The organism is Methylococcus sp. EFPC2 (assembly GCF_016925495.1).
Classification (GTDB): domain Bacteria; phylum Pseudomonadota; class Gammaproteobacteria; order Methylococcales; family Methylococcaceae; genus EFPC2.
The window spans coordinates 2763731-2819735 of sequence record NZ_CP070491.1 but is presented as its reverse complement, the minus strand read 5'-3'; the positions used below and the strand labels follow the sequence as shown (position 1 = coordinate 2819735).

The window sequence follows — 56005 nt, the reverse complement described above, 5'->3', positions numbered from 1 at the left end:
GCGGGCTCGATCGGATTTAAAGAAGGCGCGCGCAAAGCTAATCCGGTTTTGCTTGAGCCGATCATGAAGGTCGAGGTAGTAACGCCCGAAGACTACATGGGAGATGTGGTGGGCGATATTAACCGGCGCCGAGGGGTGATCCATGGAATGGAAGACATGCCTTCGGGTAAGGCGATCAGCTGCGAAGTCCCGCTGTCGGAGATGTTCGGGTACGCCACGGATCTACGCTCGGCGACCCAGGGGCGAGCGACGTACAGCATGCAATTCGAGAAGTACGTCGAAGCGCCTTCGAATGTCGCCGATGTGGTGATTAAAAGATTGACCACCTAGAGCAACCAGAATTCAAGATAGAACGAGGTAGTAAACCGTGTCCAAAGAGAAATTCACGCGCACCAAGCCGCACGTCAACGTGGGAACGATCGGTCACGTCGACCATGGCAAGACCACTCTGACGGCTGCTCTGACCAAGATCGGCGCCGAGCGTTTCGGTGGCGAATTTAAGGCCTACGATCAGATCGATGCGGCACCGGAAGAGCGCGAGCGCGGTATCACCATCGCCACCGCCCATGTCGAGTACGAATCGCCGACGCGCCACTACGCCCACGTGGATTGCCCCGGTCACGCCGACTACGTCAAGAACATGATCACCGGCGCCGCGCAGATGGACGGCGCGATCCTGGTCTGCTCCGCCGCTGACGGCCCCATGCCGCAGACCCGCGAGCACATCCTGCTGGCCCGCCAGGTCGGTGTGCCCTACATCGTCGTGTTCCTGAACAAGGCCGACATGGTCGACGATCCCGAGTTGCTCGAGCTGGTCGAAATGGAAATCCGCGAACTGCTCAGCACCTACAAGTTCCCGGGCGACGACACCCCCATCATCATCGGTTCCGCGCTCAAGGCGCTGGAAGGTGATCAGAGCGACATCGGCGTGCCGGCCATCCACAAGCTGGTGCAGGCGCTGGATGACTACATCCCGCTGCCCGAGCGTCCGGTGGACCTGCCCTTCCTGATGCCGATCGAAGACGTGTTCTCCATCTCCGGTCGTGGCACCGTGGTCACTGGCCGTATCGAGCGCGGCAAAGTCAAGGTTGGCGAAGAAGTCGAGATCGTCGGTATCAAGAACACGGTCAAGACCACCTGCACCGGCGTCGAAATGTTCCGCAAACTGCTGGACGAAGGTGTGGCGGGCGACAACGTCGGCGTGCTGCTGCGCGGCACCAAGCGTGAAGACGTCGAGCGCGGCCAGGTACTGGCCAAGCCGGGCACCATCACCCCGCACACCCACTTCGAAGCCGAGATCTACGTCTTGTCGAAGGAAGAAGGCGGTCGTCACACCCCGTTCTTCAACGGCTACCGTCCGCAGTTCTACTTCCGTACCACCGACGTCACCGGTGCGGCCGAACTGCCGGAAGGCGTGGAAATGGTCATGCCGGGCGACAACATCAAGATCACGGTCAAGCTGATCGCCCCGATCGCGATGGAAGAAGGTCTGCGTTTCGCCGTGCGCGAAGGCGGCCGCACCGTCGGTGCGGGTGTGGTTTCCAAGGTCATCGAGTGAGCAAAATGTCTAAGCAAAGAATACGCATCCGGCTGAAAGCGTTCGATCATCGCCTGATTGACCAATCGGCTTCTGAAATTGTCGAAACCGCAAAGCGCACCGGAGCTCAGGTCCTCGGTCCGATTCCTCTTCCGACGAAGAAAGAGCGCTTCACGGTTCTGGTGTCTCCGCACGTTAACAAGGATGCGCGCGACCAGTATGAATTACGGACGCATAAGCGATTGCTCGATATCATCGAGCCTACCGACAAAACGGTGGATGCGCTAATGAAGTTGGATTTGTCGGCCGGCGTGGACGTACAAATTAAGCTGAATTAATAAATAAAAAAGTTCTATTGGAGTTAAGAAATGGCGATTGGTTTGGTTGGGCGCAAATGCGGAATGACGCGCATCTATGCCGAGGATGGTTCGGTTATTCCTGTAACGGTGCTGCAGGTAGATCCAAATCGAATTGTCCAGGTTAAGACCGTCGACAATGACGGCTACCGCGCGGTTCAGGTAACAACCGGTGAGAAGAAGCGATCGCGTCTGTCGAAGCCACTCGCCGGCCATTATGCCAATGGGGGCGTCGAGGCCGGTCGCGGTCTGTGGGAATTCAGACTGAGCGACGCCGATACTACCGAATATGCCGTTGGAGCCGTCCTGGATGTCAATCAGTTCGAGGAAGGCCAATATGTCGACGTGCGCGGCTTCACTATCGGCAAAGGCTTTGCTGGCGTCATAAAGAGATACAACTTCCGGACTCAGGACGCGACGCACGGTAACTCCCTGTCTCATCGTGCTCCCGGTTCCATCGGCCAAAACCAGACGCCGGGACGTGTATTTAAGGGCAAGAAGATGGCCGGCCACTTGGGGGCCGAGTATAAGACGGCAGAAAACCTTAAGGTGGCGGCAATCGATCAGGCCAAGTCGCTGTTGTTGATCAAAGGGGCGGTGCCGGGTCCGCGCGGTGGCGACGTGGTCGTACGTCCGGCCGTCAAGAAATAATCAGGATACATCGAAATGAGCCTACAAATCCCGTTAATTAAAAACGGAAAGAGTGGAGAAGCTCTAGAAGTCTCAGAGCTTGTGTTTGGTCAGGACTTCAACGAGTCACTCGTGCATCAGTTGGTAGTGTCCTACCTGGCCGCCGCCCGGTCCGGGACCAAGGGTCAGAAAACCCGGGCCGACGTAAGCGGAGGCGGTGCGAAACCCTGGAAGCAAAAGGGGTCTGGTCGCGCCCGTGCCGGTACTACGAGAAGTCCGTTGTGGAGAACCGGTGGTGTTACCTTCGCGGCGCGTAACCGTTCCTACAAACAGAAGCTCAACAAGAAAATGTACCGGGCTGCGCTGCGGTCCATCTTTTCCGAATTGCTGAGACAGGATCGTTTGATCGTGACGGATGATATTTACCCATCCGCGCCCAAGACCAAAGAGCTGAACAGCACTCTGAAGAATCTGGGGCTGAGTAACGCACTGATTATTACGGACGCCGTAAACGTCGATCTCTACTTGGCCGCCCGGAATCTTCAGGCCGTTGAAGTCTCCACGACTAGCGCCCTGAGTCCGGTGTCGCTCGTACATAGCGACAAGGTGATATTGACCGCGCAAGCCGTTAAGAATCTTGAGGAAAACCTGGGATGAAAAAACAAGACTTGATACGAGTGCTGAAGGGCCCGGTAATTTCGGAAAAGAGCTCCAGTGCGGCCGAAAGTAATAATCAGGTAGTATTCCGGGTGAAAAGCGCCGCGAATAAGGCACAGATTAAAAAAGCCGTCGAGACATTGTTCGAGGTTAAAGTTGCGTCGGTCAACGTGCTTAATGTGAAAGGGAAAGACAAACGTTTCGGAAGATTTGTCGGACAGAAGTCGGACTGGAAGAAAGCCTACGTAAAACTTCAGCCCGGTTTCTCGATAGACCTGTCTGCGGCTTAAGCGAATCACCCCGGCTAGGCGGTATCAGTAAATACTGGAACAAGAAAATGGCTCTAATTAAATCAAAACCAACGTCGGCTGGCGCGCGCTTCGTAGTGCGGGTAAAAACTGAGGGGCTCTATAAGGGACGACCGTATGACGCCCTATTAGAGAAAAAGTCGAAGACGTCAGGACGTAATAATCAAGGCCGGGTGACGACGCGCCACAAGGGCGGTGGCCACAAGCAGCATTATCGCGTCATCGATTTCAAGCGCGACAAGCTCGAAATCGCGGGAATCGTGGAACGAATCGAATATGATCCGAACAGGACCGCGCATATCGCCCTGATTCTTTATCGCGATGGCGAGAGACGATATGTGATCGCTTCCAAGGGGCTTCAGGTGGGACAGGAAGTCATTTCGTCGGAGTTTGCGCCAATAAAAGTTGGAAACAGTCTTCCATTGAGGAATATCCCGCTGGGTTCGCAGATCCATTGCGTCGAGCTTAAGCCCGGTAAAGGGGCGCAGATCGCTCGCAGCGCCGGTGCCTCGGTACAACTCGTGGCCAAAGAAGGCGCATATGTGACCGTAAGGTTGCGCTCCGGCGAGATGCGCAAAATCCTGGCAAGCTGCAAAGCTGTGATCGGCGAAGTTTCCAACTCTGAACACAATTTGGTGTCGTTGGGAAAAGCGGGTGCCTCGCGATGGCGCGGTGTGCGGCCCACCGTTCGAGGCGTGGCCATGAACCCAGTCGACCATCCGCATGGCGGTGGTGAGGGTCGGACTTCAGGAGGCCGTCATCCAGTGTCTCCTTGGGGAACGCCGACGAAGGGCTACAAGACTCGCAATAACAAGCGAACAGATGAAATGGTCGTTCGCAGTCGCAAGCAAAGATAAAAGTTAGGAGTAAGTAAGCGTGCCGCGTTCTATTAGCAAAGGTCCATTTGTAGACCACCACATTCTGAAAAAGGTTCTGGAAGCCAGCCAAAGTGGGACGAAAAGACCCATCAAGACTTGGTCGAGAAGGTCGATGGTAATCCCGGAAATGATAGGGCTGACCCTGGCCATACATAACGGTAAGCAACATGTGCCCGTTCTTATTTCGGATAATATGGTTGGGCACAAATTGGGTGAGTTTGCTCCGACGCGAACTTACAAAGGCCATCAGGCCGATAAGAAATCGAAATAAGTGGTTTGGTGATAACGATGGAAACCTCAGCGAAGCTAAGCAATGCCCGCGTCTCTCCACAGAAAGCCCGATTGGTTGCCGATCAGATTCGGGGGCTGAGCGTTAGTAGCGCGATAGACCTGCTGAATTTCAGCAATAAGAAGTCGGCTCAGATTGTCAAGAAAGTGCTTGAATCGGCCATCGCCAATGCCGAGCACAATGATGGTGCCGACGTCGATGAGCTGAAAGTCTCTTCCATCTATGTAAATGAAGGACCAGTTCTGAAGCGTATGCAGCCTAGAGCCAAGGGGCGGGGTAATAGAATAGCTAAAAGAACCAGTCACATAACTGTTAAAGTTTCAGAAAATAACTAAGGGTCTTTATCATGGGGCAAAAAGTACATCCAACCGGCATTCGGTTGGGATATATTAAAGACTGGACCTCGCGCTGGTATGCCAGCAGCAAGAACTATCCGGAATTCCTGTATAAAGACATCAAGATTCGCGAGTTTCTGAAGGCCAAGCTGGGGCACGCGTCCATCAGCCGGATACAGATCAACCGCCCAGCTAACAACGCACACATAACCGTACACACGGCGCGCCCAGGCTTGGTGATCGGCAAGAAAGGCGAAGACATCGACGCGCTGCGCCGCGAGATCTCCCGAATCCTCGAGGTACCCGTTCAGCTGAACGTCGAAGAGATAAGAAAGCCGGAGCTCGACGCGCAATTGGTGGCCGAAGGCGTCGCGCAACAGCTCGAAAAACGCATCATGTTCCGTCGGGCCATGAAGCGCGCGGTGCAAAACACGCTGCGCCTTGGTGCGGAGGGCATAAAAATCAACGTTGCCGGTCGTCTGAACGGAGCAGAAATCGCGCGGACGGAATGGTACCGCGAAGGAAGAGTGCCGTTACACACCTTCCGGGCCGATATCGACTACGGCTTTGCGGAAGCTCACACGACGTATGGCGTCATTGGCGTCAAGGTGTGGATATTTAAGGGCGAAGTATTCCATGCGGCGAGCGACGCAAAATCAGCTGGCATAACCGAAGCGTAACTGAGGAATTCGAAGTATGTTGCAGCCGAAGAGAACAAAATATAGAAAGCAGATGAAAGGAGACAACCGGGGTCTTGCTCACAAGGGGAGCAAGGTTAGCTTCGGTGAGTTCGGGCTTAAGGCCGTTGACCGGGGCAGAATCACTGCCCGGCAGATCGAAGCGGCAAGACGGACAATCTCTCGTCATGTCAAGCGCGGTGGAAAAATCTGGATCCGGATTTTTCCGGACAAGCCGATTTCGAGAAAACCGCTAGAAGTTCGTATGGGAAGCGGCAAAGGTAGTGTAGAATACTGGATTGCTCAGGTGAAGCCGGGAACCATGCTCTATGAACTCGAAGGCGTGAGCGAGGAACTTGCGCGCGAGGCGTTTCGTCTGGCGGCTGCCAAGCTGCCGATCAAGACGACCTTTACGCATCGAACGGTGATGTGATGAAAGCAACAGAATTGAGACAGAAAACCGTGGAAGAACTGGATACAGTTCTGAGCGATTTATACAAAGAACAGTTTAACCTTCAAATGCAGAAAGCGACCGGTCAGTTGGGCAAGCCCGACCGGATCAAGAAGGTCCGCCGAGATATCGCCCGTGTGAACACGGTAAAAGCTGAAAGAGGTTTGGCCGTATGAGTGAAGCACAGCAAAGCCCGCGTACCGTTGCTGGCAAGGTCGTCAGTAACAAAATGGATAAGTCCATTTCGGTCGAAGTGCAACGGTTGGTTCCCCATCCGGTATACGGAAAATACATCAAGCGGACTACAAAGTTGATGGCGCACGATGAAAACAACGAGTGCCATGAAGGCGATATCGTGGAAATTGTGGCCAGCCGCCCGTTATCGAAAAACAAGACCTGGGTTCTTCATCGTATCGTAGAAAAAGCGAAGTAAGAACATAATTATTAATTAGGGCTTGAGGATCATACGATGATACAGATGCAGACGTGTCTGGACGTCGCCGACAACAGCGGCGCTCGCCAGGTTATGTGTATTAAAGTGCTGGGCGGTTCGCATCGACGCTACGCTAATATCGGCGATGTAATTAAGGTGAGTGTCAAAGACGCTATTCCCCGCGGGCGTGTTAAAAAAGGCGAGGTGTATAACGCCGTCGTCGTTCGTACTCGCAAGGGTGTGCGGAGATCGGACGGCTCCGTGATCCGTTTCGACGGAAATGCCGCAGTTTTGTTGAATAACCAGCATCAACCACTGGGAACGCGTATCTTCGGGCCGGTAACGCGTGAACTGCGGTCGGAGAAATTTATGAAGATCATTTCTCTGGCTCCAGAAGTGATTTGACGGTTCGGGGTAAAGAAATGCGCAAAATTAAAAAAGGTGATCGAGTTGTCGTGCTCGCCGGTAAGGATAAGGGCAAACAAGGCACGGTGCTCGAAATCGCAAACAACGATCGAATCCTGGTTGATGGCGTAAACCACGTCAAAAAGCATCAAAAACCCAATCCGACTCTGTCCAGAGCGGGGGGCATAGTCGAAAAAGCGTTGCCTGTGCACGTATCGAACGTCGCCCTACTTAACCCGGCGACTAACAAAGCCGACCGCGTAGGCTTCAGGTTATTGGCTGACGGGCGTAAAGTGCGCTATTTCAAGTCTACCAACGAAGTAGTCGACGCCTAATAGCGAACGAAGAGTTGATCATGGCCAGATTACAAAGTTTATACAAAGAAAAGATAGTCGCAGAGTTATTCGCGAAAAACCAGTATAGCTCCGTCATGCAGGTTCCCAGACTGCAAAAGATAACTCTCAACATGGGAGTCGGCGAGGCGGTGGCTGATAAGAAAATCCTGCAAAATGCCGTAGAGGATATGCAGAAGATTGCCGGGCAGAAACCGGTAATCACCTACGCGAGGAAGTCGATCGCGGGGTTCAAGATTCGCGAAGGCATGGCGGTAGGATGCAAGGTTACTCTCAGGCGCGAGAAAATGTATGAGTTTCTCGATCGTCTTATCAGTATTGCGATCCCTCGAATCCGGGATTTCCGCGGCTTGAGCCCGAAATCCTTTGACGGACGCGGCAGCTATTCGCTGGGAATTAGAGAGCAGATCATTTTTCCGGAGATCGATTACGACAAAATCGATGCGATTCGGGGTCTTGATATAACGATCACGACGAGTGCTCGCACCGACGAAGAGGCTCGTGTACTGCTTGAACAGTTCAAGTTTCCGTTTCGCACCTAATCGCGTACAAGACAATGGCAAAAAAATCCATGATCGCTCGGGAAGTCAAGCGTAAGGCACTGGCTTCGAAACACTATCAGAAACGCCAGCAACTGAAGGGAATCATAAAGAGCGCCAACTTGACGGATGACGAGCGCTTTGATGCGCAATTGAAACTACAAAAGCTCCCGCGTGATTCGTCTCCGTCCAGGGTCCGGAATCGTTGCAATCTTACCGGCCGTCCCCACGGGTATTATAGAAAGTTCGGTCTAGGCAGAAACAAACTGCGCGAGTCGGTTATGCGCGGTGACGTTCCGGGCGTAGTCAAGGCCAGCTGGTAAAGAACTGCAGAGCTCGGCGACTATAAAGACACGAAGGCAAGACAATTAACTTAAGGTAATAGCGACTATGAGTATGACCGATCCCTTGGCGGATATGTTTACCCGCATCATGAATGGACAAACAGCCGGTAAGTCAGAGGTGACGGTTCCATCTTCTAAGTTGAAGCAGGCTATTTGTTCTGTTCTGAAAGAAGAAGGTTATATCGAGAGTTTCTCGGCGAGCGATAGCGATGCGAAGCCGGAGTTGACTATTTCCTTGAAGTATTACAAGGGTGCTCCTGTTATAGAGTCGTACAAGCGGGTCAGTAGACCCGGTCGCCGGGTATACAAGTCGAAAGACGAGCTGCCAAGCGTACTAGGCGGATTGGGCATAGCCATCGTTTCGACCTCCAAAGGTGTGATGGCGGGAAACCGCGCGAGCCACCTGGGTCAGGGGGGCGAAGTCCTTTGCGTCGTGTCATAAGCGATACGCTTCTTCAGTCCAGGAATTAAACATGTCAAGAGTAGCCAAAAATCCCGTTGCATTGCCAAAAGGCGTAGAAGCGACTTTGAACGGGACACTGCTTCACGTCAAGGGTGCCAAAGGAGCATTGACCGCCCGACTGCATCCTTCGGTCGGCGTCGGCATCGGTGACGGCGCCATCACCGTAGATAACTCCAAAACGGATAAGGTTGCAAACGCCTTGGCCGGAACCACCCGCGCAAATATTAATAACATGGTGGTCGGAGTCAGCGCTGGATACGAAAAGAAATTGACTTTGGTCGGTGTCGGGTATCGTGCGCAGGCGAAGGGCAATGTATTGAGCCTTTCCTTGGGGTATTCCCACCCCGTCGAATATGAAGTGCCGGAAGGTATCGTAGTCGAAACGCCCGTCCAAACGGAAATAGTCGTAAAAGGTTGCGACCGCCAGTTGGTCGGCCAAGTCGCTGCCAATATCAGAGCCTACCGGCCGCCGGAGCCTTACAAAGGGAAAGGCGTGCGATACTCGGATGAAGTGATTATTAAGAAAGAAGCCAAGAAGAAATAAGGTGCGCTGTGGATAAGAAAGAATCTAGATTGAAGCGAGCTGCGAAGACCAGGCACATTATTCGCTCCCTCGGCGCCAACCGCCTTACCGTACACAGGACGCCAAAGCATATTTACGCGCAGGTGTTTTCCGCCGACGGATCACAAGTGGTGGTAAGTGCATCTACGTTGCAAGCGGATGTCAAATCCAAGCTCGAAAGCTACACGGGGAACGTGGCTGCAGCAAAAGTAGTCGGGTCCGTGCTGGCTCAGAAGGCGTTGTCCGCAGGCATTACTCATGTGGCTTTCGATCGCTCGGGTTTCAAATATCATGGCCGCGTCAAAGCATTGGCCGATGCCGCCCGTGAAGCCGGTTTAAGTTTGTAGAGAAAGAAAATGGCAAATACATCGAGTCAAGCGAGCTCCGCAGATGGTCTTCAGGAAAAGCTCGTCGCAGTCAGGCGAGTGGCGAAAGTTGTAAAAGGCGGGCGACAATTCGGTTTTACGGCGTTGACGGTAGTCGGCGATGGCAACGGCCGCGTTGGATACGGGCTATGCAAGGCCAGGGAAGTCCCGGTTGCAATACAGAAGTCTATGGAACAGGCGCGGAAAAACCTGCGCAAAGTTGCCCTAAACGGCGACACCTTGCAGTATCCGATCGTTGCTAGTACTGGAGCCGCGAAAGTGTTCATGCAACCGGCCTCGGAGGGTACAGGTATCATCGCCGGCGGCGCGATGCGCGCAGTTTTCGAAGTGGTGGGTGTCCATAACGTTCTCGCAAAATGCATCGGCACGAATAACCCAATCAATGTCGTTCGCGCAACGATAAAGGGCCTGTCCGAGATGCGGGATCCTAAACATGTCGCGGCTAAGCGTGGGCTTACACTGTCAGAACTCAGGGGACAGGAGAAATGAGTCAGAAACTGCTCAAAGTAACGCAGATCAAAAGCAAGAATGGCCGGCTGGAAGCTCACAAGGCGTGCCTGCGAGGGCTAGGGATACGCCGTATTCATCAGACCGTCTCCGTGTCGGACACGCCTGAAAACCGGGGCATGATTGCGAAAGTATCCTACATGCTAAAAGTCGAGGCTCAGTAACATGTTTCTAAATACAATTGCGCCTGCGCCGGGAAGCCGGAAGAAAAACAAGAGACTTGGCCGCGGCATCGGGTCTACGCTCGGTAAAACAGCCGGTAGGGGTCATAAGGGCCAACATGCCCGGGCTGGTGGCTTCCACAAGGTCGGTTTCGAAGGCGGTCAGATGCCGTTACAGCGCCGTCTGCCTAAGGTGGGTTTCAAATCTCATCTCAAAGCTTCTGTCGCTCAAGTTCGGCTTAGCGAGCTAAACGGTTTCCCGGAAGGGGTGACCATAGACATCGCTGCGCTTATCGCGGCCAATGTCGTGCCGGCTAGAACAAAACGGGTGAGAGTATTCGACTCTGGAGAGTTGAACGGTTCCGTGACTCTCAGGGGAGTATCGGTTACCCGCGGAGCGCGGGCGCTGATTGAGTCCAAGGGCGGCAAAGTAGAGGCCTAAGTGAATACCTTGAATCCAGCGCTGACAGAGAGATTTGGTCGTTTAACCGAGTTGCGCCAGCGTTTGCTGTTTGTTCTCGGCGCGTTGGTTGTTTATAGGATAGGCGCACACATACCGATACCTGGGGTGGACCCTAGGGCACTGGCTGCGATGTTTCAGCAGCAGGGCGGGTCGATTCTCGACATGGTCAACATGTTTTCCGGTGGCGCGCTCAAGAGGCTCAGTATCTTTGCCTTGGGCATCATGCCCTATATATCGGCGTCCATCATCCTCCAATTGATGGCGGTGGTAATCCCGCAACTGGAGCAGATCAAGAAAGAAGGCGAGTCCGGGCGAAAAAAAATAAATCAGTACACCCGGTACGCGACGGTGGTTTTGGCCAGCTTCCAGGCTGTGGGTATCGCATTGGCGCTACAAAACCAAGTAGCCTCCGGCGTTCCGGTCGTAATCAGTCCAGGATGGCAATTTGTTTTCATCACGGCTGTTTCCTTGGTGTCTGGAACCGTTTTTCTGATGTGGCTCGGTGAGCAGGTTACCGAGCGCGGTATCGGCAACGGTATTTCGATTATCATTTTTTCCGGTATCGTGGCGGGTCTACCCTCCGCTGTCGGGGGTACGCTCGAATTGGCTAGAACCGGGGAAATGGGGCCTCTCGCCGTGATAGCGTTGTTTGCGATCGCATTCGCGGTTACCGCTCTGGTGGTGTTCGTAGAGCGCGGGCAGAGACGCATCACCATCAATTATGCTAAGAGGCAGGAAGGCCGCAAGATGTATGCGGCGCACAAGAGTTTTCTTCCTCTGAAGCTCAATATGTCGGGCGTTATCCCACCGATTTTCGCCTCGAGTATTATCCTGTTCCCGGCGACGTTAGCCGGTTGGTTTGGTAACTCGGCTAATATGGGTTGGCTGCAAGACGTGGCGACGACGCTCTCGCCCGGACAGCCTCTTTATGTGATCTTTTACGCGGCAGCCATAGTGTTCTTCTGCTTTTTCTACGCGGCACTGGTGTTTAATTCTACCGAGACCGCCGAGAACTTGAAGAAGTCTGGTGCCTTCATACCTGGTGTGCGTCCGGGCCAGAATACCGCAAGTTACATCGACGGGGTAATGACGCGTCTGACTTTGGCCGGTGCAATCTACATCACGTTGGTGTGCCTGTTGCCGGAATTCCTGATTGTGTATTGGAACGTGCCTTTCTATTTTGGTGGTACGTCATTGCTTATTATCGTCGTGGTCGTTATGGACTTCATGACCCAAATGCAGACTTATATCATCTCTCATCAGTATGAAGGATTGATGAAGAAATCCCATATAAGCATCAATTGAATCAAGTTTATCAGTGAGTAATTGAAATGAAAGTAAGAGCATCGGTAAAAAAGATTTGCAGAAATTGTAAGATCTTGAAGCGAAGTGGCACGGTGCGTGTGATTTGTAAAGACGCCCGCCATAAGCAAAGGCAGGGTTGAGATTGTCTTAACGCGCGCGATGCGATAAAATTCTCTTTTTTGCCGAGGCGCCTAATGAGTTCTGGAGACTTTTGAGATGGCACGTATTTCTGGGGTCAATATACCCGACAACAAGCACCTAGTGATTTCTTTGACTGCGATATACGGGATCGGGCGATCTCGCGCGGCCGATATTTGTAAGGAAGTGGGTGTTGAGCCGTCGGTAAAAGTTAAGAGCCTCGCAGAAGATCAAATCGAAAAAATTCGCGATGCCGTGTCAAGATACCTGGTTGAAGGTGATCTCAGGCGTGAAGTGTCCATGAATATCAAGCGTTTGATGGATCTGGGCTGCTATCGCGGGCTGCGTCACCGCAGAGGGTTGCCGGTAAGAGGGCAAAGAACTAGAACGAATGCTAGAACAAGAAAAGGCCCCCGGCGTCCTATTCGTAAATAATCAGGGTATCTAGAGGAATATAAATGGCTGGTGCAAACCGCTCGACCAAGCGCATTAGAAAAGATATCTCAGACGGTATCGCATACATTAGCGCGTCCTTCAATAACACTATTATCACCATCACCGATCGCAAGGGCAACGCGCTATCCTGGGCCACCGCGGGAGCATCTGGGTTTCGCGGGTCGCGCAAGAGCACTCCTTTCGCAGCGCAGGTCGCGGCAGAAAAGGCCGGTCTGGTGGCTAAGGAATACGGAATTAAAAATCTTGACGTTCGCATAAAGGGCCCTGGCCCGGGCAGGGAATCTGCCGTGCGATCCCTTAATAATTTGGGTTTCAAGATCTCTAATATCATCGACGGGACGCCTATTCCGCATAACGGTTGCCGGCCGCCTAAAAGGCGTCGTGTGTAAGGGGTTGGGAGTATAAAGTAATGGCAAGATATCTTGGACCTAAGTGTAAACTCGCGCGCAGAGAAGGAACGGATCTGTTCCTGAAGTCCAGGGGGAAATCCCTGGAGGGTAAGTGCAAGCTCGATCAGCAGCCAGGCCAGCACGGGTCGAAGCGTCCGCGCATGAGCAACTACGCAACTCAGTTGCGTGAAAAGCAGAAGCTGAGACGAATCTACGGGGTGCTGGAGCGCCAGTTCCGTAAATATTATTTCGCAGCCGCGCAGGGCAAGGGCTCTACCGGCGAAAACCTGTTGGATATATTGGAATCCCGCTTGGATAACGTGGTTTATCGCATGGGATTCGCCTCCACGCGCGCAGAAGCGCGGCAATTGGTCAGCCACAAGTCTGTCCTTGTGAACGGTAGTGTACTGAATATACCGTCGTATCAAGTTCGGGCGGGAGATGTGGTTGCTATCAAGGAGTCGTCTAAGAATCAGCAGCGCATTAAAGATGCGTTACAGGTTAGCGAGCAATACGGTTTCCCTGTGTGGGTCGACGTCGACGCGCAGAAGATGCAAGGCGTATTCAAATCCGCGCCTGATCGTAGCGAGCTGGGCTCCGATATAAACGAGCAACTGGTTGTAGAGTTATACTCGAAGTAAGTATAGGGTTACTTAATGCATAGCGATATTGCTGACCTCATCAAGCCGCGTCTGGTGGACGTAAGTCCTATAGATAGAAATAGCGCGCGAATTGTAATCGAACCCTTGGAGCGTGGCTTTGGTCATACTCTGGGTAATGCGCTCAGACGCGTACTGCTCTCCGCCATTCCTGGTTGCGCGGTTACCGAGGTGACAATCGAAGGCGTCCTGCATGAGTATTCTACGCTGGAGGGTGTGCATGAAGATGTTATCGATATACTGCTGAATATTAAGAATTTGGCGATACGGAACAGCGCAGGCCGCCCGGCTTATTTGAAGCTTGCTAAATCCGGAGCGGGCCAGGTTGTCGCTGCGGATATTGAGCTGACCAGTGATATCGAGATAGTCAATCCGGGGTTGGTGATTGCCAATCTAACCGACGCGGGCGAATTGAATGCAACCTTGAAGGTTGAGACGGGTCGTGGGTACCGGCCTGTGGCGCAAAGGAGCGCGCTTGGGGAGGAGGCTCCCATAGGTTCATTACAGATCGATGCGTCATTTAGCCCCATTAGGAAGGTGTCTTATACGGTCGAGAGTGCGCGCGTAGAGCAGCGTACAGACCTGGATAGGCTGATTATCGAGATGGAAACGAACGGCACCGTCGATCCCGAGCAGGTGGTCAGGCATGCGGCTTCGATACTCAATGATCATTTGTCGGTATTCGTCGATCTGAAAGGCCCGGTCGCGGGTGGTCGTTCGGAATCCAAGCCGTCTTTCGATCCTTTGCTGCTGAGGCTGGTCGATGATCTGGAGTTGACGGTCCGCTCAGCTAATTGCCTGAAGGCAGAGAATATTTTCTATATCGGGGATTTGATTCAACGGACGGAAGTCGATTTGTTAAAAACTCCGAATTTAGGCAAGAAGTCCCTCACTGAGATCAAAGACGTTCTCGCCAATAAGGGACTTTCTCTCGGGATGCGCTTGGAAAACTGGCCTCCTGAAGGTTTGAAAAACGACTAAAGAGCTTTAATTAAATTGTCTGGGAACACATATGCGGCATCGCAAGTCGGGTAAAAAGCTTAATATCACCAGCAGCCATAAAAAAGCGCTGTTTCGCAACATGGCGGTTTCGCTTTTTGAGAACGAAATCATCAAGACAACGTTGCCTAAGGCGAAGGAAATTAGACGGTTTGCTGAGCCTTTAATCACGTTATCGAAGACCGATAGCTTCGCAGCCAAGCGGCTTGCATTCGATCGCTTGCGGAGCCGCGATGCGGTGGCCAAGTTGTTTAATGTATTGGGGCCCCGTTACGCCGGCCGTCCAGGCGGGTATCTGCGCATTTTGAAGTGCGGCTTTAGGCCGGGCGACTCCGCGCCGATGGCGTATGTGGAGTTGGTCGATCGAAGCCAGGGCAGCTCTGATTGATGTGATTCAATCCGATTACTCGTTACGGCGAGTTCGGGATAGAACGCGGCGACTTAAATGGCGCCGCGTTTTTTTTGCTCAGGATTGATTGCTCGAACGTCATATCAACCCCAGGGCCAATCCAAGGAAGAGCAAAAGGACTGCGACGACTAAGAATTTCAGTGTGAAGTCGGCAATGGTTTTTAGTATCCGATCTCGAAACTCGGCCAGCCGTGCAATTGCGTCGAGGTCGATTTTTCCGACGTCTTCGTCTTCAAGCGTACTGGTGGGAACAAATCCCAGACGTTCGAATTGGTAGCCTTGACTCAGTGCAGCGATTCTTTCTTGGGCTTGTCCGCAACGAAAGGCGAAGTCGGCCAGGGCGTCTGGATCAGAAGCTGATTGCGCTAACTCATGGGCGAGCCGATCCAGTGCCAGGAGTTCGCTTGCTAGTTCCTTCGGCAATTCCCCGTCGATATCGGCGACCAAGTCTGTCAAATTTTCTCCTTTAGCATCGAAGGATGTTCTCAGTAACCGCGTGGACGTCTGCAGATAGTCGTTCATGGTATTGGGGACTTGCCGTTAAGTTAAGGAGTTGTGCAGAGATATGGGGCTATTCGTTTGAATTAAAAGCATAAAGTCATGAGAGTCGCTTGGGTGGACCCATGCCGCCATTCTCTCCGACGGCGTCTCCCCTTTGATCCAGCATTCGTTGCCGCGCACCGGATCCACGAAATCGCCTTTTCCGTCGTATCCGCATTCCTGCCCGGCGCCTTCGAAGACGGCCTGCAATTCTTTGCCGGACGCGTAGTTCGTCAGCCTCAGACTTCTTGGCTCCGCGTGGCGGGCTAACGCGCCGCTTCGCAAGTCAGATAAATTGATCGTCGCTACATTCGAGGCTTTGAACGAGTGTCTGACCCTCGTCGGAGCGCGCGAGCGCGTATTCGGTGTCGCCAGTGGCGGCCGGCCCTGTTGCGTGGCGCACGCCTTTGGTCTGTCCGCAACCACCTTCTTCTATCCGGCGGGAGTACGAATAGGGAGGCTTAAGCTTAAGTGCATTGGGGCGAGTTTATTCGAAGTCTTCGATAACGAAGTCGGCCGGGTCGGTGTCCGGTGTTTCGGCAATGCCGAATTCCCGGACGGAGATACCGGCAAGATGTACGGACGCGGGGTCGCCGGTGCGTAACGGGTGCCAGGCAGGCAAATCCTTGTTCTCTGCCAGCAGGCGATAAGCGCAACTGGATGGCAGCCACGAGAGTAGATAATTGGCGTGCCGCAGGCTCAGGCAGTTGCTTACGAGATGGAAGCGCTCGGAATATTGCGTGCATCGCGCGCTATCAATATCGAGCAGTCTGCAGGCGACGCGGGTGAAGAATATTTCTCCGCTATCTTCGTCCTCAATTTTGTGCAGGCAACACTTACCACAGCCGTCGCAGAGGGATTCCCATTCGTCGTCCGTCATTTCGTTCAGGGTTTTGGTTCGCCAAAAATCCATGCTCATGAGCGACGGGTGGACAGTTTGAGGCGTCCCACACCTATGAGGGTGAGTCCAATGAAGATAATGGCTCCGAAGCCAACTGCGGCATGAGCCGCATCGACCCCATGATCTATGGAAAATGTGTATAAGCCAACCATGAAGAGCATGGCGAGATTCTCGAATAGATTTTGGATGGCTATAGCATGGCCGGCACCGACCGTGTGATGTCCGCGCTCTTGTAACAGGGCGTTCAGTGGTACAACGAACATTCCGCCGCTGAGTCCGATCGTGACCAGGAATACAACTGCCAGCACCAAGTCGTGCGCCGGCGCGAGCATCATGATGACAGGCCCTATCAACAGACCCGGCCATAACGCGCGGTTGACGGTGTCAAGACGTATCCAGGCCGATGCCAATGCGGCGCCGCCAGCGATGCCGATGGCGACCGCCCCGTTTAGATTGGCGGGTGTGCTCGTGTCGTGGATGTCCAGCGCGAGCGGGACCCAGGCCACCAATAGAAGGCGCAGCGTTGCCCCGCTGCCCCAAAAAAGGCTGGTACAGCCTAGAGAAAAGCGCGCGTCCCGATCTTTAAGCATGAGTGCGCTGCTTGTTATGAATCCCCGGAGAAGTTCAGACGGGCTAAAGCGCTCCCCAGTATGGGCGGCGGGGATATTGGGGATGAACAGATTGGCCAGCATAGCGCCCGCGTAGCAGGCGAGGACGGTCCATAGGGCCAGAGGAACGGCGATGTCGGCGAGCCAACCGCCGGCAGCGACGCCTAGCAGGATAGCCACGATCGTCGAGCCTTCCATCAGGCCGTTGGCGGCAACCAATCGGTCGGCGCTTACCATCTCGGAAAGTATCCCATATTTGGCCGGCGAATAAGCCGCGGCACCTACGCCTACCAAACCGTACGCCCATAAGGGGTGGATACCCCCCAGCATGGCGACTCCCCCCGCCAGTTTAAGCGAATTGGCCAGCAGCATTACCCGTCCTTTGGCGAACGCATCGGCGAGCGGGCCGGCGAAAGGTGCGAGCAGGATAAATGCGACGACAAAAAATTCCTGCAGAAGGGGAATCCAGGACTCCGGCCGTTGTTGCGACTTGATCAGCGCAATGGCGGCGAACAACAAGGCATTGTCGGCCAAGGCGGAGAGAAACTGGGCGATCAGCACCGCCGTCAGTGCGTTAGGCAGAGTGGCTTGAGCGGTGGGAGTGGCCTTCATGGCGGCAATTTATTCGGAATCGAGACGGTCGGCAAGGCGGGAAATCGTTCAAGGGCGACGCGCAGTCGCTCCAGCTCAGGGTGTGGATGGCGGCTAGTCTGGCTTGGGCCGAGTGCGGTTTTTTGCCGATTGATTACTGGCAACTACATGTAAATAAAAGAAATAGAAGGTCTGTCTGAGCGCCTGGCGGCGGTCGGCGATCCGCTTGACTTAATCACGGTTGGTTTCTATATTGCCCCAAAAGTGGAGTGAAGTGGGTAAAAATGGAGATTAATGGGGTTAGGGGGGGGCATTGTTTCGGGGCGTCAATCCAATCAACCTTGATGAAAAAGGCCGTTTGGCCATACCGACTCGCTATCGGCCGGAGTTGAAGGATTGTTGCGACCATCAATTGGTGCTGACGGTCGGTCTCGATAAGTGCCTCATGCTTTATCCATTACCCGAATGGGAGGACATCGAACGCAAGCTGGTCAAGCTTCCCAGCCTCGATAAGCGTACGAAACGCCTGCAACGACTGCTGATCGGCCACGCCACCGAGTGCGAGATGGACGGTCAGGGGCGGGTATTGATCTCGGAACCCTTGCGCAAGTTTGCCGGCCTCGAAAAACGAGTGGTCTTGATCGGCCAGGGCAACAAGTTCGAATTGTGGGATGAGGAGGTGTGGAACCGCAGCCGCGACGAGTGGATGGACGAGGAGGGATTGGACGATTTGACCGATCTGTCCCCGGAACTGGGCTCCTTGTCTTTCTAATGACCGAGCCTCAGCACGCACACACGCCGGTGATGCTGGCCGAATCTCTGGCCGGGCTTGCGATACGTCCAGATGGATTTTATGTGGACTGCACCTTCGGCCGGGGTGGGCACGCGCGTGCCATCCTGGATCGCTTGGGGCCCGAAGGCCGATTGTTGGCGTTGGACAAAGATCCGCATGCCGTCGCGGCGGGGGAAGCTCTAAGCCGGGACGATGCGCGTTTCACTATCGAACACGCCAGCTATGCGGAACTGAGGTCGCGGCTCGAGTCTCACGGGGCCTTGGGTCGTGTAGCAGGGGTCCTGATGGATTTGGGTGTGTCTTCGCCGCAACTGGACGACACCGACAGGGGATTCAGCTTCTTGCGCGAGGGGCCTTTGGATATGCGCATGGATATCACTCGAGGTCCGACCGCTGCGGAATGGCTGGCTACGATCGGCGAGCGGGAGTTGGTCCGTGTGTTACGGGAGTACGGCGAGGAGCGTTATGCCGGGCGCATCGCGCGCGCCATAGTCGCGGCACGGCCGCTGGCCACTACCCGTGAGTTGGCCGAGGTGATCGAGAAAGCCGCTCCGTCCAGGGAAAAGAACAAGCATCCCGCGACCCGTGCATTCCAGGCGATACGCATCGCGGTCAATCGGGAACTGGACGACCTGGACGCGGCGCTGGCGCAGACCCTCGATGTGCTGCAGCCTGGGGGAAGACTGGTCGTTATCGCATTCCATTCGCTCGAGGATCGCATCGTGAAGCGTTTTATCCGTGAACAAGAGCGAGGCAAGCCCCAGCCGAGCCACCTCCCCTGGGTGGATCAGCCACCGTCGCGCCTCAAGCGCATCGGCAAGGCGCAACTACCGGGGCGGGAGGAAACCGAAATCAATGTTCGCGCCCGGAGCGCAGTCCTGCGCGTAGCGGAGCGAGTTGCGGAATGAGAGGGCTATTGCTGTTGTTGACATTGGTTCTGGCCTCGGCGTTGGCGGTCGTCTACACCAAATACCGCTCGCGCATGCTGTTCGCTGAAATTCAAAGGCTCGAACAGGAGCTGGAGGCCTATGAAGTGGAATGGGGGCAGCTCCAGTTGGAGCAGAACACCTGGGCCGAGCGCAGTCGTATAGAAAGGCTGGCCCGCACCCGCTTGGGCATGGTGCTGCCGCAGCGGGAATCCATTATTTACATCAAACCCTGACGAACCGCCATGATGCTGATACACCGACCGAAAGCAAAGGAGGAGGCAGACTATGTCGGCCGCTGGCGTTTCCTCTTGCTGGGCATTTTGACGGGGATGCTCGTGCTGGTGGGGAGGGCGGTCGATCTGCAGGTACTGGATCACCAGTTTCTTCAGCACCAGGGCGATATGCGTCATGTCGGCCTCATGCCCGTGCCTGCCCATCGCGGTCGCATCATCGATCGCAACGGAGAACTGCTGGCGATCAGCACGCCGGTCAAGTCCGTGTGGGTCAATCCCAAGGAGTTCGATGCCAGTCCGCGTAACCTGAAGGTCCTGGGCGATACCCTTGGTGTGCCCGTGGCGGAACTGCGTAAACGGGTAGCGGATACGGAGCGGGGTTTCGTCTATTTGAAGCGACGCATCAGCCCCGAGTTGGCCGATCAGGCCATGGCGCTGGACCTGCCCGGCTTATACGCCGAGCGCGAGTTTCGACGCTACTACCCCGCCGGCGAAGTCACCTCGCATCTACTGGGTTTCAACAATATCGACGACCATGGCCAGGAAGGCCTGGAACTGGCGTACGACGATTGGCTGAAAGGCGTGCCCGGCGCTCATCGCATCATCCGCGACGGCAAGCGCCGCATCATCGAGGATCTGGAAACCGTCAGGCAGCCCACGCCCGGTAAGGATTTGACCGTCAGTGTGGATCAACGCCTTCAATACCTCGCCTACCGCGAGTTGAAGAAGGCCGTGTTGCAGCACAAGGCGAAATCGGGGTCCCTGGTGTTGCTTGATGCGACCAATGGTGAAGTCTTGGCCATGGTCAACCAGCCGTCGTTCAATCCGAACAGCCGGGGCAAGCTGAGTGGCAGCGTCACGCGCAACCGCGCGATCACCGACGTGTTCGAGCCCGGATCCACCATCAAGCCTTTCCTGGTGGCTTGCGCTCTCGAACTGGGCAAGGTCAGGCCGGATACTCCCATCGACACCGCGCCGGGACAGATGCACGTCGGCCACAACATCGTGAAGGACGTGCACAACTACGGCAGGCTGGACGTCGCCGGTGTCCTGCAGAAATCCAGCAACGTCGGGGTCACCAAGATCGCGCTCGGCCTGCCTTCGAACAAATTCTGGGCCTTTTACAATAACCTCGGATTCGGCCAGCCGCTGGATACCGGTTTCCCCGGCGAGTCCAGCGGCCGTTTGAGCGAACACCAGAGTTGGCGCCAGTTCGAGCAGGCGACGCTGTCGTTCGGCTATGGCCTGTCCACTTCCCTGTTGCAACTGGGGCGCGCCTACCTGGCCTTGGCCAACGAGGGCGTGATGCCCATGGTTGGCTTGCTCAAACGCGATAAACAGGTCGAAACCCATCGCATCATGTCGGCGCAAACCGCAGGCAGCGTGGTGAGCATGCTGGAGCGTGTGGTGACGCGCGAAGGCACGGCCCTCAAGGCCAGCATTCCCGGTTATCGGGTCGCCGGGAAAACCGGTACGGTCAAGAAGACTTCCGGCCACGGCTATACGGAATCCAGTCATTTGTCCCTGTTCGCGGGCATGGCACCCGCCAGCGATCCCAAACTGGTCATGGTGGTGATGATCGATGAGCCGGCGGCGGGGGAATACTACGGCGGGGCGGTGGCCGCGCCGGTGTTTTCCAGTGTGATGGAAGGCGCATTGCGCCAGTTGAACGTCCCGCCGGATCAGGCCGAAAACGTCCAGACCGCCGCCGTCGGCGGAGCGGGAGAGTTATGAGCCCCGGCCGGGATCAGGCCTCCGTGATTACCCTGGATCGTCTGCTGGCCGGTATAGCCGATGGCCAGGCTGCGCCGGCGTTGCCGGTGGGTGGCCTGTGCCACGACAGCCGGGCGCTGAAAGCGGGCGATGTGTTTTGCGCCCTGGCCGGCACGCGCGTCCACGGCATGGCGCATGCCGCCCAGGCCTTGGCGGCGGGTGCGTCGGCCGTCTTGTACGACCCGGCCCAGGGCGGCCGCGGGCTGGCCTGGGGCATCGATGCGGTACCTTGTGTGCCGGTCGAGTTTCTCGATCAGCGCCTGGGACTTTTGGCCGGCCGGTTTTACGGAGAACCGTCGCATCTGCTGGAAGCCATCGCCGTCACCGGCACCAACGGCAAAACCTCGTGCAGCCATTTCCTGGCCGATGCCCTGGCGGCGGAGCATACGTCCGCCGTCATCGGTACCCTGGGCTGGGGCCGGCCGGGCGCCTTGCGCGCCACCCGCCATACCACGCCCGATGCCATCGAAATCCACGCCTTGCTCGCCCGTTTGCATGCGGAAGGCGTCGACAGTGTGATCATGGAGGCCTCGTCTCACGGCTTGGTGCAAGGACGTCTGAACGGCGTGCGCTTTCGTGGCGCGCTATTCACCAATCTCAGCCGCGATCATCTGGATTTCCACGGCAACATGGAAGCTTATCTGGAAGCCAAGCTGAAATTGGTGGAGTGGCCTGGCTTGGAGTATCTCGCGTTCAATCTGGACGATGCCAGCGCGGGCTCGATCCTGGCGCGTGCGCCGAATGCGCTGCGCAAGATAGGATTCGGCCTGTCCGTCGAGCACCGCGCGGCCGACGAAGTGCTTTCGGCCGAGGACGTGAGCCACGAACCGATCGGGCTGAGTTTTCGCGCCCGTTTCGCTGGACGCAGTGTGGAGGTACAGGCGCCGGTATACGGTGACTACAACGTACAAAATCTGCTCGGCGCGATGGCCGTGCTGCTGGGGCGTGGATTGACCCTGGATGAGGCCGCTCTGCGCTTGGCGCGGGTGCGTCCGGTTCCGGGGCGCATGGAGCGCTTTCAACAAGGCAACAGCCCCGCCGTGGTGGTCGATTATGCGCACACGCCAGATGCGCTGGAAAAAACCCTGAGCGGCCTGCGGCGCCACAGCCCGGGACGCTTGTGGGTGGTGTTCGGCTGCGGCGGCGATCGCGACCGCGGCAAGCGGCCGCAAATGGGTTATATCGCCGCACGCGGGGCCGATCGGGTCATCGTGACGGACGACAATCCGCGCTACGAGGATGGCGATGCCATCGTTGCCGAAATTTTGGCCGGCGCCGCAGGGGAGGAAACCGAAGTCGCGGTCATGCGCGACCGGCACCTCGCCATCCAGGCGGCCATCGAGGAGGCCCAAGCGGGCGACATCGTGCTGGTGGCCGGCAAGGGGCATGAAATCTACCAGGAGATCGCGGGCGTGAAATATCCGTTCAGCGACCGGGAGGTTGTGGAGGAATCGCTGCGGGCCCGGGGGGAGGCTTCATGCGCCTGAGCCAACTGGCAGCCCTAACCGGCGGCGAACTGCGCGGCGCCGACCGCGAATTCGCCACGGTCGGAATCGATTCCCGCACCCTGGCGCCGAGAGACTTGTTTTTCGCACTGACCGGGCCGCGCTTCGACGGCCATGCCTACATCGCGGATGCGTTCGATCGCGGCGCGTGCGGGGCCGTGGTCGAACGCTGGGTCGACGGTGATTTGCCGCAGATTCGGGTCGCCGATACCCGGCTGGCCCTGGGGCAGTTGGGTAAGTCCTGGCGGCTGAGCCGGCGGGCCCGGGTGGTCGGCCTGACCGGCAGCAACGGCAAGACCACGGTCAAGGAAATGATTGCCGCCATTCTCGGGGTAGGCGCGTCCGTGCTGAGCACGCGCGGTAACCTCAACAACGATCTCGGGGTACCGTTGACCTTGCTCGGCCTGCGCCCCGAACACCGTTACGCGGTTATCGAGATGGGTGCCAATCACCCAGGCGAAATCGCATATGTCGCCGGCCTGGCCCAGCCCGAGATTGCCGTGATCACCAATGCCGGTTCCGCCCATCTGGAAGGGTTCGGCAGCCGCGAGGGTGTGGCCCGAGCCAAAGGCGAGATCGTCGCCGCCCTGGGCACAGAAGGCATCGCCGTGCTGAACGCCGACGATCCGTTCTTCAGCCTGTGGCGGGAAATCGCCGGTCGGCGCCGCGTGCAGAGTTTCGGATTCGGCGCCGGCGCCGATGTGCGCGGCTTGGCCGAAACGATCGGTCAGGCCTGCGGCGAGGACGGTTTCGAGACCCGCTTCGAATATGAGCAGGCCGGCCGGTGTCAGAGCATACGGCTGGGCTTGGCGGGGCGGCACAACGTCGCCAACGCGTTGGCTGCGATCGCAGTCGCGGACGCGCTGGGCATAGGCCCGGAGCAGATCGCCGAAGGCCTGTCGCGCGTGAAGCCGGTGCCCGGCCGCCTGCAACTCCTGCACACCGGCCATGGCGCCTCGATCGTCAACGATACCTACAACGCCAATCCGTCCTCCTTCGCGGCCGCCCTGGACGTGCTGCTGGATCTGCCCGGCGAGCCCTGGATCGCCCTGGGCGCGTTCGGCGAGTTGGGCGCAGACAGCGCCGGATTACACGCCGAATTGGGGCGGGAGGCCAAGCGGCGCGGAGTGGCGCGCCTGTATGCCACAGGCTCCCTCGCCGAAAAGGCGGTGGAGACCTTCGGCGAGGGAGCCGAATATTTCGCCGATCAGGATGATCTGATCGGCCATCTCGAACAAGCCGTGCGGCCGGGCGTCGTCGTCCTGGTCAAGGGATCGCGCAGCCAGCGCATGGAGCGCGTCGTACAAGCCCTGAGCGTGGGCCGAGAGTCCAAGACATGCTGCTGAAACTTGCCCTATTGCTGGAAGGCTATTTCAACGTCTTCCGCGTATTCCATTATTTGACCTTCCGGGCGATCCTGGGCGTGCTGACCGCGCTCATCATCTCCTTCATCATCGGTCCGGCCATGATACGCCAGCTCAGCCGCTACAAGATCGGCCAGAGCGTGCGCGACGACGGGCCGCAGTCGCATTTTTCCAAGGCCGGGACGCCGACGATGGGCGGTGCGCTGATCCTGGTTTCCATCGGCATCACCACGCTGCTGTGGGCGGATTTGAGCAATCGCTATGTCTGGGTGACTCTGCTGGTGACCCTGGGTTTCGGCATCGTCGGATTCGTCGACGATTACAAGAAACTGGTGCTGCGCAACAGCAAGGGATTGGCTGCCCGGTATAAATATCTCTGGCAGTCGGTGTTCGGCTTCGCCGCGGCGATTTTCCTCTACTCAACCGCCGTGCTGCCCGCCGAGACCACCCTGATCGTGCCCTTTTTTAAGCAGATCATGCTCAATATAGGCTGGGTGTATGTGCTGCTGACCTATTTCGTCATCGTGGGTACGAGCAATGCCGTGAACCTCACGGACGGCCTCGACGGCCTGGCCATCATGCCGACGGTGCTGGTGGGCGGCGCCCTGGGGATCTTCGCCTATGCATCGGGCAACATTAAATTCGCCGAATACTTGGGCATCCCGTTCTTGCCTCTGGCGGGCGAGCTGATCGTCTATTGCGGTGCCTTGGTGGGCGCGGGGCTGGGTTTCCTGTGGTTCAACGCCTATCCGGCGCAGGTTTTCATGGGCGACGTCGGCGCCCTGGCGCTGGGGGCTGGGCTGGGGGTGATCGCGGTGCTCGTGCGTCAGGAAATCGTGCTGATGATCATGGGCGGCGTGTTCGTCATGGAAACCGTATCGGTGATGCTGCAGGTCCTGTCGTTCAAGCTGACCGGCAAGCGCATCTTCCGCATGGCCCCCATACATCATCATTTCGAACTCAAAGGTTGGCCCGAGCCCCGCGTCATCGTGCGGTTCTGGATCATCACCGTCATCCTGGTCCTCTGCGGCCTGGCGACCTTGAAACTGCGCTGACGATGAGCATGAAAAATCCAAATCATCCCTTGTCGCGACTCGGTTTTCGGCCGGATTCCCGCGTATTGGTCGTGGGGCTGGGCAAAACCGGTCTGTCGGTCGCCCGGTTCCTGGCGGGGCAGGGCATCGCGGTGGCGGTCGCGGACAGCCGCGAGCGGCCGCCCGCCCTGGCCGAATTGCGCGAGTGCCTGCCGGACATCGCAATATTCCTGGGCGGCTTCGATGCCGTGGCCTTCGCCGCCGCCACCCATCTGGTGGTGAGTCCGGGCGTGGCCCTGGACAATCCGGCCGTCGCCGCGGCACGGCAGGCCGGGGTGCCCGTGCTGGGGGACCTGGATTTGTTCGCCTGCATGGCGCAAGCGCCGGTCGTGGCCATCACAGGCGCCAACGGCAAGAGCACGGTCACATCCCTGGCGGGCCTGATGGCCGAAGCGGATGGTCGGCGGGTCAGGGTGGGCGGCAATCTGGGGACGCCCATGCTCGATCTGCTGGACGAGCAGGCCGATCTCTATGTGCTCGAATTGTCCAGCTTCCAGCTCGAACGCTCGGTATTGCTGGAGCCCGCGGCTGCCACCGTGCTTAACATCAGCCCCGATCATATGGATCGTTACGCGAGCATCGAGGCCTATGCCGAAGCCAAGCGCCGCATTTTTCGCGGCCAGGGCGTGATGGTGTTGAACGCGGATGATCCGTTGGTCGCGGCCATGGCCGAAGACGGAAGGCGGCAGGCTTGGTTCGGCCTGGGGGAAGGCGAGCAACACGATTGCTCGCCGCTCACCGTGGCGGGCGAGGAATGGCTGATGTACCGCGGCGAGCCGGTGCTCAGGACCCGCGAGTTGCGCATCAAGGGCCGGCACAATCTTGCCAACGCGCTGGCGGCGGTGGCGCTCGCCGACGCGGTGGGCATCTCCCATGCTTCGATGGCGCACGCCCTGCGAGCATTTCCCGGCCTCGACCACCGCATGCAGTGGGTGGCCGATATCGCCGGCGTGTCGTACATCAACGATTCCAAGGCGACCAATGTCGGCGCCTGCATGGCGGCGCTCGAGGGCCTGGACGGCCAAGCGGTGCTGATCGCCGGAGGCGACGGCAAGGGCGCCGATTTTTCGGTGCTGCGTCCGGTGGTGGCGCGCAAGGTACGGGCCGCCGTACTGATCGGGCGCGATGCGCCGCTGCTGGAGCAGGCCTTGAAGGACGTGGTGCCTACCGTACGCGTCGACACGCTCAAACAGGCGGTCCCTGCCGCCCGTTCCCAGGCCCGGACCGGCGATACCGTGCTGCTGGCGCCGGCCTGCGCCAGCCTGGATCAGTTCACCGATTACCAGGAGCGGGGGCGCGTGTTCGCCGATGCCGTGAAGGAGTTGACTGCATGAAGGCGCGGGTGGCCGGAAGAAGCCGGGGCTTGGTCCTGCAATGGGGGCCCAGCCGTTTTTACCTCGACACCGTTCTGCTGGGCGCCTCGATGGCGCTGCTGCTTTTCGGCTACATCATGGTAGCATCCGCCTCCCTGCATCTGGGTGAGAAATTGGCGGACGACAGCTTTTATTTCCCTAAACACCAGCTGGTGCATATCGGCATGGGCTTGTTCACGGCCTTGCTGGCCGCCTCCCGGCCCCTGGAGTTTTGGGAGAAAAACGCCCGTCACCTCCTGTTGTTCGGTATGTTCATGCTGGTCCTGGTGCTGATACCGGGGCTGGGCAAGACGGTAAACGGCAGCGCCCGCTGGCTGAGCATCGCGGGCGTGCGCATCCAGGTTTCCGAGGTGTTCAAGCTGATCGCCACGATTTATATGGCCAGCTTCATCACGCGCAGGCTGGATCTGGTCCGCGGGTCGGTGTTCGGCATGTTGCTGCCCTTGGGATTGCTCTCCGTGGCGGCGGTTCTGCTGCTCCTGGAGCCGGATTTCGGCGCCACCGCCGTCATCATGGCCACCGCCTTGGGGATGCTGTTTCTTGCCGGCGCTCGCCTGTGGCAGTTCGGCATACTGCTGGGGGTGGTCGGTTCCGCCGGCGCGGTGCTGATTTATTCATCCTCCTATCGCTTAAAGCGCGTGCTCAGTTTCATCGATCCCTGGGCCGATCCCCTGAACACCGGATTCCAGCTGACCCAGGCCCTGATCGCGTTCGGCCGTGGCGAATGGGTGGGCGTGGGGCTCGGATCCAGCGTGCAGAAGCTGTTCTATCTGCCCGAGGCCCACACCGACTTCCTGTTTTCCGTCGTCGGTGAGGAATTGGGGCTGATGGGGGCCTGCGCCGTGATCTTCCTCTTTTCCGTCATCGTCTGGCGTGCCTTCGTCATCGGCCAGTTGGCCGAGCGCGCCGGGCACCGGTTCGGCTCCTACCTGGCTTACGGCTTAGGCATCTGGTTCGGTCTGCAGGCCTTCATCAACATGGGAGTCAACATGGGGCTGTTGCCTACCAAGGGCTTGACGCTGCCCTTGATGAGCTACGGCGGAGGCAGCATGATGGTGATGTGCTCGGCCCTGGCGCTTTTGTTCAGAGTGCGCAGCGAAGTGGTGGATGGCCATGCGGTGGGCGCGCCGCGAGAGAGGGCGGTGTGGCAGCGCGCGTTATGATCCTGGCCGGCGGTACCGGCGGCCATGTTTATCCCGCCCTAGCGGTCGCGCAGGAACTGATCGCCCGTGGATGCGAGGTGAGCTGGATGGGCACGCGCGGCGGTCTGGAAGCCCGTGTCGTGCCGGCGGCCGGTATCGCTATCGAATGGTTGTCGGTCTCGGGGTTCCGCGGCAAGGGTTGGGCGGGGCGGATCGCAGCGCCCGTGCGCCTGATGCTGGCCTGCGTACAGGCCGGACGCATCTTGCGGCGTTTCCGGCCCGACGTGGTGCTCGGGATGGGCGGCTTCGCGGCGGCGCCCGGCGGCATCATGGCCCGCCTGATGGGCCTGCCGCTGGTGGTGCACGAGCAGAACCGGGTGCCGGGTACGACCAATCGAATCTTGATAAAATGGGCGCGGAAAGTGCTGGAAGCTTTCCCGGGGAGCTTCCCCGAGCGGGTCGGGGCCGTCGGTGTGGGCAATCCCTTGCGCCGCGACATCGTGGCCGCGGTGGATTTGATCAGGCCGCCCCATGAGGTGCCCGTACGCCTGTTGATCGTCGGCGGCAGCCAAGGGGCGCAGGTCCTGAATGGCGTGGTGCCGGAGGTCCTGGCCCAAGTCGGGGAAAAACTGGCGGTTTTGCACCAGACTGGAGCGGCCACGCAGACCGAAACCGAGGCTCGATACCGGGAACTGGGACTGGAGGTCCGGGTTCAGGCTTTCATCGAAGACATGGCCGAGGCCTACCGCTGGGCCGATCTGGCGATATGTCGGGCGGGGGCCATGACCATCAGTGAATTGACCGCGATGGGCGTGCCGGCCGTCCTCGTCCCTTATCCCTATGCCATAGACGATCACCAGACACAAAACGCACACGTGATGACCGATGCCGGCGCCGCCGTATTATTGCCGCAATCCGAATTGAATCCGACCGTTCTGACGGCCGTCCTGCGCGACTTGCTCGTCCCTGGCCGGCTGGCCGAGATGTCCGGCAAGGCCCGCGCGCTGGCGCGGGTCGATGCGACGCGCACCGTGGCCGACATCTGTCTGCGGGAGGCCGCGCGATGAGCCCGTCACCTTCCGCTTCCGGCATGAACCGCATACGCCGCGTGCACTTCGTCGGCATAGGCGGGGCCGGCATGAGCGGCATCGCCGAGGTGCTGCTCAACCTGGGTTACGAAGTATCCGGGTCCGATCTGGCCCTGAACGCCAATGCCCGCCGTTTGGCCGATCTGGGAGCGCGGGTGCTGATCGGCCACGATGCCGAACATGTCGCTCAGGCCGAGGTCGTGGTGATATCCAGCGCGGTCGATGCCTCCAATCCGGAGGTTAGTGCGGCGCGCGCAGGAAAGATCCCCGTCATTTCGCGGGCGGAGATGCTGTCCGAGCTGATGCGTTTCCGCTACGGCATCGCCGTGGCCGGGACGCATGGCAAGACCACCACCACCAGCCTGGCCGCCAGCGTGCTGGCCGAGGCGGGGTTGGATCCCACCTTCGTCATCGGCGGCCGGCTCAACAGCGTGGGTGCCAATGCCCAGCTCGGCAAGGGCGAATACCTGGTGGCCGAAGCCGACGAGAGCGATGCCTCCTTTCTGCACCTGCAGCCCATGATCGCCATCGTCACGAATATCGACGCCGACCACATGGATACCTACGGCGGCGATCTGCGCCGGCTCAAGGACGCCTTCGTCGAGTTCCTGCACCATGTGCCTTTTTACGGCTTGACCGTGCTGTGCCTGGACGATCCCGGCGTGCGCGACGTGTTGCCGCGCATACACAAACCGGTGCGCACCTATGGCCTGGATCGTGACGCCGACGTCCGTGCGGTGGAGGTCGAGCGTCAGGGCTTGCAGACGCGGTTTACCGTGCTGCGCCACGGCCGCGAGACCGGTTTGGCGATCACCCTCAACCTGCCCGGCCGCCATAACATCCTCAACGCCCTGGCGGTGATCGCCGTGGCCACCGAGCTGGGCGTGCCCGATGCCGTCATCCAGACCGCCCTCGCCGGATTCAAGGGCATAGGCCGGCGCTTCCAGATCAACGGCGAATGGGCTTGGGGCGGGCGCAGCCTCACCCTGGTGGACGATTACGGCCATCATCCGCGCGAGGTGGCCGCAACGCTCGACTCGGCTCGTCAGGCTTGGCCGGAGCGGCGCCTGGTGGTGGTGTTCCAGCCCCATCGCTACACCCGCACGCGCGATTTGTTCGAAGATTTCGTTCAGATTCTGTCCAAGGTCGACGTGCTGGTGTTGTTGGACGTGTATCCGGCCGGCGAGGCGCCGCTGGCGGGCGCCGACGGACGCTCCCTTTCGCGGGCGATACGTCTGCGCGGGCAGGTGGATCCCATCTTCGTCGCCAAGACGGAAGAGTTGTTCGAGGTCCTGCCGTCCTTGCTCGAACCCGGCGACGTCCTGCTGACGCTGGGCGCCGGCAATATCGGCGCCCTGGCGGCGGAGCTGCCGCAGCGCTTGCCGGCCTTGCTCAAGAAGATCGAGGCTTAGCGCTATGGTTGCAGAGCTTCCCGTTTCCAGCGTTCCCTCGTCGGGCCCTCGGTGGCGCGGCGAATTGCGCCATGACGAGCCCTTGTCCGAGCACACCTCGTGGCGAGTCGGCGGCCCCGCGGATCATTTGTATTGGCCGGCCGACCGTCAGGATCTCCTGGATTATCTGCAGGCCTTGCCGGTAGACGAGCCGCTCTTCTGGCTGGGTCTGGGCAGCAACCTGCTGGTGCGCGACGGCGGCCTGCGCGGTACGGTCATCTGCACCCGCGGATGTTTGCGCATCATGTACCGGGCGGACGAGAGTCACATCTACGTGGAGGCCGGTGTGGCGTGCGCGCAGGTGGCCCGCTATTGCGCCGAGCAAAACCTGGGCGGCGCGGAATTTCTGGCTGGTATACCCGGGACCCTGGGCGGAGCGCTGGTCATGAATGCGGGTGCATTCGGAGGCGAAACCTGGACTCTGGTCGAGAAGGTGCATACCACCGACCGGTTCGGAACGGTCCATGAACGCCGGCCGGAGGAATACCAGGTGGGTTATCGCCACGTCGTGGGGCCCCCCGAATATTTCCTGGCGGCCGAATTGAAACTGCAGACCGGCGATACGGCGGAGAGCCGCGAGCGCATCCGCGAGTTGCTGGCCAGGCGCTCGGCCACCCAGCCCACTCATCAGCCGAGTTGCGGTTCGGTGTTCCGCAATCCGCCGGGCGATCACGCGGCGCGTCTGATCGAAGCCTGCGGCCTCAAGGGATTCCATATCGGAGGGGCCTGCGTGTCGGAAAAACATGCCAATTTCATCGTCAACCTGGGCTATGCCAGTGCCGACGACATCGAACGTCTGATCGAGCATGTCCGGAACGAAGTGGAGCGCCATCGCGGCATTCGCTTGGAAACCGAAGTCCGCATCGTCGGAGAACCAGCGCCGGAGTCGGCGGGAGAAATCGAGTGAGCCTAAAGGTGCAAGACCCGGCCGAGTTCGGGCGTGTTGCGGTGCTGATGGGCGGCGCCGCGGCGGAGCGAGAAGTATCCCTGAAAAGCGGAAGCGCCGTTCTGGCTGCCCTGGTGGCGCGTGGGGTAGATGCCGTGGGCCTGGAGGTCGGCGCAAACCCGATCGAGCCGCTGCTGCAGGCAAAGTTCGACCGGGTCTTCAACATCATACACGGACGCGGCGGTGAGGATGGCGTCTTGCAGGGCGCGCTGGACGCCTTGGGTATCCCTTATACCGGCAGCGGCGTGCTGGCGTCCGCGCTGGCTATGGACAAGCTGCGCACCAAGCTCTGTTGGCTGGGCGCCGGTCTGCCGACGCCGCGCTGGCTGTTGATCGAGAAGGAGGAGGACCTGGATCGGTGTGCTGCCGAGTTGGGTTTCCCGGTCATCGTCAAGCCGGCCGAAGAGGGATCCAGCATAGGCATGAGCCGGGCCGAGAGCCGGGCGGAATTGGAGGAGGCATGGCGCCGCGCTTCCCTTTATAATTCCCCGGTTTTCGCAGAGGTTTGGATCAGCGGGCACGAATATACGGCCGGCATGCTGGGCGGAGAGGCCTTGCCTTTGATACGCCTGGAGACGCCCCGGGTGTTCTACGATTTCGACGCCAAATACCGTTCCGATACCACGCGCTATCACTGTCCCAGCGGTCTGGACGCGGCCCGGGAGTCCGAGCTGCGAGCCCTCGCGCTGCAGGCCTGCCGGGTCGTCGGCGTGAGCGGCTGGGGGCGCGTGGACCTGATGGTCGACGGCCAGGGGCGTCCCTGGTTGATCGAAGTGAATACCGTGCCGGGCATGACCGATCACAGCCTGGTGCCCATGGCGGCCAAGGCGGTGGGGATCGATTTCGAGGAACTGGTCTGGCGTATTCTGGAAACCAGTCTGGAAGCGCAATGAAGCGCGTGATTGGCGTGCGGGGCGGTAGGCGGACCGGGGCGCGAGCGGCGGGTGGCCCGTGGTGGTTTCGGGCGGGTGCCGTCCTGACCCTGGTGCTGCTGTCCTGGTCGGCCTGGCAATGGCGACCGCGTCCCGAGGCGCCATGGTTTCCCCTGCGCTATGTGCGGGTGGAGGGGGGGCTGCAGTATCTCGACGTGGAAAAGCTGCATGCGGCGTTGGCTAGCGCCGCGCGGGGCGGCTATTTCTCGCTGGATCTGGCCGAGGTGGAAGGTGCGGTGCGCGCTTTCGCCTGGGTCGATACGGTGAGCGTGGCCCGGGTCTGGCCGGACACGCTGGTGGTTTCCGTGAGCGAGCATACACCGGTCGCGCGTTGGGGCGACAAGGCCTTGCTCAACGAACGCGGGGAGCGCTTCAACCCGCCCGACGTGAGCGGCTTCGCCGCATTGCCCGCGATTTACGGACCCGAGGGCATGGAACGCGTTCTCCTGGACGAATTGAAGAGCTTGAACAAAAGACTGGAAAATAAAGGCTTGAGCGTCGCCATGCTGGAACTCAGCAAGCGTCGCGCTTACAGCATCAAATTGAACAACGAACTGGATATCCTTTTTGGCAGGCAGGACCCGGCGTCGGCACTGGATCGCCTGTTGGACCTCGCGCCTCGCCTGGGCGAGAACCGCCTGCCCCAGTTGCAACGCGTGGATTTGCGCTATCCCAACGGTTTTGCCGTGGTGTGGAAGCCCGCGCAGGAAGCGATAGACCGCCCGCCCGTGCCCGCTGGCGCGGAGTTTCATCCCAATGGCAATGCCAGCCCTATGGCGCGAGAGACCCTATAAAACATGGCCAGAAAATCGGATCGTAACCTGATAGTCGGACTCGACATCGGAACCTCGAAAGTAGCGGCTATCGTCGGCGAAATGACCGAGGACGGCGAAATCGAAGTCATCGGCATCGGCACCCATCCCTCGCGCGGCCTGAAGAAAGGCGTGGTGGTCAACCTGGAAACGACGGTTCAGTCGATCCAGCGGGCCATCGAAGAAGCCGAGTTGATGGCCGGTTGCCGCATCCATTCGGTGTATGCGGGCATCGCCGGCAGCCACATCAGCAGCATGAATTCCCACGGCATCGTGGCCATCAAGGACAAGGAAGTCTCGCAAAGCGACGTCGACCGGGTGATCGATTCCGCCCGCGCCGTGGCGATACCGGCGGATCAGAAGATCCTGCATATCCTGCCGCAGGAATTCGTGATAGACCGGCAGGAAGGCATCAAGGAGCCCATAGGCATGTCGGGCATACGGCTCGAGGCCCGGGTCCACATCGTCACCGGGGCGGTCAGCGCGGCGCAGAACATCATCAAGTGCATACGCCGCTGCGGCCTGGAAGTGGAAGACATCATCCTCGAACAACTGGCCTCCTGCGCGGCGGTGCTGACCGAGGATGAAAAGGATCTGGGTGTCTGCCTGGTGGACATCGGTGGCGGCACCACCGATATCGCGGTCTTCACCGACGGTGCCATCCGCCACACGGCGGTGATACCCATCGCCGGCGACCAGGTTACCAACGACATCGCGGTGGCCTTGCGGACCCCGACTCAGCATGCCGAAGAGATCAAGATCAAACATGCCTGCGCGCTGACCCAGCTGGCCAAGCTGGACGATACCATCGACGTGCCCAGCATAGGCGACCGGCCGTCGCGGCAGATTTCCAAGCTGAATCTGGCCGAGATCGTGGAGCCGCGCTACGAGGAATTGTTGCTGCTGGTGCAGGCCGAGCTGCGCCGCAGCGGGTTCGAAGACTTGATCGCCGCCGGCATCGTGTTGAGCGGCGGAAGCGCGCGGGTGGATGGCCTGACCGAGTTGGCCGAAGAAATTTTCCACATGCCGGTGCGTCTGGGCATACCGCAGTATGTGTCCGGCATGAGCGATGTGGTGCGCAACCCCGTCTACGCCACCGGCATAGGTTTGCTGCTGTTCGGCCGTCAGCACGGCCCCGTAGTCGATCGGGGAGCCCTCATCGGGAGCGGCTTCAAGGGGGTATGGGCGAAGATGAAGAGTTGGTTTCAGGGCAATTTTTGAGTACGTATTCAATTCAATCGAGAACAAACGGGACGGGCAACATGAAATTCGAAATAGCGGATTCTTATAGTCAAAAAGCGGTCATCAAGGTTGTGGGTATCGGCGGCGGCGGCGGCAATGCCGTCAACCACATGGTCACCAGCCATATCGAAGGCGTGGATTTCATCTGTGCCAACACGGACGCGCAGGCACTGAAGAACATCAATTCCCGCTCGGTGATTCAACTGGGTAACTCCCTGACCAAGGGCCTCGGCGCCGGCGCCAACCCGGAAATCGGCCGACAGGCGGCGCTGGACGATAGGGACCGCATCCTGGAGGTGCTGGAAGGATCCGACATGGTCTTTATCACCGCGGGCATGGGCGGCGGCACAGGTACCGGCGCGGCTCCGGTCATCGCGGAGATCGCCAAGGAAGCGGGGATACTGACCGTGGCCGTGGTCACCAAGCCTTTCCCCTTCGAAGGCAAGAAGCGCCGCGCGGTTGCCGAGAAAGGCATCGAGGAACTGAGCCAGTTCGTCGATTCGCTGATCACCATTCCCAATGAAAAGCTGCTGCCCGTGCTGGGCAAGGACGTCAGCCTGGTGGCCGCCTTCGCCGCCGCTAACGACGTGTTGCTGGGCGCTGTGCAGGGTATCGCCGATCTGATCACCCGCCCGGGTCTGATCAACGTCGACTTCGCCGACGTGCGCACGGTCATGTCCGAGATGGGCATGGCCATGATGGGTACCGGCGTGGCCAGCGGTGCCAACCGTGCTCGCGAGGCGGCCGAAAAGGCCATCGCAAGCCCGCTGCTGGACGACATCAACCTGCAGGGCGCGCGCGGCATCCTCATCAACATCGCCGGCAGCCACGACCTGACCCTGAGCGAGTTCGACGAGGTGGGCAACGTGGTGCATGAGTTTGCCTCCGAAGACGCCGTCGTCGTGGCGGGCGTTTCCATCGATCCGGATCTGCACGACGAACTGCGCGTCACCGTGGTCGCCACCGGTCTGGCCAACCAGCAGCAACGCTTGAGCGAAGCGCCCATCCGTCTGGTGCACAAGCGCAACACCGGCGAAATCGACTACGGCGAGCTCGAAAAACCCACCAGCATCCGCAATCGGCCGAAAGCCGATGCTCGTGCGGAAGCCAAGAAAGACATGGACATGGAATACCTGGATATCCCGGCTTTCCTGCGTCGTCAGGCCGATTAGGCACACGCCGAATAGCGCGCTGGAAGCAGCCCTGCGACAATTGCGCGCTTGTCGGCGTTTGATGGCGCGAGTTATGCTTGCCCAAACCGCATGATCTGCGGTGGGTTTCTTGAGCGAATGAGGAGCGAGGATGATTAGGCAAAGAACGCTGAAAAACGTTATGAGAGCCACGGGTGTAGGCCTGCATACGGGGGAGAAGGTCTACCTGACCCTCAGGCCCGCGGCACCCGATACCGGCATCAAATTTCGCCGGGTGGATTTGCCCGAGCCCGTGGTGATCGATGCCAAACCGGAGAACGTGGGCGAAACCATATTGTCCACCACGCTGGTGAACGGGTCGGTCAAGATTTCCACCGTGGAGCACTTGTTATCGGCCTTCGCCGGTTTGGGGATCGATAATGCCTATGTGGATGTCAGCGCGGCGGAAGTCCCGATCATGGACGGTAGCGCCGGCCCCTTCGTTTTTTTGCTGCAGTCCGCCGGCATCGAGGAGCAGAACGCGCCCAAGCGCTTCATTCGCATCAAGAAGGCCATCCGGGTGGAGGATGGCGACAAATGGGCCAGCTTCGAGCCCTATGAAGGTTTCAAGGTGACGTTCACCATCGATTTCGATCATCCGGCCTTCCTCAAGGACAATCAGACGGCCAGTATCGATTTTTCCTCCACCTCCTTCGTCAAGGAAGTCAGCCGCGCGCGCACTTTCGGCTTCATGCGGGACATCGAGGCCTTGCGCAAGAACAAGCTGGCGCTCGGCGGCAGCATGGACAACGCCATCGTGGTGGACAATTACCGCATCCTCAACGAGGACGGCTTGCGCTATGCCGACGAATTCGTCAAGCACAAGATACTCGATGCCATCGGTGACCTGTATCTGCTGGGCCATAGCCTGATCGGCTCCTTCGAGGGCTACAAGGCCGGCCATGGTCTCAACAACCGCCTGCTGAGAGAATTGTTGAAGCAGGAAGATGCCTGGGAGGAGGTCACGTTTAGGGAAGACGATAACCTGCCCATTTCCTACGTGCGGACCGCCACCACGGCTGCCGCACTCTGAAGGGTTTCATAAGGCTTCCTGGGCGAGGGTCGGCGTGAGTCCGGCCCTTTTTTATGCCCCCGTTTGGGTCGGTGGATTACGTAGCGTGGCGGCCAGCCGCGACAAGGCCAGGCGCAGTTCCTCGGAGGTGGAGTCCTGGCTGTAACGTTCGACGAGGGCGGCGGTTTCGGGTTTTGCTTCGTCGGACAAGGCTCTAGGTCGCGGTTCCTGCCTCTCGATGGGTAGCCCGCGTGCGCGCAGCGAGCGGAAGGAAACGCCACGCGCCGCCTTGAGCCGGGCCAGCAGGTCGCCGGCGAGAAAACGGAGTTGGAATGCCCAGTTCTGTCCGTCGGTGTAGACGATCAAATGCCCGTCGTCGACGGCGCAGTCCCGGCAATGTTCGGCCAGGGGCGCCGGCAGAATCGTCCGGATGTCGGCGAGCAGTCGCTTGTGTATCTCGACGCGCTGCAGCAGGTTGCGTAGGCTGCTGGCGGCGAGCCACTCGCCGGTCGGTCGCGGCTTTCTTTCAGTCATGAGTTTTCCGAGTCGTGGTGGGCCCGTCGGACGCGGTCGGGCGAACCGTTGTCATTATTAAAACACGGGGTTTTACGGTATCATCGCCGGATCGTATTTTCTGCTTGGAATTAGAACAAGATGCTGGGCAAGCTGGTCAAGAGTGTATTCGGCAGTCGAAATGACCGAATCGTCAAAAAGAAAAGAAAGATCGTCAAGAAGATCAATCTCCTGGAGCCGGAACTCGAGAAGCTCAGCGATGAAGAGCTGAGGGGCAAGACCACCGAGTTCCGCGCCCGCCTGGAACAGGGCGAAGACCTGCAATCCCTGCTGCCGGAGGCCTTCGCCACCTGCCGAGAGGCGTCGCGCCGAGTGATGAACATGCGCCATTTCGATGTCCAGCTCATCGGCGGCATGATACTCAACGACGGCAAGATCGCCGAAATGAAGACCGGCGAAGGCAAGACCCTGGTCGCGACCCTGGCCGCCTACCTGAACGCCTTGCCCGGTAAGGGCGTGCATGTGGTTACCGTGAACGATTACCTGGCCCGCCGCGACTCGGAGTGGATGGGCAAGCTCTACGGCTTCCTGGGCCTGAGCACCGGGGTCATCGTCAGCGGCCTGGACAACGAGCAGCGCCGGCAGGCCTACGCGGCCGACATCACTTACGGCACCAACAACGAATTCGGCTTCGATTACCTGCGCGACAACATGGCCTTCAGCCCCGAACAGCGGGTGCAGCGCCAGCGTCATTTCGCCATCGTCGACGAGGTCGACTCCATCCTGATCGACGAGGCACGCACGCCGCTGATCATCTCCGGGCCGACCGAGGACCGCAGCGATTTGTACCACAAGGTCAACGTGCTGATTCCCAACCTGAAAAAGCAGGAGAAGGAGAACGGTCCCGGCGATTACAGCGTGGACGAGAAGGCCCGCCAAGTCTACCTGACTGAAGAAGGGCACGAGCGTATCGAAAACCTGATGGAACAGCACGGACTGATCGGTGCCGGCCAGAGCCTGTACGACGCGGTCAACATCCGTCTGATGCATTACATCAACGCCTCGCTCCGCGCGCACGTGCTGTTCCAGAAGGACGTCGATTACATCGTGCGCGAAGGCCAGATCATCATCGTTGACGAGTTCACCGGCCGCGCCATGCCCGGCCGGCGCTGGTCAGAAGGCTTGCACCAGGCGGTCGAGGCCAAGGAGGGCGTGCAGGTCCAGAACGAAAACCAGACCCTGGCCTCGATCACCTTCCAGAACTATTTCCGCCTGTACGACAAGCTTTCCGGCATGACCGGCACGGCCGACACCGAGGCCTTCGAATTCCAGCAGATCTACGGCCTGGAAGTGGTCGTCATTCCCAGCAACCGCCCCATGGTACGCAAGGATAACGGCGACGTGGTCTATTTGTCGGTGCGGGAGAAATACAACGCCATCCTCGAAGACATCCGCCGCTGCGCGGAGCGCGGGCAACCCGTCCTGGTCGGTACCACCTCCATCGAAAATTCCGAATATCTGTCGGGCCTGCTCAACAAGGCCGGCGTCGAGCATCAGGTACTGAATGCCAAACAGCACGAGAGGGAAGCTCACATCATAGCCGAGGCCGGCCGTCCAAAAGCGGTGACCATCGCCACCAACATGGCCGGCCGCGGTACCGACATCATGCTGGGCGGCAACGTCGAGGAGGAGATCGCTCGCCTGGGCTTGACCGATCCGGCCGATATCGCCGCCGCCAGGGCCGCCTGGAAAGAGCGCCACGAGGCCGTGGTGGCCAGCGGCGGTCTGCATGTGATCGGTTCCGAGCGCCACGAATCCCGCCGTATCGACAACCAGCTGCGCGGACGCTCCGGACGCCAGGGCGATCCCGGTTCGACGCGCTTCTACCTGTCGCTGGAAGACAATCTGATGCGCATCTTCGCATCCGACCGTGTCGCTTCCCTGATGCAGCGCTTAGGCATGCAGGAAGGGGAAGCCATCGAACACCCCTGGGTCACCAAGGCGATCGAAAACGCCCAGCGCAAGGTCGAGGCGCGCAATTTCGACATCCGCAAGCAATTGCTCGAATACGACAACGTGGCCAACGACCAACGCCGCGTCATCTACCACCAGCGCGACCAGTTGATGGCCGCGGACGATATCAGCACCACCATCGCCGCCATGCGGGGCGACGTGATCGAGCAGATTTTCGAGCAGCATATCCCGCCGCACACTATGGAAGAGCAATGGGATGTGAAAGGCCTGGAGGAAACGCTGGAACACGAACTGGGCACGGCCGTTCCGGTCCAGCATTGGCTGGAGACCGATCATTATCTGCATGAGGAGAAGCTCAGGCAGCAGATACAGGATGCGGTCGCCAAGGTTTACGATGACAAGGTGGCCATCATCGGTCCCCAGGTCATGCATCATTTCGAGAAGTCGGTGATGCTGCAGGTCTTGGACAACGCCTGGAAGGAGCATCTCGCCGCCATGGACCACCTGCGCTTGGGTATCCATCTGCGTGGCTACGCCCAGAAAGACCCCAAGCAGGAATACAAGCGCGAAGCCTTCGAAATGTTCACTTCGATGCTGGATAACGTGAAACACGAAGTCATCGGCATCGTATCCAAGGTGCAGGTCCGCACGGAGGAAGAAATCGCCGTCATGGAAGAGCAGAACCGCTCGCCTGTGGAGATGCAATATCATCACGCCGAAGCCAGCGCCCTGGATACCACGGCCGATGAGCCTGCCGATCCCAGGGCCGAGCCCTCCCGGGAAGCCGCCAACCCCTACGTGCGCGATGCTAACAAGGTCGGGCGCAATGATCCCTGTCCCTGCGGATCCGGCAAGAAATACAAGCAATGTCACGGCAGACTGGACTGATCCGTCCGGCGTGAAGATCGAGTGATGAGCGATATACCCCAGATTAGAGGCGTGCGCTTGGGCGCCGCCGGCGCCGGCATCAAAAGAGCCAACCGCGACGACATCCTGCTGATAGAAATGGCTCCCGGTTCGTCGTGCGCCGCCGTGTTCACCCGCAATGCGTTCTGCGCCGCCCCGGTCACGGTGGCCCGCGCTCATTTGCCGCGGGAGCCGCGCTGGCTGCTGATCAACTCCGGTAATGCCAATGCCGGCACCGGCGCGCGCGGCCTGGACGATGCCTTGCGCACCTGCGGTGCCGTGGCGGCACTCACCGGAGGCGCGCCCGAACAGGTCTTGCCCTTTTCCACGGGGGTCATAGGCGAATACCTGCCGGTCGACAAGATCGAAGCGGCGCTCCCGGCCGCCTTGACGGCCCTCGCCGAGGATGGCTGGGAGCGGGCGGCCCGGGCCATCATGACCACGGATACCCGTCACAAGATTGCATATCGCACGATTACCTTGGAAGGCCATGCCGTCAACATCGTGGGCATCGCCAAAGGTGCCGGTATGATACAGCCGAACATGGCGACCATGTTGTCCTTCATCGCCACCGACGCATATGTGTCGCCCGCGGATCTTCAGGCCTGGCTCTCCCTGGCGGCTGACGTTTCATTCAACTGTATTACCGTCGACGGCGACACATCGACCAACGATGCCTGCGTCTTGATCGCCAGCGGCCACTCGGATGCTCCCGCGGTTAAGGCGGATACCCCGCATTTTCCCGTTTTTTTCCAGGCTTTGCAGGCGGTCTGCGACGAATTGGCCGAGGCCATCGTTCGCGACGGCGAAGGCGCCACCAAGCTGATGCGTATCGTGATCGAGCAGGCCGAAAGCGATGCCGAGGCCCGTTCCGTGGCCAAGACCATCGCTCATTCGCCCCTGGTCAAGACGGCCTTTTTCGCCAGCGACCCGAATTGGGGGCGCATACTGGCGGCCGTAGGCCGTTCTGGCTGCGTCAATCTGGATATCGACAAGGTTTCCATCTGGCTGGGCGACACCTGCATCGTCGAAAACGGCGGGCGCGCGCCCGGTTACACCGAGGCGGCCGGACAGGCCGAAATGGCTTTGAGCGACATCACCGTGCGGGTCGCCTTGGGGCGCGGGGAAGCCAGGCAGCGCGTGTTGACCTGCGATCTGTCCTACGACTACGTGCGCATCAACGCTGAATACCGTACCTGAGCCGGCTTATGCTCCGGCGGACATGCCGACCGAGCTGCATGTCGCGGTTGGCGTGATCGAGAGCCCGGCCGGCGAGATCTTGATCGCGCGTAGAGCGGAGCATTCGCATCAAGGCGGCTTGTGGGAATTTCCCGGCGGCAAGCTCGAGCCGGGTGAAAGCGTGATCGAGGCCTTGCGTCGCGAGTTGCGCGAGGAATTGGCGATCGAGGTGGAGCTTGCCGCCCCCTTGCTGCAGGTCCGGCATAGCTACCCGGATCGCCGCGTGCTGTTGGACGTATGGAAAGTTCAGGGGTTTACGGGCCAAGCTCGCGGGGCCGAAGACCAGCCGGTACGCTGGGTCCCGCCGGGTGAGTTGGGAAATTACCCGTTCCCCGCCGCCAATCGGCCCATCATCGCGGCGGCTCGCTTGCCAGACCGATATGCCATTCTCGACCTGGCGGACGAGGATGAAGCCCTCATGATGGCGCGACTGCAGGCTCTTGCGGCCAGTGGTCTGCGTATGATCCAGTTGCGCGCCAACGCGTTGACCGATGCGGCGCTCTTGCGCTTGGCCAGGCCGGCCGTGACGTTTTGCCGCGGATGCGGTATCAGTCTCCTGCTCAATGCCGCACCGGAGCTTGCGCACCAATTAGGTGCGGACGGCATCCATCTGACGGCTAGGCGCGGCTTGTCGTTGAACAGGCGGCCCTTGGGCGCCGAAGCCTGGGTGGCGATGTCCTGCCATAATGCCGAGGAATTGCGGCATGCCGAGCTGATCGGTGCGGATTTCGCCGTGCTGGGGCCGGTGGAACCTACCGCGACGCACCCCGGTGTGCGTCCCTTGGGATGGCGAGCCTTTCGTGCCTGGGTTGCCGGGGTCAATCTACCCGTCTACGCGCTGGGGGGCATGGTCCCGGCACATATCCCGAAGGCGCTGGAGCACGGCGCGCAAGGGATAGCCGGCATCCGCGGGATCGCGGACGATAGGGTAGGTGTTATTTGACTCATATTGGTGCGTAACGCACCAATATGAGTCGTAATTGGGGCGCATTGCGCCAGACGAATGGAAAAAGTCCCATGCCGAGCGCGAGATAGAAACGCCGGCTGTATGGTACGATTTCTGCTAATGTAAGCGATTGAAGCTATCTTAACAAAGCCCTAATTTTAAGAGGAGAGACGCATGACATCCCCCGCCGACGTACTTAAATTGATCAAGGATAAGGAAGTTCGCTATGTCGATTTCCGATTTGCGGACACCCGCGGCAAGGAACAGCATGTGACCGTTCCCGCCAGCACCGTGGACGCAGACCTGTTCGAAGAAGGCAAGATGTTCGACGGGTCGTCCATCGCCGGTTGGAAAGGGATCAACGAGTCCGACATGATATTGTTGCCGGATGCCGAGTCCGCCGTCATCGATCCGTTCTTTGACGACACAACCCTGATTCTGCGCTGCGACATCCTGGAACCCACCACCGGTCAGGGTTATGAGCGCGACCCGCGTTCGATCGCCAAGCGCGCCGAGGCCTACCTGAAGTCCACCGGCATTGCCGACACCGCGCTGTTCGGACCGGAGAACGAGTTCTTCGTGTTCGACGACGTGCGTTGGGGCACCACCATGCAGGGCGCATTCTTCAAAATCGATTCCGAGGAAGCCGGCTGGAACTCCGAGAAGGTTTATGAGGACGGCAACATCGGCCATCGTCCGGGCATCAAGGGCGGCTACTTCCCGGTTCCGCCTGTCGATTCCCTGCAGGATCTGCGCTCCGCCATGTGCAACACCCTGGAAGAGTTCGGCCAGACCGTCGAAGTACACCACCACGAAGTGGCTACCGCCGGTCAGTGCGAAATCGGCGTCAAGTTCAACACCCTGGTGAAGAAAGCCGACGAAGTCCTGATCCTCAAGTACGTGGTGCAGAACGTCGCCCACGCCTTCGGCAAGACCGCCACCTTCATGCCCAAGCCCCTGGTTGGCGACAACGGTTCCGGCATGCACGTGCACCAGTCCCTGTCCAAGGACGGCAAGAACCTGTTCAGCGGCGACCTGTACGGCGGCCTGTCGGAAACCGCCCTGTACTACATCGGCGGCATCATCAAGCACGCCAAGGCTCTGAACGCGCTGACCAATGCTTCCACCAACAGCTACAAGCGTCTGGTGCCGGGCTTCGAAGCGCCGGTGATGCTGGCCTACTCGGCACGCAACCGTTCCGCGTCCATCCGTATCCCCTATGTGACCAACCCCAAGGCGCGTCGCATCGAAGTGCGTTTCCCGGACTCGACCGCCAATCCCTATCTGGCGTTCTCCGCCATGCTGCTGGCCGGCCTGGACGGCATCCAGAACAAGATCCACCCCGGCGACGCGATGGACAAGGACTTGTACGACCTGCCGGCCGAAGAAGCCAAGAACATCCCGCAGGTTTCGCACTCCTTCGACCTGTCGCTGGAAGCCTTGGATCAGGACCGCGAATTCCTCAAGAAGGGCGGCGTGTTCACCGACGACGTGATCGATGCCTACATTGACCTGAAGCTGCAGGAAGTTACCCGCTTCCGCCAGAGCACCCATCCGGTCGAGTTCGACCTGTACTACTCGCTGTAAGATAGAGCGGCCCGTCGAGTACGGGTTCGCATCGATCCCAAAACCCGTTCAGGCCGTGGCCTGCGCGGGTTTTTTTATGCCGTCTGCTTTCCCGCGCTTCCTGCGGACATCGGGAGCGTACGCGTACAAAACGCAGAAAATTACGTCTTTCCTGTGAAGTACTTCATAGGTGGCACGGGCGAAATCATGCACCATAGCGCTGCGGCACATAGCACGAGGTGCAGACTATGTCAGTGTTAGGTTTCGATTATCAAGTTTCATCCCATCGGTTTTTGCGACAGGAGTCGGGTGGCGTCAGCAGTATCGCAACGTATCGGGAAATCGAAGCGAGTAATGACGAGACGTTTGAGCCAAGCGGGGAGGGCGATTGGTCTGAAGACGATCGGGATGTGAGCGGCGATTATGTGATCTTGATTTGGTAGGGGCCTCGGAAATTCGAACGGTATTTTTCATGATGCGGGGGTACGGGATAGGAAACCCTGCCCCCGCGCGGCAACGGTGATGCCTGCATCCGGGTGTTGCCATGCTCAGCCCCGGTGGAGTGCGGGCGAAATCCGAATTTTCACACTCTCGGGTCGCTGCCGCGTTAAGCCGGCGCGACTGTAGTCCCCCAACACGCTGCCGCTGGCAGCGACCTCCAGTGTTCCTGTTTGAACGGGCCCCGTGAACGGATCGGCGTGGAGCTCTGGCGTCGATGGAGCTCCGGGAACTCGGGTTCTCCTTGTGTTCGGTTCTGCAAGCGGTTTCGTGTCGGTCATCGAGACGATGCGGGGCGGCGAGATGCACCTGGCTCCACCCGGCAGAGCTCGTGCAGACTGGGCCCATCATCCGATGATAAGGTCTCGCCATGCGCTCTGCTAAAATCTCCGCTCCATTCCCTCTTTGCGGAGACACCCGTCTTGACCAATTTTGCTCCCGGCCAGCGCTGGATTAGCGAAACCGAGCCCGAACTGGGGCTTGGCACACTGATAGAAGCCGCCCACAATCGCCTTACCGTGCTTTTCATCGCCAGTAGCGAGCGTCGAACCTATGCGGCCGACAATGCGCCGCTCACCCGCGTCCGCTTTACGCCCGGCGACCGGGTGGAAAGCGTGGACGGCTGGGCCATGGAGGTGGAGTCCGTCGAAGAGAAGGAGGGCCTGCTCTGCTATCTGGGTCTGGATGAAGATGGTGGCGTGCGCCGCCTGGAAGAGATGGACCTCAATCATTTTCTGCAATTCAACAAGCCCCAGGACCGGCTGTTCACCGGCCAGATCGACTCGTCGGCGCTGTTTGGCCTGCGCGTGCGTACGCTGAAGAAATTAGGCGAGCTGGCGCAGTCTCCGGTGCGGGGCCTGATCGGTCCACGGACCAGTCTGATCCCTCATCAGCTCTATATCGCCCACGAAGTGGCTGGCCGCCAGGCGCCGCGGGTGCTGCTCGCCGACGAGGTGGGGCTGGGCAAGACCATCGAGGCCGGGTTGATCATACACCACCAGTTGTTGACCGGCCGCGCCGAGCGGGTTCTTATCCTGACGCCCGAACCCCTGGTGCATCAATGGCTGCTGGAAATGCGGCGGCGCTTCAACCTGAACTTCAGTTTGTTCAACGACGAGCGCTATTGGCAGGGCGAAGACCAGAATAATCCTTTCCAGGACGAGCAACTGGTGTTGTGCGGGCTGGACTTTTTCCGTGACGAGCCGGAGCGCCAAGCTCGCGTGCTGGAAGCCGGCTGGGATCTGTGCGTAGTCGACGAGGCTCACCACTTGGAATGGTCGGAAGAGGCTCCCAGCGCGGACTATCGCCTGGTGGAGTCCCTGGCCCACGACGTGGCTGGCTTGCTGCTGTTGACCGCGACGCCGGAGCAACTGGGCAAGCACAGCCACTTTGCGCGACTGCGCCTGCTCGATCCCGACCGTTTTTATGATTATCAACGCTTCCTCGCCGAGGAGGCGGAGTACGAGAGCTACGCCAATCTGCTGGAGCCCTTGTTGGGTGAGGCGCCCCTCGATGATGCAACCATCGAGGGGCTGGCGGGCGTGTTGGCCCTGGACCGCGCCGAAGATTTGCTGGCCCAGGCCAACGACGGGGTGAACGGTCCTGCCGTCCGGCAACAATTGATACGGCTTATATTGGATAGGCACGGAACTGGCCGTATCCTGTTCCGCAATACCCGCGCAACGGTCCAGGGTTTCCCGGAACGGAGCGTGCGAGCCCATCCGTTGCCCTTGCCCGAGGTCTATCGGGTGTCGGCGGACGCTCCGCTGGAACAGCTCCTCTGTCCGGAATTGTCCTATCCCCGCGATCAGGAAACGCCCTGGTGGCGGTTCGATCCGCGCGTGACCTGGCTGACCGATACGCTACGTGGCCTTCGCCCGGCCAAGGTTCTGGTCATCTGCGCCCGGGCGCAGACCGCCATCGATCTGGAGGATGCGCTGCGGGTGCTCGGCGGCATCAATGCGGCGGTGTTTCACGAGGGTCTGAGCATCGTCGCCCGTGACCGCGCCGCCGCCTGGTTCGCTGACGAGGACGAGGGCGCCCAGGCGCTGGTCTGCTCGGAAATCGGTAGCGAGGGGCGCAACTTCCAGTTCGCTCATCATCTGGTGCTGTTCGATCTGCCGCTCAATCCGGATTTGCTGGAACAACGCATCGGCCGTTTGGACCGCATAGGGCAAAGCGCCACCATACAGATCCATGTGCCCTATCTGGCCGGTGCCCAATCCATCCTCTTCGACTGGTATCGACACGGCCTGGATGCGTTCGGCCAACCGTGCCCCGCCGGGCAGGCGGTTTATTTACGGCTGGGCGACAAATTGCGGACCTTGCTGCGGCAGCCCGACGCAGCCTTGCAAGCCGAGTTGATCGATCAGGCCCGACGGTTGAACGCCAATTTGCTGGCCGATCTGCACAACGGTCGGGATCGGCTGCTCGAACTGAACTCCTGCCGCAAAGACGAGGCCGATGAACTCGCCGGCTTGATACGCGTGGCGGAAGGCGAAGATGAGCTATGGCCTTATCTGGAAGACGTGTTCGACGCTTACGGAGTCACCAGCGAGGAGCATTCCAGTCACTGCCACATCCTGTTGCCGGGCGATCACATGCGGGTGTCGCATTTTCCTGAGCTGCCCGAAGATGGCGTCACCGTCACGCTGGATCGCGGCATCGGTCTGGCGCGTGAAGACATGCTGTTCTTGACCTGGGAGCACCCTCTGGTGCGCGGCGCCATGGACTTGATCCTCAACAGCGAGCATGGCAATGCCGCATTCGCCATGGTACGCCATGAAGCGCTCCGTCCCGGCCAATTGTTTCTGGAGGCGGTCTACCAGATGGAATGTCCGGCCCCCCGCCGGCTCAACGCCGCGCGTTATCTGCCGCAGACCCTGCTCCGCTTGCTCATCAACCAGGATCACGAGGATTTCAGTCACTTGCCGGCCGAACACCTGGTCGACCTGCCGCGACCGGCCGACCGCACCGAGGTGACACCTTTGCTGCGCCGTCAGCGCAAGCTGATCGAGCGCATGCTGGCTTACACCGGCAAAGTGGCGGAAAAGCGGCTGCCAGGAATGGTGTCCGTCGCCACCAAAGAAATGTTGGATACCGCAACCGCCGAGCTGAAACGCTTGTCGGCGTTACGCAAGGTGAATCCTTCCGTGCGCCAGGAGGAACTGGACGTGCTCAAGCAAAACGCCGTCGAATTGCATGGCCATCTGCAGGCCGCGCGTTTGCGGCTGGATGCGTTGCGAGTAATAGTCACAGCCTGATAATCCCGGCTCACTCGCGGTAGCGCGTCGGGTCGGCCACGCCGGCGGCTCGAAAACCCGCCGCGCGCAGCCGGCAGGAGTCGCACACCCCGCAGGCCAGACCCTGGGCATCGGCCGAGTAACAGGACACGGTATGGGCGTAGTCGACGCCCAGATCCAAGCCGGTCCGGATGATCTCGGCCTTGCTGAGGGTCAGGAGCGGCGTATGGATGTGCAAGGCGTGGCCTTCCACGCCCGCCTTGGTGGCCAGTTGGGCCAGTTGCTCGAATGCGCGGATGAATTCAGGACGGCAGTCGGGATAGCCGGAATAATCGACCGCGTTGACGCCGATGAAAATGTCATGGGCGCCCAGCACTTCCGCCCAGCCCAGGGCAAAGGCCAGAAACACCGTATTGCGGGCCGGCACATAGGTGACTGGGATGCCCTCCTGGGGATGGTCAGGCACGGCGATGCGCCGATCGGTCAGGGCCGATCCTCCGATCGAGTCCAGGCCTATGCGCACCAGCTTGTGCTCCGCCACCCGCGCTTTTTCGGCGATGCGTCGCGCGGCGTTCAATTCCGCTCCGTGGCGCTGTCCGTAGTCGAAGCTCAAGGCATGGCAGATATATCCCTGGTCTTCGGCGATCGCCAGGACCGTCGCGGAATCGAGTCCTCCGGATAGGAGTATTACGGCTTTTTTCATGTATTTGAGTCTCTGATGCTGACTATTTCTTGCTATTCTGCGGGTACTTGGTTAAATATCGGTATGAAACTGGCAGTTTTAGGGCGCTTCCTTATTGAAAACCCGGTGTAACGAGGCCTAGATGAATTTGAGACACATGTGGTGGAAAATCGCGGCGCTGAGAACCCCCGGGGACGTACTGGAGGCCGTCGATTCCGCAATTAAGCCTTACTACTATCCCTGGGCGCAAAGATGGAATAAAGGCGTTTTTGCCATCGAGTTTCATAACCCAAAAATGGGTTTCTTTGCCAAACTCAACTGGTGTTTATTCATACTTCATTACTGCGAGCGGAATGGCCTTGTTCCCTATTTGGAACTGACTTCCGAAAACTACGTCTCGCATCAGCGGGGGAGGGATTGGTTCAAATACTACTTTAACAACCTGGCGCTCCGCAATAAAGGCTACGATGAATCGTTCCGGCCGAAACATGTCACCAGAGTTCGTAATATCAGCGAGTTACGATTGCCGGGGTGGTGTTACCATGAGTTGAGCCTGGAACATGCCGCCGAGTTGTTCAGGCATAACATAGGCGTGCGTCCGGAGATATCCGCTGAAGTCGACGATTATTGCGAAAAATATTTTTCAAGCCGCACCGTCCTGGGTGTTCATTTTCGAGGCACCGACAAAGCCATAGAGGCTCCGCGAGTAACTTGGGGATATTGCCGGGAGACCATACTCAATTATCTGCACGCTCATCCTGACATTGATGCCTTATTCGTGACGAGCGATGAGGCGGCCTTCATTCACTATATCAGGGAACATTTCACAGACATTACCGTTCTGTCTCGCGACGATCATTTTAGAAGCGACGGAACGGCGCCGCTGCACGTTCTCGGATCCGGGGGCGATAACTATCTTAAAGGGGTCGATGCCCTGGTTAATTCCCTGTTGCTTTCCAGATGTTCGACCATAGTCCGATCGTCGTCATTTTTATCCGCCTGGGCGTCCATATTCAATCCGGCAGTTCCTGTTATCTTGTTGAACAAGCCGCACGAGAGCGCTATGTGGTTTCCGGAGGTTAGAATCATGGAGAGGTCTCTGGATAAATATCTTCCGGACGCTGGCTGAGCGCTCCATTCCTCGAAAACTACCTTGGTCTGACGATGGTTGCAAAAGTCCAAAACGCGCCGACCATCTTCTGCATTGGCACCGACCCCGGATGACATTCCATGAATACCGGATTAGTAAAACATATTAAAGACATCGGCAAGAAGATAGGACTGGACGTGATCGTCAATATGGTCCAGAAAAAGGCGCCGATTTGGTTCTTTTACACAAAAAATCTGTTTCAGTCGTCGTACGGCGATAGGCGGGAAATAAGGCTTAATGGACGCCCCGCCATTTATGACATTTTTTCGTGTCGAGACAACCAATATATAGGCATCGTCGGCCGCTATGACAGCGTATCGGATCCAGCACTACTGCGGTGCATTTTTCCTTCCGGGCAAGTTTCCAGTGGCATCCTGATCGACGATGAAGCTCACGAAATCGAGGGGCAGCAGGTTCTGCTGCTGCTTTTTCCCGTGCCGGAAGAGGAAAAAAACAAAGCCCAGACTTCGATAAACTTGAAAATCGAGTCTTTGACCTTGGTGTCCGACTTCAGGGTATTCCTCGGCCAGCCAGGCAGGAAGGAACTGCTGTCGGTGAGTACCTTGATGAAGGATGAGGATCGTTTTTTGCCGGAATGGATAGCCTACTATAAGCTGCTCGGAGCTACCCATTTCTATATTTACGACAACCGGAGCATCAAGAGAGGCAAAATCCGCCGCTTGTTACGCCCGTTCATAGAGGAGGGCTCTGTGACGCTCATCGATTGGGACTATCCCTACGAGTCGGGTGCCATAGACAATAGTTGGCGATTTTGTCAGCGAGGACAGATGCACCATTGCCTTTACAAATATGGCGACCGGACCAATTGGATGCTGTTTATAGATGTGGATGAGTTCATATTTCCTGTCGCAGGGGGCGAGAGTTTAAAACCTATACTTGATCAGTATGGTGACGACCCAAGCGTCGCCGGGCTTCAATTCAAAATGATCTGGTTCGGCAATTCGGGCTTTCAAACGGTGCCCGCTGGTTTGGTTATTGAAAACTATACCCGGCGAGCTCCCCGTGTCTTGGAAGCCGGCAGGGAAAAGTGCGCGGTTAAGCCAGGTTTGACCGAGTTGCTGTTCATCCACGATGTGAAGTCGTCCTTGCCCGGGACGCGAGTCGTTTCGGTATCTCCGGAGGAGTACCGCATCAATCATTACTTCGCCACGAGTTCAAAGCGGCAACGTCGCGGCAATACGGATCATAACGAAGTCGCGGATCTCGGGATGGAGCGATTTTGCCGGCCCATCAAGAAAAGCCTAGCCCTAGAGTAATCCTGTCGTTGCGTCTCAAACGGTATGTTTGGTATTCCACCTTTGCGTAAGTCCGGCTTCCAGCTTGCTCATGCGATTGAAAAGTCTACCCTTGAGGATTTCGATTTTCTGCCCGACCCGAAGGGCGATATCGGGATTTGAGCATTCCAACAGTGGATCGCTGTTCCACGGGTCGAACGATGTGAGCCGCTTTTCAATACAGTTGGGCCTGGCAAACAGTCTGCCGCTCCCGTTCAACATGGCGGCCGAAAACGAGAATGTGCTGTTCGAGATAGCCAGGGCGTCGCACTGGCTCAGGATGAAGAAATCCGGATAAAACTCGGCCCTTTCCATATGAGCTCCGATGTCTTCGGCGGTGACGGGATTATATTTCCGAAAATCCCGGATGACTTTGACCGGCTCATCGCTTGCGATAAACAGCACCGGGTTGAGCTCACGCTCCCATAATTCGGATAACCACTTCTTGTACCATTTGTTCGGCGGTATGAAGTAATTGCCGTAGCCGAAATCGCCCCTTCTCAAGTGCATTCCGATCAATGTGCCGTATTCTCGCCTCAACTTTCCCAGGCTGTTTTCGAGCTCGGTTTTGATGTCGGGGACCGGCCTGAATAAACTCGTGAACAAGCTCTTATAGGGTCTGTAATGCGAAGTGTGGAATAAGAAATACCCCCATAAATCGATATCGTGGGGCGCATCAGCCATGGGTTCCCTTAGGCTTCCCAGGAAGTCATGCTCGGCTTCTTTGACCTGTTTGTGCGCGACTGCCGGCTCCGGTTCGGAGTGGCCGAATAAAACTTGTCCGATCCAGTCCGGGGTTTGCAGGTTTAAACCGTACTTTTCGGCATATATCCGCAGGAAAGCGTACTGGAATACCTGGTTTCCGAATCGACCGTTGCGCCCCAACGTCGACATCGAAATAAGTTTTTTTGCGGGTGCCTCATGACTGTGCATGGCGATGTCTTCCTGATTAAGTCCGGTCCGGTTGCTTGCGTGCGGGTTATGTAATTGCACGGTACTCTGCACGCTCGCTATCGCTTTATGTCCACCCATTCGAATCCTTCGCGGTTGGGCATTTGCACCTTGGCCAGGTTTTGGGGTCCGATCTCGGCATTTTCTTCGATCAAACCGTTGATGTGCAGCAGGTAGGCGGTGACCGCGTAGATCTGGTCGGTGGTCAGCGAACCCGGCGCATCGAGCGGCATGGAGCGGCGGACGAAGTCGAATACGGTCGTGGCGTAAGGCCAGTAGGCGCCTATGGTCTTGTCGGGATGAGGTCCTTTGAGATTTTCCGTCGTTCCCCCCGCCAGTTCTTCGGCGCTGCCGCCTGCCCCTTTGGGGCCATGGCAAGATCCGCAATGGTGTTCATAGATGGTCTTGCCGTCGGCCGCTTTTCCCCGGCCCGGCGGCAAACCCTGGCCATCCGGATAAACGGTCATGTTCCAGGCGGCGATGTCGGAAGGGCTGGCCGGTATTCCCAGGTGCGGGCCTTCCGGCGCCTGGCCTTGGGCCCCGGCGGTGAGGGCCAGTCCGCCCAGTACCAGCAGAACGCGTGGCTTAGGCGTAGACATGGTGCACGCTCCCGTCGGGTTCTACGGCCCAACTGACGATGGCGTTGTAATGAAAATAACCGTGCCGGCCGCGTTGAGCGATCAAGTCGGACCTTGCCGGCTGCACATAACCGGTCTCGTCGGTTGCCCGGCTTTGCAATATCTGCGCTCCTCCGGACCAGTGCCAAGGAATTTGGAAACGGGTGAAGGCGCAGGACAGGATAGGGTCCTGCAGTTGCGCTTCGGCCCAGGTCTTGCCCCCATCGGCCGAGACGTCGACCTTGCGGATCTTGCCGCGCCCGCTCCAGGCCAGGCCGGAAATTTGGTACAGACCGGGTTCCTGCAAGCGGTAGCCGTAGGAGGGGTGTGTGATGAGTGACTTGGCATCCATGTGGAAGGTGAACTGCCGCGCCTTGCCGTCCGCTTGCAGTTCGGTGTACTTGGCGGTCTCGTTGCGAGCCATGGTGGGCCGATCGGTGACTTCCAGCCGGCGCAGCCACTTTATCTGCGTAACGCCCTCCCAGCCGGGCAGTATGAGGCGCAGGGGGTAGCCGTTTTCCGGGCGGATGGGTTCGCCGTTTTGATAAAGCGCCAGCAGCGCATCGTCCAAGGCTTTTTCCAGAGGAATGCTGGCATTGATGGCGGCCGCATCAGCACCTTCAGCGATGATCCAGCGCGCTTCGGGTTTCACGCCAGCCTCCTCCAGCACGGTGGCGAGCGGCACACCGGTCCACTCGCTGTGGGAGACCAGGCCATGCATGTTGCCGGCCAAAGCCTGCATGGGCTCCTCATGCCAGCCGGCGTTGCTGTTGCCGCCGCATTCGACGAAACAGACGCGCGAGCGCATGGGATAACGGTGCAAGCGTGCGGGGTCGAGGAATATGGGCTTCCGAACCAAGCCATGGACCAGCAGACGGTGCTGCGCCGGGTCTATCTGCGGAACCCCGTTGTGATGACGCTCGAAATGCAGGCCCGATGGCGTGATCGTGCCGGCCAGCTTGTGCAGGGGGGTCCAGGAAATGCCGTTGCCGGGCGCTTGGGCATTGGCGGAAATCCAGCGTATGACGTCCTTCTCGTGGGGCGACGGCTGGCCGTAATTGGATAAGGGCTGGCCTGGTCTGGACATCCAGACCGGCCTGTCCAAGGCGTCGGCCATTCCGGTTTCGGCGGTCAGGGCGGCGACGCCGAACACCATGCCTCGCTTGAGGAACAAACGCCGGTCCAGCAGGCCGCCCCCGGCGACGGCAGGCATTTCGGTGAGGGTGGGAGGCGGCGTGTCGGGCATGATGGCGGCTCCGGTTCGAAACGGTAAGCTGAGTGTAATGCCCGCACTCCCTTCGGGAAAACCGAGTTTTAGGGCTTAAGCTCGTAGGGCCAAAAAATTTCCGCCGGAAGCTTCTCCGCTTTGCCGATCAACTCGGCGCCGCCAGTCTGGCGCAGCAGCGCATAGAGCTTCGCCACATCGCGCTTTTCCGCTTCGCCCCAACTCTTCACCTTGCCGGCGCAATACTCGCGGCGCAACACGCCCTGCAATTTCACGTCGGGCTCATCGGTCAGCGGCAGGATCTTTTGCCAGGCGGAATCCGATTCGCACAGCAGGTTTCTCGCTTCGCCCGCCGCTTTCAGAAAGGCATCCAGCGCCGGAGCGTGGCTGCCGGCCCAGGATTGCTTGAACACGTAACCCAGATTCGGCAAGGGTTCGGAAATGCCCAAGCCCTGCAAAGCCTCCCGTCCGTCCAGCACGCGCCGGTAACCCTGCGCCTCCAGCTTGGCGGCGTAATGCCACAAATCCAGCAGGGCATCCAGTTTGCCGTCACGGAGTTGCTGATTGAGCAGGGGGGGCGCTCCGAAAACCTTGTCGACCGCCTGATTCAAGTCGAGCTTGGCGTCTTTTTGTGCCAGAGCCCTGAGCATCGCCCAGTTCTTGTCGAGCGCTCCACCCGCGATGCCCAGGCGTTTGCCGGCCAAGTCCGCGACGCCTTTGATTGGCGAACCGGCCGGAGCCATCAATGCGCCGGCGTGGGTGGAATAGGGTATGAACCGGTAATCTGCGCCGGTTTGCTGCTGCTGGGCCACCCAGATCCAGTCGGTGGCGATCACGTCGACGCTACCCGCCCGCAGGCCGATCTTGCCTGCCTCGGGGCTGGCCAGGGTTTTGACTTCCAGGTCCAGGCCGTATTTCCGGTCCAGCCCTTCGTTGTGGATGGCGGCCAACTCCCAATTCACCGTGCCGAATGCCAGCACGCCGATCGTAAGGTGATGCGCGCCGGAGTCGGCGTTCGCCATCCAGGGCATGAAAACGAGCCACAATGCGAAGAAACGGGGCAACATGAGCCGATACTCCAAAGTGAGATGGGGCGAGAATACACGATAACGGGGCGAAATTTGGCGCGCGCAGTTTACGCCACCCATCCCGGCTGCTTGTAGTCCTCGAGCGCGGATGATTAACGTTTGAAGGCGGGGGGCGCGGTCCATCGACGATGCCCATGCCGCACTTGCCGGCAGCGGGGTTGTCGCGTCCTCGACCCGGCGGGTGGTTTCCTCGTTCGCTCCCGCCCGAGTCATGAGCGCGCCATGAGGATGCGGCCGTATGCAGGGCGTACCGACGATATCGCAGCGTCCCGATGCCGATACTTGGAAACAAGGTGTTGACGATACGTGCCGGAAATCGGCCGCTATCCAGCCGGGTTTCGGATTGTCCGGGCATGGGCTTTATGGTGTAATGCGACCCCGATTTATCATTGACTTAGTGCGTCCGCCGGGATCGATTGCCTGCTGTGCAACGGCCGTTCGGCGAGGCTCGCTGGGTTGGCACCCTATCTATCCCTCCCTGGTATTCACACCGCTGATGCAGGAATGCGAGGGGGTTGGTTTGGCCGTTTTTTTGTCTGATAAACAGGCTCTATTATGTCAATTAAAATTACGAAAGGCTTGGATCTGCCGATCACGGGGGCGCCCGAGCAGACGATATTTGGCGACGGGGGTGTCGCCAAGTCGGTTGCCCTGATAGGCTTGGATCATGTGGGGCTCAAGCCCTCCATGAATGTCGCCGAGGGTGATAAGGTCAAGCTCGGCGACGTGCTGTTCTCCGACAAGCAGCACCCGAGCGTGGTCTTCACCTCCCCTGGCGCGGGCACCGTCAAGGCCATCAATCGTGGTCACAAGCGCGTGCTGCAGTCGGTGGTCATCGACCTGGACGGCTCCGACGATCAGGTGACCTTCCAGTCCTATCCGCAAGCCGATCTGGCGAATCTGAGCGCCGAGCAGGTCAAGCAGAACCTGCTGGCTTCGGGGCTGTGGACCACCCTGCGCACCCGCCCCTACAGCAAGATTCCCAACCCGGAAACCTCCCCCCGTTCGATCTTCGTCAGCGCCATCGACACCAATCCGCTGGCGGCGGACCCGGCCGTGGTCATCAAGGACCGGGCGCAGGATTTCGCCAATGGCCTGACGGTGATTTCCAGGCTGACGGAAGGCAAGGTCTACCTGAGCAAGGCTCCCGGTGTGGCCATCGCCGCCAGTGCGCCCAGGGTCGAGACGGCCGAATTCGAAGGACCGCATCCGGCCGGCCTGGTGGGCACCCATATCCATTTTCTGGACCCGGTCAGCGCGGCCAAGACCGTCTGGCATCTGGACTATCAGGCCGTCATCGCCATCGGTGCCTTGTTCACCACCGGCAAGCTGAATGTCGAGCGCGTGGTGTCCTTGGCCGGTCCTGCGGTCGGCAAACCCCGTTTGGTGCGCACCCGCGTCGGCGCCAACCTCAGCGACCTGGTCACCGGCCAGATCGCGACCGACAAGGAGACCCGCGTCATTTCCGGTTCCATTCTGAACGGCCGCAAGGCGGAAGATTGGGG

64 protein-coding genes (2 of these 64 cut by a window edge) are annotated in these 56005 nt (G+C 59.0%); 55 read left to right on the top strand and 9 right to left on the bottom strand.

What is annotated here, in order from left to right; all coding sequences use genetic code 11:
- The 30 genes from fusA to rplQ form a co-directional block, all read left to right on the top strand.
- On the top strand, positions 1-330 hold the final stretch of the coding sequence (gene fusA, locus JWZ97_RS12030; protein WP_205429475.1) for an elongation factor G. The gene continues 1767 nt to the left of window position 1, outside the view; only the last 330 of its 2097 coding nucleotides appear in the window; its start codon lies off the left edge, out of view; the stop codon is at positions 328-330.
- 37 nt (positions 331-367) lie between these two features.
- Entirely contained in the window at positions 368-1558 is a 1191-nt protein-coding gene (gene tuf, locus JWZ97_RS12025) for an elongation factor Tu (protein WP_205429473.1), read from the top strand.
- 5 nt (positions 1559-1563) lie between these two features.
- A complete protein-coding gene (gene rpsJ, locus JWZ97_RS12020; RefSeq protein WP_205429471.1) occupies positions 1564-1875 on the top strand; it encodes a 30S ribosomal protein S10 in 312 nt (103 codons plus the stop codon).
- Between the two features lie 30 nt (positions 1876-1905).
- Complete coding sequence (rplC, locus tag JWZ97_RS12015; RefSeq protein WP_205429469.1) at positions 1906-2544, top strand: 50S ribosomal protein L3; 639 nt, start codon at positions 1906-1908, stop codon at positions 2542-2544.
- Positions 2545-2559: 15 nt separating this feature from the next.
- On the top strand, positions 2560-3180 hold the full coding sequence (gene rplD / locus JWZ97_RS12010; RefSeq protein WP_205429467.1) for a 50S ribosomal protein L4: 621 nt from the start codon (positions 2560-2562) through the stop codon (positions 3178-3180).
- Positions 3177-3470 (top strand): 50S ribosomal protein L23, encoded by a 294-nt coding sequence (rplW, locus tag JWZ97_RS12005; RefSeq protein ID WP_205429465.1) that lies wholly within the window; start codon positions 3177-3179, stop codon positions 3468-3470. The genes rplD and rplW overlap by 4 nt, the downstream gene beginning before the upstream one ends.
- Positions 3471-3517: 47 nt before the next feature.
- Positions 3518-4345 (top strand): 50S ribosomal protein L2, encoded by an 828-nt coding sequence (gene rplB / locus JWZ97_RS12000; protein ID WP_205429463.1) that lies wholly within the window; start codon positions 3518-3520, stop codon positions 4343-4345.
- Positions 4346-4364: 19 nt separating this feature from the next.
- Positions 4365-4637 carry a 30S ribosomal protein S19 gene (gene rpsS / locus JWZ97_RS11995; RefSeq protein WP_205429461.1) on the top strand — a complete coding sequence of 91 codons (273 nt, stop codon included), beginning with the start codon at positions 4365-4367 and terminating at the stop codon, positions 4635-4637.
- Between the two features lie 17 nt (positions 4638-4654).
- Positions 4655-4990 (top strand): 50S ribosomal protein L22, encoded by a 336-nt coding sequence (rplV, locus tag JWZ97_RS11990; protein WP_205429459.1) that lies wholly within the window; start codon positions 4655-4657, stop codon positions 4988-4990.
- 11 nt (positions 4991-5001) lie between these two features.
- The gene (rpsC, locus tag JWZ97_RS11985; RefSeq protein WP_205429451.1) at positions 5002-5670 is read left to right on the top strand and encodes a 30S ribosomal protein S3; all 669 of its coding nucleotides are present in this window, start codon (positions 5002-5004) and stop codon (positions 5668-5670) included.
- A gap of 16 nt (positions 5671-5686) precedes the next feature.
- Positions 5687-6100, top strand: a complete 414-nt coding sequence (gene rplP / locus JWZ97_RS11980; protein ID WP_205429449.1) for a 50S ribosomal protein L16 — start codon at positions 5687-5689, stop codon at positions 6098-6100.
- A complete protein-coding gene (gene rpmC / locus JWZ97_RS11975; RefSeq protein ID WP_240342330.1) occupies positions 6100-6294 on the top strand; it encodes a 50S ribosomal protein L29 in 195 nt (64 codons plus the stop codon). The genes rplP and rpmC overlap by 1 nt, the downstream gene beginning before the upstream one ends.
- On the top strand, positions 6291-6551 hold the full coding sequence (gene rpsQ / locus JWZ97_RS11970; RefSeq protein ID WP_205429440.1) for a 30S ribosomal protein S17: 261 nt from the start codon (positions 6291-6293) through the stop codon (positions 6549-6551). Before rpmC ends, rpsQ begins: the two co-directional genes overlap by 4 nt.
- 36 nt (positions 6552-6587) lie before the next feature.
- Complete coding sequence (gene rplN / locus JWZ97_RS11965) at positions 6588-6956, top strand: 50S ribosomal protein L14 (protein ID WP_205429438.1); 369 nt, start codon at positions 6588-6590, stop codon at positions 6954-6956.
- A gap of 17 nt (positions 6957-6973) precedes the next feature.
- Entirely contained in the window at positions 6974-7291 is a 318-nt protein-coding gene (gene rplX / locus JWZ97_RS11960) for a 50S ribosomal protein L24 (protein ID WP_205429437.1), read from the top strand.
- 20 nt (positions 7292-7311) lie between these two features.
- Positions 7312-7851: a 50S ribosomal protein L5 gene (gene rplE / locus JWZ97_RS11955; RefSeq protein ID WP_205429435.1), complete on the top strand. Its 540-nt coding sequence runs from the start codon at positions 7312-7314 to the stop codon at positions 7849-7851.
- 14 nt (positions 7852-7865) lie between these two features.
- The gene (rpsN, locus tag JWZ97_RS11950; RefSeq protein WP_205429433.1) at positions 7866-8171 is read left to right on the top strand and encodes a 30S ribosomal protein S14; all 306 of its coding nucleotides are present in this window, start codon (positions 7866-7868) and stop codon (positions 8169-8171) included.
- A gap of 67 nt (positions 8172-8238) precedes the next feature.
- Positions 8239-8634 (top strand): 30S ribosomal protein S8, encoded by a 396-nt coding sequence (gene rpsH, locus JWZ97_RS11945; protein WP_205429426.1) that lies wholly within the window; start codon positions 8239-8241, stop codon positions 8632-8634.
- A gap of 31 nt (positions 8635-8665) precedes the next feature.
- Positions 8666-9199, top strand: a complete 534-nt coding sequence (gene rplF / locus JWZ97_RS11940; protein ID WP_205429424.1) for a 50S ribosomal protein L6 — start codon at positions 8666-8668, stop codon at positions 9197-9199.
- An 8-nt stretch (positions 9200-9207) separates the two neighbouring features.
- Positions 9208-9564: a 50S ribosomal protein L18 gene (gene rplR / locus JWZ97_RS11935; RefSeq protein WP_205429422.1), complete on the top strand. Its 357-nt coding sequence runs from the start codon at positions 9208-9210 to the stop codon at positions 9562-9564.
- A 9-nt stretch (positions 9565-9573) separates the two neighbouring features.
- Entirely contained in the window at positions 9574-10092 is a 519-nt protein-coding gene (rpsE, locus tag JWZ97_RS11930) for a 30S ribosomal protein S5 (protein ID WP_205429421.1), read from the top strand.
- On the top strand, positions 10089-10274 hold the full coding sequence (rpmD, locus tag JWZ97_RS11925; RefSeq protein WP_205429419.1) for a 50S ribosomal protein L30: 186 nt from the start codon (positions 10089-10091) through the stop codon (positions 10272-10274). Before rpsE ends, rpmD begins: the two co-directional genes overlap by 4 nt.
- Before the next feature lies 1 nt (position 10275).
- Positions 10276-10713: a 50S ribosomal protein L15 gene (rplO, locus tag JWZ97_RS11920; RefSeq protein ID WP_205429417.1), complete on the top strand. Its 438-nt coding sequence runs from the start codon at positions 10276-10278 to the stop codon at positions 10711-10713.
- Positions 10714-12039 carry a preprotein translocase subunit SecY gene (gene secY, locus JWZ97_RS11915; RefSeq protein ID WP_205429416.1) on the top strand — a complete coding sequence of 442 codons (1326 nt, stop codon included), beginning with the start codon at positions 10714-10716 and terminating at the stop codon, positions 12037-12039.
- 26 nt (positions 12040-12065) lie between these two features.
- Complete coding sequence (gene rpmJ, locus JWZ97_RS11910; protein ID WP_205429414.1) at positions 12066-12179, top strand: 50S ribosomal protein L36; 114 nt, start codon at positions 12066-12068, stop codon at positions 12177-12179.
- Between the two features lie 76 nt (positions 12180-12255).
- Positions 12256-12612 (top strand): 30S ribosomal protein S13, encoded by a 357-nt coding sequence (rpsM, locus tag JWZ97_RS11905; protein WP_205429405.1) that lies wholly within the window; start codon positions 12256-12258, stop codon positions 12610-12612.
- Between the two features lie 23 nt (positions 12613-12635).
- On the top strand, positions 12636-13022 hold the full coding sequence (rpsK, locus tag JWZ97_RS11900) for a 30S ribosomal protein S11 (RefSeq protein ID WP_205429397.1): 387 nt from the start codon (positions 12636-12638) through the stop codon (positions 13020-13022).
- Between the two features lie 20 nt (positions 13023-13042).
- Positions 13043-13663, top strand: a complete 621-nt coding sequence (gene rpsD, locus JWZ97_RS11895; RefSeq protein ID WP_205429389.1) for a 30S ribosomal protein S4 — start codon at positions 13043-13045, stop codon at positions 13661-13663.
- 15 nt (positions 13664-13678) lie between these two features.
- Positions 13679-14662: a DNA-directed RNA polymerase subunit alpha gene (rpoA, locus tag JWZ97_RS11890; protein WP_205429380.1), complete on the top strand. Its 984-nt coding sequence runs from the start codon at positions 13679-13681 to the stop codon at positions 14660-14662.
- A 31-nt stretch (positions 14663-14693) separates the two neighbouring features.
- A complete protein-coding gene (gene rplQ / locus JWZ97_RS11885) occupies positions 14694-15068 on the top strand; it encodes a 50S ribosomal protein L17 (protein WP_205429371.1) in 375 nt (124 codons plus the stop codon).
- A 99-nt stretch (positions 15069-15167) separates the two neighbouring features.
- Here rplQ and JWZ97_RS11880 read toward each other — a convergent pair whose 3' ends face one another.
- From JWZ97_RS11880 to lplT, 3 genes are all read right to left on the bottom strand, one after another.
- On the bottom strand, positions 15168-15611 hold the full coding sequence (locus JWZ97_RS11880; protein ID WP_205429369.1) for a hypothetical protein: 444 nt from the start codon (positions 15609-15611) through the stop codon (positions 15168-15170).
- A gap of 505 nt (positions 15612-16116) precedes the next feature.
- On the bottom strand, positions 16117-16542 hold the full coding sequence (locus JWZ97_RS11875) for a YcgN family cysteine cluster protein (protein ID WP_205434648.1): 426 nt from the start codon (positions 16540-16542) through the stop codon (positions 16117-16119).
- Positions 16543-16544: 2 nt separating this feature from the next.
- Positions 16545-17750, bottom strand: a complete 1206-nt coding sequence (lplT, locus tag JWZ97_RS11870; protein ID WP_205429367.1) for a lysophospholipid transporter LplT — start codon at positions 17748-17750, stop codon at positions 16545-16547.
- Between the two features lie 292 nt (positions 17751-18042).
- Here lplT and mraZ point away from each other — a divergent pair, with 292 nt between their 5' ends.
- From mraZ to lpxC, 17 genes are all read left to right on the top strand, one after another.
- Positions 18043-18501, top strand: a complete 459-nt coding sequence (gene mraZ / locus JWZ97_RS11865; RefSeq protein ID WP_205429365.1) for a division/cell wall cluster transcriptional repressor MraZ — start codon at positions 18043-18045, stop codon at positions 18499-18501.
- Positions 18501-19430 (top strand): 16S rRNA (cytosine(1402)-N(4))-methyltransferase RsmH, encoded by a 930-nt coding sequence (rsmH, locus tag JWZ97_RS11860; protein WP_205429363.1) that lies wholly within the window; start codon positions 18501-18503, stop codon positions 19428-19430. Before mraZ ends, rsmH begins: the two co-directional genes overlap by 1 nt.
- A complete protein-coding gene (gene ftsL / locus JWZ97_RS11855) occupies positions 19427-19684 on the top strand; it encodes a cell division protein FtsL (RefSeq protein ID WP_205429361.1) in 258 nt (85 codons plus the stop codon). Before rsmH ends, ftsL begins: the two co-directional genes overlap by 4 nt.
- A gap of 9 nt (positions 19685-19693) precedes the next feature.
- Positions 19694-21418, top strand: a complete 1725-nt coding sequence (locus JWZ97_RS11850) for a penicillin-binding protein 2 (protein ID WP_205429359.1) — start codon at positions 19694-19696, stop codon at positions 21416-21418.
- On the top strand, positions 21415-22944 hold the full coding sequence (locus tag JWZ97_RS11845) for a UDP-N-acetylmuramoyl-L-alanyl-D-glutamate--2,6-diaminopimelate ligase (RefSeq protein WP_205429357.1): 1530 nt from the start codon (positions 21415-21417) through the stop codon (positions 22942-22944). Before JWZ97_RS11850 ends, JWZ97_RS11845 begins: the two co-directional genes overlap by 4 nt.
- Complete coding sequence (gene murF / locus JWZ97_RS11840; protein WP_205429355.1) at positions 22935-24308, top strand: UDP-N-acetylmuramoyl-tripeptide--D-alanyl-D-alanine ligase; 1374 nt, start codon at positions 22935-22937, stop codon at positions 24306-24308. The genes JWZ97_RS11845 and murF overlap by 10 nt, the downstream gene beginning before the upstream one ends.
- Positions 24299-25381, top strand: coding sequence for a phospho-N-acetylmuramoyl-pentapeptide-transferase (mraY, locus tag JWZ97_RS11835; RefSeq protein ID WP_205429353.1), 1083 nt, complete (start codon positions 24299-24301; stop codon positions 25379-25381). The genes murF and mraY overlap by 10 nt, the downstream gene beginning before the upstream one ends.
- An 8-nt stretch (positions 25382-25389) precedes the next feature.
- The gene (murD, locus tag JWZ97_RS11830) at positions 25390-26754 is read left to right on the top strand and encodes a UDP-N-acetylmuramoyl-L-alanine--D-glutamate ligase (RefSeq protein ID WP_240342329.1); all 1365 of its coding nucleotides are present in this window, start codon (positions 25390-25392) and stop codon (positions 26752-26754) included.
- Positions 26751-27956 carry a putative lipid II flippase FtsW gene (gene ftsW, locus JWZ97_RS11825; protein ID WP_205429350.1) on the top strand — a complete coding sequence of 402 codons (1206 nt, stop codon included), beginning with the start codon at positions 26751-26753 and terminating at the stop codon, positions 27954-27956. Before murD ends, ftsW begins: the two co-directional genes overlap by 4 nt.
- Positions 27938-29002, top strand: a complete 1065-nt coding sequence (murG, locus tag JWZ97_RS11820; RefSeq protein WP_205429348.1) for an undecaprenyldiphospho-muramoylpentapeptide beta-N-acetylglucosaminyltransferase — start codon at positions 27938-27940, stop codon at positions 29000-29002. The genes ftsW and murG overlap by 19 nt, the downstream gene beginning before the upstream one ends.
- Positions 28999-30435 carry a UDP-N-acetylmuramate--L-alanine ligase gene (gene murC / locus JWZ97_RS11815; protein ID WP_205429346.1) on the top strand — a complete coding sequence of 479 codons (1437 nt, stop codon included), beginning with the start codon at positions 28999-29001 and terminating at the stop codon, positions 30433-30435. The genes murG and murC overlap by 4 nt, the downstream gene beginning before the upstream one ends.
- 4 nt (positions 30436-30439) lie before the next feature.
- A complete protein-coding gene (gene murB, locus JWZ97_RS11810) occupies positions 30440-31381 on the top strand; it encodes a UDP-N-acetylmuramate dehydrogenase (protein WP_205429344.1) in 942 nt (313 codons plus the stop codon).
- 47 nt (positions 31382-31428) lie between these two features.
- Positions 31429-32313, top strand: coding sequence for a D-alanine--D-alanine ligase (locus JWZ97_RS11805; RefSeq protein WP_371822625.1), 885 nt, complete (start codon positions 31429-31431; stop codon positions 32311-32313).
- A complete protein-coding gene (locus JWZ97_RS11800) occupies positions 32310-33146 on the top strand; it encodes a cell division protein FtsQ/DivIB (RefSeq protein WP_205429341.1) in 837 nt (278 codons plus the stop codon). The genes JWZ97_RS11805 and JWZ97_RS11800 overlap by 4 nt, the downstream gene beginning before the upstream one ends.
- 3 nt (positions 33147-33149) lie before the next feature.
- Positions 33150-34385 carry a cell division protein FtsA gene (ftsA, locus tag JWZ97_RS11795; protein WP_205429340.1) on the top strand — a complete coding sequence of 412 codons (1236 nt, stop codon included), beginning with the start codon at positions 33150-33152 and terminating at the stop codon, positions 34383-34385.
- Between the two features lie 41 nt (positions 34386-34426).
- Positions 34427-35578, top strand: a complete 1152-nt coding sequence (gene ftsZ, locus JWZ97_RS11790; RefSeq protein WP_205429338.1) for a cell division protein FtsZ — start codon at positions 34427-34429, stop codon at positions 35576-35578.
- A gap of 130 nt (positions 35579-35708) precedes the next feature.
- Entirely contained in the window at positions 35709-36629 is a 921-nt protein-coding gene (lpxC, locus tag JWZ97_RS11785; RefSeq protein ID WP_205429329.1) for a UDP-3-O-acyl-N-acetylglucosamine deacetylase, read from the top strand.
- A 51-nt stretch (positions 36630-36680) separates the two neighbouring features.
- Here lpxC and JWZ97_RS11780 read toward each other — a convergent pair whose 3' ends face one another.
- Positions 36681-37142, bottom strand: a complete 462-nt coding sequence (locus JWZ97_RS11780; RefSeq protein ID WP_205429327.1) for a DUF721 domain-containing protein — start codon at positions 37140-37142, stop codon at positions 36681-36683.
- Positions 37143-37262: 120 nt separating this feature from the next.
- Here JWZ97_RS11780 and secA point away from each other — a divergent pair, with 120 nt between their 5' ends.
- The 5 genes from secA (at position 37263) to rapA (ending at position 47513) form a co-directional block, all read left to right on the top strand.
- Positions 37263-39983: a preprotein translocase subunit SecA gene (gene secA, locus JWZ97_RS11775; RefSeq protein WP_205429325.1), complete on the top strand. Its 2721-nt coding sequence runs from the start codon at positions 37263-37265 to the stop codon at positions 39981-39983.
- A gap of 24 nt (positions 39984-40007) precedes the next feature.
- Positions 40008-41201 (top strand): bifunctional glutamate N-acetyltransferase/amino-acid acetyltransferase ArgJ, encoded by a 1194-nt coding sequence (argJ, locus tag JWZ97_RS11770; protein WP_205429316.1) that lies wholly within the window; start codon positions 40008-40010, stop codon positions 41199-41201.
- A 22-nt stretch (positions 41202-41223) separates the two neighbouring features.
- Positions 41224-42183, top strand: a complete 960-nt coding sequence (locus JWZ97_RS11765; protein WP_205429313.1) for a Nudix family hydrolase — start codon at positions 41224-41226, stop codon at positions 42181-42183.
- A 177-nt stretch (positions 42184-42360) separates the two neighbouring features.
- Positions 42361-43773 (top strand): glutamate--ammonia ligase, encoded by a 1413-nt coding sequence (gene glnA, locus JWZ97_RS11760; RefSeq protein WP_205429312.1) that lies wholly within the window; start codon positions 42361-42363, stop codon positions 43771-43773.
- A gap of 899 nt (positions 43774-44672) precedes the next feature.
- A complete protein-coding gene (rapA, locus tag JWZ97_RS11755) occupies positions 44673-47513 on the top strand; it encodes an RNA polymerase-associated protein RapA (protein ID WP_205429310.1) in 2841 nt (946 codons plus the stop codon).
- A gap of 10 nt (positions 47514-47523) precedes the next feature.
- Here rapA and queC read toward each other — a convergent pair whose 3' ends face one another.
- Positions 47524-48195 (bottom strand): 7-cyano-7-deazaguanine synthase QueC, encoded by a 672-nt coding sequence (gene queC, locus JWZ97_RS11750; protein ID WP_205429308.1) that lies wholly within the window; start codon positions 48193-48195, stop codon positions 47524-47526.
- Positions 48196-48316: 121 nt separating this feature from the next.
- On the opposite strand from queC, the gene JWZ97_RS11745 reads away from it, so the two are divergent.
- A complete protein-coding gene (locus JWZ97_RS11745) occupies positions 48317-49303 on the top strand; it encodes a nodulation protein NodZ (RefSeq protein WP_205429300.1) in 987 nt (328 codons plus the stop codon).
- Positions 49304-49404: 101 nt separating this feature from the next.
- The gene (locus JWZ97_RS11740) at positions 49405-50601 is read left to right on the top strand and encodes a glycosyltransferase family 92 protein (RefSeq protein WP_205429298.1); all 1197 of its coding nucleotides are present in this window, start codon (positions 49405-49407) and stop codon (positions 50599-50601) included.
- A 15-nt stretch (positions 50602-50616) separates the two neighbouring features.
- Here JWZ97_RS11740 and JWZ97_RS11735 read toward each other — a convergent pair whose 3' ends face one another.
- The 4 genes from JWZ97_RS11735 to JWZ97_RS11720 form a co-directional block, all read right to left on the bottom strand.
- Positions 50617-51651, bottom strand: coding sequence for an alpha-1,2-fucosyltransferase (locus JWZ97_RS11735; RefSeq protein WP_205429296.1), 1035 nt, complete (start codon positions 51649-51651; stop codon positions 50617-50619).
- The gene (locus JWZ97_RS11730) at positions 51630-52169 is read right to left on the bottom strand and encodes a c-type cytochrome (protein ID WP_205429294.1); all 540 of its coding nucleotides are present in this window, start codon (positions 52167-52169) and stop codon (positions 51630-51632) included. Before JWZ97_RS11730 ends, JWZ97_RS11735 begins: the two co-directional genes overlap by 22 nt.
- Positions 52156-53433 (bottom strand): sulfite dehydrogenase, encoded by a 1278-nt coding sequence (soxC, locus tag JWZ97_RS11725; RefSeq protein ID WP_205429292.1) that lies wholly within the window; start codon positions 53431-53433, stop codon positions 52156-52158. The genes JWZ97_RS11730 and soxC overlap by 14 nt, the downstream gene beginning before the upstream one ends.
- 68 nt (positions 53434-53501) lie before the next feature.
- Entirely contained in the window at positions 53502-54479 is a 978-nt protein-coding gene (locus JWZ97_RS11720) for an ABC transporter substrate-binding protein (RefSeq protein ID WP_205429290.1), read from the bottom strand.
- A gap of 576 nt (positions 54480-55055) precedes the next feature.
- Between JWZ97_RS11720 and JWZ97_RS11715 the strand changes: the two genes are divergently transcribed.
- Positions 55056-56005: the 5' portion of a Na(+)-translocating NADH-quinone reductase subunit A gene (locus tag JWZ97_RS11715; protein WP_205429288.1), read on the top strand. The gene runs 409 nt beyond the window's last position; the window shows 950 of its 1359 coding nt (coding positions 1-950); its start codon is at positions 55056-55058; its stop codon lies off the right edge, out of view.

Coding starts and splice junctions, on each gene's coding strand:
- rpsJ (WP_205429471.1), top strand. CDS start 1,564: ATGTCTAAGCAAAGAATACGCATCCGGCTGAAAGCGTTCGATCATCGC.
- rplC (WP_205429469.1), top strand. CDS start 1,906: ATGGCGATTGGTTTGGTTGGGCGCAAATGCGGAATGACGCGCATCTAT.
- rplD (WP_205429467.1), top strand. CDS start 2,560: ATGAGCCTACAAATCCCGTTAATTAAAAACGGAAAGAGTGGAGAAGCT.
- rplW (WP_205429465.1), top strand. CDS start 3,177: ATGAAAAAACAAGACTTGATACGAGTGCTGAAGGGCCCGGTAATTTCG.
- rplB (WP_205429463.1), top strand. CDS start 3,518: ATGGCTCTAATTAAATCAAAACCAACGTCGGCTGGCGCGCGCTTCGTA.
- rplV (WP_205429459.1), top strand. CDS start 4,655: ATGGAAACCTCAGCGAAGCTAAGCAATGCCCGCGTCTCTCCACAGAAA.
- rpsC (WP_205429451.1), top strand. CDS start 5,002: ATGGGGCAAAAAGTACATCCAACCGGCATTCGGTTGGGATATATTAAA.
- rplP (WP_205429449.1), top strand. CDS start 5,687: ATGTTGCAGCCGAAGAGAACAAAATATAGAAAGCAGATGAAAGGAGAC.
- rpmC (WP_240342330.1), top strand. CDS start 6,100: ATGAAAGCAACAGAATTGAGACAGAAAACCGTGGAAGAACTGGATACA.
- rpsQ (WP_205429440.1), top strand. CDS start 6,291: ATGAGTGAAGCACAGCAAAGCCCGCGTACCGTTGCTGGCAAGGTCGTC.
- rplN (WP_205429438.1), top strand. CDS start 6,588: ATGATACAGATGCAGACGTGTCTGGACGTCGCCGACAACAGCGGCGCT.
- rplX (WP_205429437.1), top strand. CDS start 6,974: ATGCGCAAAATTAAAAAAGGTGATCGAGTTGTCGTGCTCGCCGGTAAG.
- rplE (WP_205429435.1), top strand. CDS start 7,312: ATGGCCAGATTACAAAGTTTATACAAAGAAAAGATAGTCGCAGAGTTA.
- rpsN (WP_205429433.1), top strand. CDS start 7,866: ATGGCAAAAAAATCCATGATCGCTCGGGAAGTCAAGCGTAAGGCACTG.
- rpsH (WP_205429426.1), top strand. CDS start 8,239: ATGAGTATGACCGATCCCTTGGCGGATATGTTTACCCGCATCATGAAT.
- rplF (WP_205429424.1), top strand. CDS start 8,666: ATGTCAAGAGTAGCCAAAAATCCCGTTGCATTGCCAAAAGGCGTAGAA.
- rpsE (WP_205429421.1), top strand. CDS start 9,574: ATGGCAAATACATCGAGTCAAGCGAGCTCCGCAGATGGTCTTCAGGAA.
- rpmD (WP_205429419.1), top strand. CDS start 10,089: ATGAGTCAGAAACTGCTCAAAGTAACGCAGATCAAAAGCAAGAATGGC.
- rplO (WP_205429417.1), top strand. CDS start 10,276: ATGTTTCTAAATACAATTGCGCCTGCGCCGGGAAGCCGGAAGAAAAAC.
- rpmJ (WP_205429414.1), top strand. CDS start 12,066: ATGAAAGTAAGAGCATCGGTAAAAAAGATTTGCAGAAATTGTAAGATC.
- rpsM (WP_205429405.1), top strand. CDS start 12,256: ATGGCACGTATTTCTGGGGTCAATATACCCGACAACAAGCACCTAGTG.
- rpsK (WP_205429397.1), top strand. CDS start 12,636: ATGGCTGGTGCAAACCGCTCGACCAAGCGCATTAGAAAAGATATCTCA.
- rpsD (WP_205429389.1), top strand. CDS start 13,043: ATGGCAAGATATCTTGGACCTAAGTGTAAACTCGCGCGCAGAGAAGGA.
- rpoA (WP_205429380.1), top strand. CDS start 13,679: ATGCATAGCGATATTGCTGACCTCATCAAGCCGCGTCTGGTGGACGTA.
- rplQ (WP_205429371.1), top strand. CDS start 14,694: ATGCGGCATCGCAAGTCGGGTAAAAAGCTTAATATCACCAGCAGCCAT.
- JWZ97_RS11880 (WP_205429369.1), bottom strand. CDS start 15,611: ATGAACGACTATCTGCAGACGTCCACGCGGTTACTGAGAACATCCTTC.
- JWZ97_RS11875 (WP_205434648.1), bottom strand. CDS start 16,542: ATGGATTTTTGGCGAACCAAAACCCTGAACGAAATGACGGACGACGAA.
- lplT (WP_205429367.1), bottom strand. CDS start 17,750: ATGAAGGCCACTCCCACCGCTCAAGCCACTCTGCCTAACGCACTGACG.
- rsmH (WP_205429363.1), top strand. CDS start 18,501: ATGACCGAGCCTCAGCACGCACACACGCCGGTGATGCTGGCCGAATCT.
- ftsL (WP_205429361.1), top strand. CDS start 19,427: ATGAGAGGGCTATTGCTGTTGTTGACATTGGTTCTGGCCTCGGCGTTG.
- JWZ97_RS11850 (WP_205429359.1), top strand. CDS start 19,694: ATGATGCTGATACACCGACCGAAAGCAAAGGAGGAGGCAGACTATGTC.
- JWZ97_RS11845 (WP_205429357.1), top strand. CDS start 21,415: ATGAGCCCCGGCCGGGATCAGGCCTCCGTGATTACCCTGGATCGTCTG.
- murF (WP_205429355.1), top strand. CDS start 22,935: ATGCGCCTGAGCCAACTGGCAGCCCTAACCGGCGGCGAACTGCGCGGC.
- mraY (WP_205429353.1), top strand. CDS start 24,299: ATGCTGCTGAAACTTGCCCTATTGCTGGAAGGCTATTTCAACGTCTTC.
- murD (WP_240342329.1), top strand. CDS start 25,390: ATGAAAAATCCAAATCATCCCTTGTCGCGACTCGGTTTTCGGCCGGAT.
- ftsW (WP_205429350.1), top strand. CDS start 26,751: ATGAAGGCGCGGGTGGCCGGAAGAAGCCGGGGCTTGGTCCTGCAATGG.
- murC (WP_205429346.1), top strand. CDS start 28,999: ATGAGCCCGTCACCTTCCGCTTCCGGCATGAACCGCATACGCCGCGTG.
- murB (WP_205429344.1), top strand. CDS start 30,440: ATGGTTGCAGAGCTTCCCGTTTCCAGCGTTCCCTCGTCGGGCCCTCGG.
- JWZ97_RS11805 (WP_371822625.1), top strand. CDS start 31,429: ATGGGCGGCGCCGCGGCGGAGCGAGAAGTATCCCTGAAAAGCGGAAGC.
- JWZ97_RS11800 (WP_205429341.1), top strand. CDS start 32,310: ATGAAGCGCGTGATTGGCGTGCGGGGCGGTAGGCGGACCGGGGCGCGA.
- ftsA (WP_205429340.1), top strand. CDS start 33,150: ATGGCCAGAAAATCGGATCGTAACCTGATAGTCGGACTCGACATCGGA.
- ftsZ (WP_205429338.1), top strand. CDS start 34,427: ATGAAATTCGAAATAGCGGATTCTTATAGTCAAAAAGCGGTCATCAAG.
- lpxC (WP_205429329.1), top strand. CDS start 35,709: ATGATTAGGCAAAGAACGCTGAAAAACGTTATGAGAGCCACGGGTGTA.
- JWZ97_RS11780 (WP_205429327.1), bottom strand. CDS start 37,142: ATGACTGAAAGAAAGCCGCGACCGACCGGCGAGTGGCTCGCCGCCAGC.
- secA (WP_205429325.1), top strand. CDS start 37,263: ATGCTGGGCAAGCTGGTCAAGAGTGTATTCGGCAGTCGAAATGACCGA.
- argJ (WP_205429316.1), top strand. CDS start 40,008: ATGAGCGATATACCCCAGATTAGAGGCGTGCGCTTGGGCGCCGCCGGC.
- JWZ97_RS11765 (WP_205429313.1), top strand. CDS start 41,224: ATGCCGACCGAGCTGCATGTCGCGGTTGGCGTGATCGAGAGCCCGGCC.
- glnA (WP_205429312.1), top strand. CDS start 42,361: ATGACATCCCCCGCCGACGTACTTAAATTGATCAAGGATAAGGAAGTT.
- queC (WP_205429308.1), bottom strand. CDS start 48,195: ATGAAAAAAGCCGTAATACTCCTATCCGGAGGACTCGATTCCGCGACG.
- JWZ97_RS11745 (WP_205429300.1), top strand. CDS start 48,317: ATGAATTTGAGACACATGTGGTGGAAAATCGCGGCGCTGAGAACCCCC.
- JWZ97_RS11740 (WP_205429298.1), top strand. CDS start 49,405: ATGAATACCGGATTAGTAAAACATATTAAAGACATCGGCAAGAAGATA.
- JWZ97_RS11735 (WP_205429296.1), bottom strand. CDS start 51,651: ATGGGTGGACATAAAGCGATAGCGAGCGTGCAGAGTACCGTGCAATTA.
- JWZ97_RS11730 (WP_205429294.1), bottom strand. CDS start 52,169: ATGTCTACGCCTAAGCCACGCGTTCTGCTGGTACTGGGCGGACTGGCC.
- soxC (WP_205429292.1), bottom strand. CDS start 53,433: ATGCCCGACACGCCGCCTCCCACCCTCACCGAAATGCCTGCCGTCGCC.
- JWZ97_RS11720 (WP_205429290.1), bottom strand. CDS start 54,479: ATGTTGCCCCGTTTCTTCGCATTGTGGCTCGTTTTCATGCCCTGGATG.